57 protein-coding genes, 2 pseudogenes and 2 riboswitches (1 of these 61 only partly in view) are annotated in these 56898 nt (G+C 39.2%); of the genes and pseudogenes, 32 read left to right on the top strand and 27 right to left on the bottom strand.

The genetic code is table 11. The annotated features are described in order from the left end of the window. On the bottom strand, positions 1-451 hold the beginning of the coding sequence (gene asnA / locus BKO01S_RS15910) for an aspartate--ammonia ligase (protein ID WP_232311260.1). It extends 554 nt beyond the left edge of the window; 451 of the gene's 1005 nt are visible here — the first part of the coding sequence; it begins with the start codon at positions 449-451; its stop codon lies beyond the left edge, outside the window. A gap of 248 nt (positions 452-699) precedes the next feature. Between asnA and BKO01S_RS15905 the strand changes: the two genes are divergently transcribed. Then, the gene (locus BKO01S_RS15905) at positions 700-2316 is read left to right on the top strand and encodes a catalase (protein ID WP_066056349.1); all 1617 of its coding nucleotides are present in this window, start codon (positions 700-702) and stop codon (positions 2314-2316) included. A gap of 189 nt (positions 2317-2505) precedes the next feature. Then, a complete protein-coding gene (locus tag BKO01S_RS15900) occupies positions 2506-2787 on the top strand; it encodes a hypothetical protein (RefSeq protein WP_066056188.1) in 282 nt (93 codons plus the stop codon). Positions 2788-2833: 46 nt separating this feature from the next. On the opposite strand, the gene BKO01S_RS15895 is transcribed toward BKO01S_RS15900, so the two are convergent. Next, on the bottom strand, positions 2834-3382 hold the full coding sequence (locus BKO01S_RS15895) for a shikimate kinase (RefSeq protein ID WP_066056186.1): 549 nt from the start codon (positions 3380-3382) through the stop codon (positions 2834-2836). A 153-nt stretch (positions 3383-3535) separates the two neighbouring features. On the opposite strand from BKO01S_RS15895, the gene BKO01S_RS15890 reads away from it, so the two are divergent. Both BKO01S_RS15890 and BKO01S_RS15885 read left to right on the top strand, forming a co-directional pair. Continuing rightward, complete coding sequence (locus BKO01S_RS15890) at positions 3536-3844, top strand: ArsR/SmtB family transcription factor (protein ID WP_066056183.1); 309 nt, start codon at positions 3536-3538, stop codon at positions 3842-3844. Positions 3845-3855: 11 nt separating this feature from the next. Continuing rightward, positions 3856-4809, top strand: a complete 954-nt coding sequence (locus tag BKO01S_RS15885) for a cation diffusion facilitator family transporter (protein WP_066056180.1) — start codon at positions 3856-3858, stop codon at positions 4807-4809. Between the two features lie 35 nt (positions 4810-4844). On the opposite strand, the gene BKO01S_RS15880 is transcribed toward BKO01S_RS15885, so the two are convergent. The 4 genes from BKO01S_RS15880 to BKO01S_RS15865 all read right to left on the bottom strand — a co-directional run bounded on the left by BKO01S_RS15880 (position 4845) and on the right by BKO01S_RS15865 (position 9340). Then, positions 4845-5549: a TerC family protein gene (locus tag BKO01S_RS15880; protein WP_066056177.1), complete on the bottom strand. Its 705-nt coding sequence runs from the start codon at positions 5547-5549 to the stop codon at positions 4845-4847. 87 nt (positions 5550-5636) lie between these two features. After that, positions 5637-5734: riboswitch (yybP-ykoY riboswitch) on the bottom strand. A gap of 120 nt (positions 5735-5854) precedes the next feature. Further along, entirely contained in the window at positions 5855-6565 is a 711-nt protein-coding gene (gene chbG / locus BKO01S_RS15875) for a chitin disaccharide deacetylase (RefSeq protein ID WP_066056174.1), read from the bottom strand. Between the two features lie 12 nt (positions 6566-6577). Then, complete coding sequence (locus tag BKO01S_RS15870) at positions 6578-7894, bottom strand: 6-phospho-beta-glucosidase (protein WP_066056171.1); 1317 nt, start codon at positions 7892-7894, stop codon at positions 6578-6580. Positions 7895-7969: 75 nt separating this feature from the next. Beyond that, a complete protein-coding gene (locus BKO01S_RS15865; protein WP_066056168.1) occupies positions 7970-9340 on the bottom strand; it encodes a PTS sugar transporter subunit IIC in 1371 nt (456 codons plus the stop codon). 183 nt (positions 9341-9523) lie between these two features. Between BKO01S_RS15865 and BKO01S_RS15860 the strand changes: the two genes are divergently transcribed. The 5 genes from BKO01S_RS15860 to BKO01S_RS15840 all read left to right on the top strand — a co-directional run bounded on the left by BKO01S_RS15860 (position 9524) and on the right by BKO01S_RS15840 (position 15091). Next, positions 9524-10261 carry a GntR family transcriptional regulator gene (locus BKO01S_RS15860; protein WP_066056166.1) on the top strand — a complete coding sequence of 246 codons (738 nt, stop codon included), beginning with the start codon at positions 9524-9526 and terminating at the stop codon, positions 10259-10261. 140 nt (positions 10262-10401) lie between these two features. Beyond that, entirely contained in the window at positions 10402-11619 is a 1218-nt protein-coding gene (locus BKO01S_RS15855) for an MFS transporter (RefSeq protein WP_066056163.1), read from the top strand. 184 nt (positions 11620-11803) lie between these two features. Then, positions 11804-11905: riboswitch (purine riboswitch) on the top strand. A gap of 117 nt (positions 11906-12022) precedes the next feature. Continuing rightward, positions 12023-12616, top strand: a complete 594-nt coding sequence (locus BKO01S_RS15850; RefSeq protein WP_066056161.1) for a xanthine phosphoribosyltransferase — start codon at positions 12023-12025, stop codon at positions 12614-12616. Next, a complete protein-coding gene (locus BKO01S_RS15845; protein WP_066056158.1) occupies positions 12616-13923 on the top strand; it encodes a nucleobase:cation symporter-2 family protein in 1308 nt (435 codons plus the stop codon). The genes BKO01S_RS15850 and BKO01S_RS15845 overlap by 1 nt, the downstream gene beginning before the upstream one ends. 85 nt (positions 13924-14008) lie before the next feature. Continuing rightward, a complete protein-coding gene (locus tag BKO01S_RS15840) occupies positions 14009-15091 on the top strand; it encodes a DNA alkylation repair protein (RefSeq protein WP_066056155.1) in 1083 nt (360 codons plus the stop codon). 60 nt (positions 15092-15151) lie between these two features. Here the strand turns inward: BKO01S_RS15840 and BKO01S_RS15835 are convergent. Continuing rightward, positions 15152-18237 (bottom strand): annotated as a pseudogene (locus tag BKO01S_RS15835) (efflux RND transporter permease subunit). A 223-nt stretch (positions 18238-18460) separates the two neighbouring features. Between BKO01S_RS15835 and BKO01S_RS15830 the strand changes: the two are divergent. From BKO01S_RS15830 to BKO01S_RS15820, 4 genes are all read left to right on the top strand, one after another. Further along, positions 18461-19315 carry a TetR/AcrR family transcriptional regulator gene (locus BKO01S_RS15830; protein ID WP_066056150.1) on the top strand — a complete coding sequence of 285 codons (855 nt, stop codon included), beginning with the start codon at positions 18461-18463 and terminating at the stop codon, positions 19313-19315. Positions 19316-19415: 100 nt separating this feature from the next. Then, positions 19416-19559: a hypothetical protein gene (locus BKO01S_RS24430; protein ID WP_157077393.1), complete on the top strand. Its 144-nt coding sequence runs from the start codon at positions 19416-19418 to the stop codon at positions 19557-19559. A gap of 12 nt (positions 19560-19571) precedes the next feature. Then, positions 19572-20696 (top strand): metallophosphoesterase, encoded by a 1125-nt coding sequence (locus BKO01S_RS15825; RefSeq protein ID WP_439951051.1) that lies wholly within the window; start codon positions 19572-19574, stop codon positions 20694-20696. Between the two features lie 134 nt (positions 20697-20830). After that, positions 20831-21364, top strand: a complete 534-nt coding sequence (locus BKO01S_RS15820; protein ID WP_066056147.1) for a YceI family protein — start codon at positions 20831-20833, stop codon at positions 21362-21364. Between the two features lie 40 nt (positions 21365-21404). Here BKO01S_RS15820 and BKO01S_RS15815 read toward each other — a convergent pair whose 3' ends face one another. The 3 genes from BKO01S_RS15815 to BKO01S_RS15805 all read right to left on the bottom strand — a co-directional run bounded on the left by BKO01S_RS15815 (position 21405) and on the right by BKO01S_RS15805 (position 26541). Next, positions 21405-22169 carry an IclR family transcriptional regulator gene (locus BKO01S_RS15815; protein WP_066056142.1) on the bottom strand — a complete coding sequence of 255 codons (765 nt, stop codon included), beginning with the start codon at positions 22167-22169 and terminating at the stop codon, positions 21405-21407. A gap of 31 nt (positions 22170-22200) precedes the next feature. Beyond that, positions 22201-24378, bottom strand: coding sequence for a malate synthase G (locus BKO01S_RS15810; RefSeq protein ID WP_066056140.1), 2178 nt, complete (start codon positions 24376-24378; stop codon positions 22201-22203). Between the two features lie 168 nt (positions 24379-24546). Beyond that, positions 24547-26541: a peptidoglycan D,D-transpeptidase FtsI family protein gene (locus tag BKO01S_RS15805; protein WP_084362111.1), complete on the bottom strand. Its 1995-nt coding sequence runs from the start codon at positions 26539-26541 to the stop codon at positions 24547-24549. 251 nt (positions 26542-26792) lie between these two features. Here BKO01S_RS15805 and BKO01S_RS15800 point away from each other — a divergent pair, with 251 nt between their 5' ends. Next, positions 26793-27575 (top strand): TraR/DksA C4-type zinc finger protein, encoded by a 783-nt coding sequence (locus tag BKO01S_RS15800; RefSeq protein ID WP_066056134.1) that lies wholly within the window; start codon positions 26793-26795, stop codon positions 27573-27575. 23 nt (positions 27576-27598) lie between these two features. Here BKO01S_RS15800 and BKO01S_RS15795 read toward each other — a convergent pair whose 3' ends face one another. Further along, positions 27599-27850 (bottom strand): sigma-G-dependent sporulation-specific acid-soluble spore protein CsgA, encoded by a 252-nt coding sequence (locus tag BKO01S_RS15795; protein ID WP_066056131.1) that lies wholly within the window; start codon positions 27848-27850, stop codon positions 27599-27601. 147 nt (positions 27851-27997) lie between these two features. On the opposite strand from BKO01S_RS15795, the gene BKO01S_RS15790 reads away from it, so the two are divergent. Continuing rightward, positions 27998-29356 (top strand): S8 family peptidase, encoded by a 1359-nt coding sequence (locus BKO01S_RS15790; RefSeq protein WP_066056129.1) that lies wholly within the window; start codon positions 27998-28000, stop codon positions 29354-29356. A 94-nt stretch (positions 29357-29450) separates the two neighbouring features. Further along, on the top strand, positions 29451-30443 hold the full coding sequence (locus tag BKO01S_RS15785; RefSeq protein ID WP_066056126.1) for a potassium channel family protein: 993 nt from the start codon (positions 29451-29453) through the stop codon (positions 30441-30443). Here BKO01S_RS15785 and BKO01S_RS15780 read toward each other — a convergent pair. The 3 genes from BKO01S_RS15780 to BKO01S_RS15770 form a co-directional block, all read right to left on the bottom strand. Beyond that, positions 30440-30844 (bottom strand): YugN-like family protein, encoded by a 405-nt coding sequence (locus tag BKO01S_RS15780; RefSeq protein ID WP_066056124.1) that lies wholly within the window; start codon positions 30842-30844, stop codon positions 30440-30442. The genes BKO01S_RS15785 and BKO01S_RS15780 overlap by 4 nt on opposite strands. A gap of 415 nt (positions 30845-31259) precedes the next feature. After that, complete coding sequence (locus BKO01S_RS15775) at positions 31260-32606, bottom strand: glucose-6-phosphate isomerase (protein ID WP_066056121.1); 1347 nt, start codon at positions 32604-32606, stop codon at positions 31260-31262. Positions 32607-32818: 212 nt separating this feature from the next. Next, complete coding sequence (locus BKO01S_RS15770) at positions 32819-33982, bottom strand: iron-containing alcohol dehydrogenase (protein ID WP_066056117.1); 1164 nt, start codon at positions 33980-33982, stop codon at positions 32819-32821. A 176-nt stretch (positions 33983-34158) separates the two neighbouring features. Here BKO01S_RS15770 and BKO01S_RS15765 point away from each other — a divergent pair, with 176 nt between their 5' ends. Next, positions 34159-34392 (top strand): DUF378 domain-containing protein, encoded by a 234-nt coding sequence (locus BKO01S_RS15765; protein ID WP_066056113.1) that lies wholly within the window; start codon positions 34159-34161, stop codon positions 34390-34392. A 53-nt stretch (positions 34393-34445) separates the two neighbouring features. On the opposite strand, the gene BKO01S_RS15760 is transcribed toward BKO01S_RS15765, so the two are convergent. Together BKO01S_RS15760 and yugI are read right to left on the bottom strand one after the other, a co-directional pair. Continuing rightward, a complete protein-coding gene (locus BKO01S_RS15760; protein ID WP_066056109.1) occupies positions 34446-35642 on the bottom strand; it encodes an ornithine--oxo-acid transaminase in 1197 nt (398 codons plus the stop codon). A 143-nt stretch (positions 35643-35785) separates the two neighbouring features. Further along, the gene (gene yugI / locus BKO01S_RS15755) at positions 35786-36187 is read right to left on the bottom strand and encodes a S1 domain-containing post-transcriptional regulator GSP13 (RefSeq protein WP_066056108.1); all 402 of its coding nucleotides are present in this window, start codon (positions 36185-36187) and stop codon (positions 35786-35788) included. A 154-nt stretch (positions 36188-36341) separates the two neighbouring features. Between yugI and BKO01S_RS15750 the strand changes: the two genes are divergently transcribed. The 3 genes and pseudogenes from BKO01S_RS15750 to BKO01S_RS15740 all read left to right on the top strand — a co-directional run bounded on the left by BKO01S_RS15750 (position 36342) and on the right by BKO01S_RS15740 (position 38964). Next, positions 36342-37688 carry a sodium-dependent transporter gene (locus BKO01S_RS15750; RefSeq protein WP_066056106.1) on the top strand — a complete coding sequence of 449 codons (1347 nt, stop codon included), beginning with the start codon at positions 36342-36344 and terminating at the stop codon, positions 37686-37688. 95 nt (positions 37689-37783) lie between these two features. After that, positions 37784-37975, top strand: a pseudogene (locus tag BKO01S_RS15745) (helix-turn-helix domain-containing protein); the annotation flags it as partial. A 131-nt stretch (positions 37976-38106) separates the two neighbouring features. After that, positions 38107-38964 (top strand): DegV family protein, encoded by an 858-nt coding sequence (locus tag BKO01S_RS15740; RefSeq protein ID WP_066056099.1) that lies wholly within the window; start codon positions 38107-38109, stop codon positions 38962-38964. Between the two features lie 232 nt (positions 38965-39196). Here BKO01S_RS15740 and BKO01S_RS15735 read toward each other — a convergent pair whose 3' ends face one another. Both BKO01S_RS15735 and BKO01S_RS15730 read right to left on the bottom strand, forming a co-directional pair. Beyond that, positions 39197-40360: an aminotransferase gene (locus tag BKO01S_RS15735; protein WP_066056096.1), complete on the bottom strand. Its 1164-nt coding sequence runs from the start codon at positions 40358-40360 to the stop codon at positions 39197-39199. Continuing rightward, positions 40360-40863 (bottom strand): Lrp/AsnC family transcriptional regulator, encoded by a 504-nt coding sequence (locus BKO01S_RS15730; RefSeq protein ID WP_066056094.1) that lies wholly within the window; start codon positions 40861-40863, stop codon positions 40360-40362. The genes BKO01S_RS15735 and BKO01S_RS15730 overlap by 1 nt, the downstream gene beginning before the upstream one ends. Before the next feature lie 166 nt (positions 40864-41029). On the opposite strand from BKO01S_RS15730, the gene BKO01S_RS15725 reads away from it, so the two are divergent. Further along, positions 41030-41854, top strand: a complete 825-nt coding sequence (locus BKO01S_RS15725; RefSeq protein WP_066056343.1) for an alpha/beta fold hydrolase — start codon at positions 41030-41032, stop codon at positions 41852-41854. Between the two features lie 36 nt (positions 41855-41890). Here the strand turns inward: BKO01S_RS15725 and BKO01S_RS15720 are convergent, their stop codons facing one another. Then, complete coding sequence (locus tag BKO01S_RS15720) at positions 41891-42151, bottom strand: DUF1871 family protein (protein WP_066056091.1); 261 nt, start codon at positions 42149-42151, stop codon at positions 41891-41893. A gap of 86 nt (positions 42152-42237) precedes the next feature. Between BKO01S_RS15720 and BKO01S_RS15715 the strand changes: the two genes are divergently transcribed. Beyond that, positions 42238-43404, top strand: a complete 1167-nt coding sequence (locus BKO01S_RS15715; protein ID WP_066056086.1) for a MalY/PatB family protein — start codon at positions 42238-42240, stop codon at positions 43402-43404. A gap of 75 nt (positions 43405-43479) precedes the next feature. On the opposite strand, the gene BKO01S_RS15710 is transcribed toward BKO01S_RS15715, so the two are convergent. Together BKO01S_RS15710 and BKO01S_RS15705 are read right to left on the bottom strand one after the other, a co-directional pair. Then, positions 43480-43683 (bottom strand): hypothetical protein, encoded by a 204-nt coding sequence (locus BKO01S_RS15710; protein ID WP_066056083.1) that lies wholly within the window; start codon positions 43681-43683, stop codon positions 43480-43482. 75 nt (positions 43684-43758) lie between these two features. After that, a complete protein-coding gene (locus BKO01S_RS15705) occupies positions 43759-44475 on the bottom strand; it encodes a peptidylprolyl isomerase (protein WP_066056078.1) in 717 nt (238 codons plus the stop codon). A 95-nt stretch (positions 44476-44570) separates the two neighbouring features. Between BKO01S_RS15705 and kapB the strand changes: the two genes are divergently transcribed. Next, the gene (gene kapB / locus BKO01S_RS15700) at positions 44571-44948 is read left to right on the top strand and encodes a kinase-associated lipoprotein KapB (protein WP_066056075.1); all 378 of its coding nucleotides are present in this window, start codon (positions 44571-44573) and stop codon (positions 44946-44948) included. Between the two features lie 38 nt (positions 44949-44986). On the opposite strand, the gene kapD is transcribed toward kapB, so the two are convergent. Then, positions 44987-45610, bottom strand: coding sequence for a 3'-5' exonuclease KapD (gene kapD / locus BKO01S_RS15695; RefSeq protein WP_066056072.1), 624 nt, complete (start codon positions 45608-45610; stop codon positions 44987-44989). Positions 45611-45975: 365 nt separating this feature from the next. Between kapD and BKO01S_RS15690 the strand changes: the two genes are divergently transcribed. Then, positions 45976-47793, top strand: coding sequence for a transglycosylase domain-containing protein (locus BKO01S_RS15690; protein ID WP_066056071.1), 1818 nt, complete (start codon positions 45976-45978; stop codon positions 47791-47793). Positions 47794-47826: 33 nt separating this feature from the next. Here the strand turns inward: BKO01S_RS15690 and BKO01S_RS15685 are convergent, their stop codons facing one another. Together BKO01S_RS15685 and BKO01S_RS15680 are read right to left on the bottom strand one after the other, a co-directional pair. Beyond that, on the bottom strand, positions 47827-48384 hold the full coding sequence (locus tag BKO01S_RS15685) for a DUF5366 family protein (RefSeq protein WP_066056068.1): 558 nt from the start codon (positions 48382-48384) through the stop codon (positions 47827-47829). A 64-nt stretch (positions 48385-48448) separates the two neighbouring features. Beyond that, the gene (locus BKO01S_RS15680) at positions 48449-48664 is read right to left on the bottom strand and encodes a hypothetical protein (RefSeq protein WP_066056065.1); all 216 of its coding nucleotides are present in this window, start codon (positions 48662-48664) and stop codon (positions 48449-48451) included. A 297-nt stretch (positions 48665-48961) separates the two neighbouring features. On the opposite strand from BKO01S_RS15680, the gene BKO01S_RS15670 reads away from it, so the two are divergent. The 7 genes from BKO01S_RS15670 to mnhG are packed head-to-tail and all read left to right on the top strand — an operon-like array spanning position 48962 to position 54707. Beyond that, positions 48962-51367 (top strand): Na+/H+ antiporter subunit A, encoded by a 2406-nt coding sequence (locus tag BKO01S_RS15670; RefSeq protein WP_066056057.1) that lies wholly within the window; start codon positions 48962-48964, stop codon positions 51365-51367. Continuing rightward, positions 51364-51786 carry a Na(+)/H(+) antiporter subunit B gene (locus tag BKO01S_RS15665; RefSeq protein ID WP_066056056.1) on the top strand — a complete coding sequence of 141 codons (423 nt, stop codon included), beginning with the start codon at positions 51364-51366 and terminating at the stop codon, positions 51784-51786. The genes BKO01S_RS15670 and BKO01S_RS15665 overlap by 4 nt, the downstream gene beginning before the upstream one ends. Next, the gene (locus BKO01S_RS15660; protein WP_066056053.1) at positions 51786-52127 is read left to right on the top strand and encodes a Na(+)/H(+) antiporter subunit C; all 342 of its coding nucleotides are present in this window, start codon (positions 51786-51788) and stop codon (positions 52125-52127) included. Before BKO01S_RS15665 ends, BKO01S_RS15660 begins: the two co-directional genes overlap by 1 nt. Continuing rightward, positions 52120-53601: a Na+/H+ antiporter subunit D gene (locus BKO01S_RS15655; RefSeq protein ID WP_066056052.1), complete on the top strand. Its 1482-nt coding sequence runs from the start codon at positions 52120-52122 to the stop codon at positions 53599-53601. The genes BKO01S_RS15660 and BKO01S_RS15655 overlap by 8 nt, the downstream gene beginning before the upstream one ends. 5 nt (positions 53602-53606) lie before the next feature. Continuing rightward, positions 53607-54083: a Na+/H+ antiporter subunit E gene (locus BKO01S_RS15650; RefSeq protein WP_066056047.1), complete on the top strand. Its 477-nt coding sequence runs from the start codon at positions 53607-53609 to the stop codon at positions 54081-54083. Next, complete coding sequence (locus BKO01S_RS15645) at positions 54083-54367, top strand: Na(+)/H(+) antiporter subunit F1 (protein WP_066056044.1); 285 nt, start codon at positions 54083-54085, stop codon at positions 54365-54367. The genes BKO01S_RS15650 and BKO01S_RS15645 overlap by 1 nt, the downstream gene beginning before the upstream one ends. Further along, positions 54351-54707: a monovalent cation/H(+) antiporter subunit G gene (gene mnhG / locus BKO01S_RS15640; RefSeq protein WP_066056340.1), complete on the top strand. Its 357-nt coding sequence runs from the start codon at positions 54351-54353 to the stop codon at positions 54705-54707. Before BKO01S_RS15645 ends, mnhG begins: the two co-directional genes overlap by 17 nt. A 36-nt stretch (positions 54708-54743) precedes the next feature. Here mnhG and BKO01S_RS15635 read toward each other — a convergent pair whose 3' ends face one another. Both BKO01S_RS15635 and BKO01S_RS15630 read right to left on the bottom strand, forming a co-directional pair. Then, positions 54744-55124: a PaaI family thioesterase gene (locus BKO01S_RS15635; protein ID WP_066056039.1), complete on the bottom strand. Its 381-nt coding sequence runs from the start codon at positions 55122-55124 to the stop codon at positions 54744-54746. Continuing rightward, positions 55121-55735, bottom strand: a complete 615-nt coding sequence (locus tag BKO01S_RS15630; protein ID WP_066056036.1) for a DedA family protein — start codon at positions 55733-55735, stop codon at positions 55121-55123. Before BKO01S_RS15630 ends, BKO01S_RS15635 begins: the two co-directional genes overlap by 4 nt. Positions 55736-55913: 178 nt before the next feature. On the opposite strand from BKO01S_RS15630, the gene BKO01S_RS15625 reads away from it, so the two are divergent. Next, entirely contained in the window at positions 55914-56351 is a 438-nt protein-coding gene (locus BKO01S_RS15625; RefSeq protein WP_066056033.1) for a YuzC family spore coat inner layer protein, read from the top strand. 84 nt (positions 56352-56435) lie between these two features. Here BKO01S_RS15625 and BKO01S_RS15620 read toward each other — a convergent pair whose 3' ends face one another. After that, on the bottom strand, positions 56436-56642 hold the full coding sequence (locus BKO01S_RS15620; RefSeq protein WP_066056030.1) for a hypothetical protein: 207 nt from the start codon (positions 56640-56642) through the stop codon (positions 56436-56438). Between the last annotated feature and the right edge of the window lie 256 nt (positions 56643-56898).

Raw genomic sequence — 56898 nt, 5'->3', positions numbered from 1 at the left:
CATTATAAATTTTCCGAACCTCCGCTTGTAGGGTTTGGACGTTCCGTTGTTCTTTTGTAATGACCTTTTCCCAGTCCCATTGGTCCACATATAAGGAGTGAAGATTGCTTAGTATTTCGTCTCGACGGATGGCATTCATATCGGTATATAATCCCTTCCCTAAGCCAATCCCATACTTCGCTAGGGCCAGTCTTTTCCATTTGGCTAATGATTGTACCACTTGGATTTGTGTATTTTTTACATCCAGTGCGTCAAAGGAAACTATTCGTTCCACACCATTCAAATTATCATTGATTCCGTTCCCTTCTTTTACAAGAATCGGGGCGGATACACGAATGAGATTCAATTCTTCGGCCAAATTGCTCTCAAAATAGTCCTTCACTTTTTTTATCGCTTGTTCGGTTTGTATCAAATCGAGCTTTGATTGATACCCTTTAGGGATTTTCCTAATCGTCACTACTCATCATCCTCATCCTCTTTTAATTGTAAGCCTTCTTCTTCTTTCTTTAGCTTTAAATGACTGAAGGGCTTCACTTCACGTACAGTGTATGAATGTGATGATGGGTGGTGAATGTCCGTTTTAGGATTGAATTATATTTCGGTGGTAATGGTAAACTTTGTATACAGCACCTTAAATTGGACATTCTATGACAGTAATGTTCAATTGGAGGTGTTTTAATTTTGGATAACAAAGAAAACATAGAAAACGGAACGGGCGTTTCTGGGGTCGGAGGACCACAGGATGGTCGTTTGGGAAGCAATGAGTCTAGTGAAACTCTAACGAACCGACAAGGCCATCCAATCACGGATAACCAAAATGTAAGAACCGTTGGAAACCGTGGACCAACTACATTAGAGAACTATCACTTTTTAGAGAAAATCTCTCATTTTGATAGAGAACGAATTCCAGAGCGTGTCGTTCATGGTCGCGGAGCGGGTGCTCATGGATATTTTGAAGCGTATGGGAAAGTAGGGAACGAAGAAATTGCGAAGTACACACGTGCCAAGCTGTTCCAAGAAGCTGGAAAAATTACACCTGTATTTGTTCGTTTCTCTACAGTTGTTGGCGGTGGACACTCCCCGGAAACATTACGTGACCCACGTGGGTTTGCGATTAAGTTTTACACAGAGGATGGGAACTGGGATTTAGTCGGTAACAACCTGAAGATTTTCTTTATCCGTGATCCAATTAAATTCCCTGATATGGTTCATTCGTTCAAGCCAGATCCTGTGACTAACTTGCCAGACCCAGAAAGAATGTTTGACTTCCTTTCTCAGACACCGGAAGCGACACATATGGTAACGTTCCTATTTTCCCCATGGGGAATTCCAGCGAATTACCGTCAAATGCAAGGTTCTGGGGTAAATACATACAAATGGGTAAATAAGGAAGGGCAAGGTGTCCTTATTAAGTACCACTTTGAGCCATTAAAGCAAGGAATCAAAAATCTTCTTCAAAAAGAAGCAGATGAGATTCAAGCTACCAACTATAACCATGCGACTCAAGATCTGTATGAAGCAATTGAACGTGGAGATTATCCGGAATGGGAGCTATGCGTTCAAATCATGAGCGACGATGAGCATCCTGAGCTAGACTATGATCCACTAGATCCGACGAAGCTTTGGGATCCTGAACAGTTCCCATTTTTAAAGGTTGGGAAATTGGTGTTGAATAAAAATCCGGAGAACTATTTTGCCGAGGTCGAACAGGCTGCGTTCGGTACAGGGGTTCTTGTGGATGGATTAGACTTCTCGGACGATAAGCTGTTACAGGGGCGTACATTCTCCTATTCCGATACACAACGTTACCGCGTTGGAACGAATTATTTACAAGTTCCAATCAACTCTCCGAAGAAGCGTGTGGCGACGAACCAACGTGACGGGCAAATGGAATATTCGGTGGATATGGCACCAGGTCAAAATCCACACGTGAACTACGAGCCATCGTTGCTCGGCGGTTTAAAGGAAGCGGAAAAAACAGGTGCTGACCATGAACCGCATTATGATGCAAAGCTTGTCCGTCAAAAGATAGACCGTACAAATGACTTTGCTCAAGCCGGAGAAACGTATCGCGCGTTTGATAAGCTGGAGCAGGATGAGTTGATATCGAACTTGGTTGGTGCTCTATCGGTATGTAAGAAGGAAATTCAAGACCAAATGATTGAGTATTTCACTAAGGCAGATGAGGAATATGGACGCCGCGTACGTGAAGGTGTCGATCAAGCGATGAAGAATAAGGAACATATGAGTACAGCTGCTGCTGATGAAGCGATGAAGAAGGCTGATGATATGGGACATGAATCTGATCGTTATTAGGATTTGTTGCGAGCTGCACGAGATGCGGCTCGTTTTTTAATGTTTGGGGATAGCCGATAACTTTCGAAAGTCGCTGATATCTTTGAATGGCGCCGATATATGTTTGGATGTCGAAATCATATCAATATTCGGCTATAATGAAACGGAAAGCTAGTCTTCTATCGAATTTTACTTAGGATGTGTAATGAGATGAGCCATTATTCTGCAACGAATATAAAGATTAGTAAACTATCCATTTTTAGTGGGTATCAAGTTCTTTTTGATGTGAAAGGCCACTCCTATCAAATGTTAGTTGGTGGAGGCGACTTCAACTTTCCGATGAACATCATTCATTATTTTAAAGAAGACGGGAAATGTCCTGTTTGCGACAAATATACACTAACCTATCCCATAGGACAGCAACCTTGTTCAGCATTACTTCGAGATAAAATGATGCTGTTTGATTTATTCCAAAGGAAATTCCGTTCCTAAGAACAGGAGGCAGCTCTTCTTTTGAGCTGCCCGCCTCTTCTACTATTTATCCCAATTTTGAAACGATATACTCTGCAATCTGTTCTGGCTGTTGATCATCCGTACCTATTTTTATATGGTGGTGTTGATAGATTGCTTGTCTACTATTAAATAGCTCCCTGATTTCCTCTTGATTGCGACCTTGAAGAACGGGTCTTGAATCAATAATTAGACCGATTCTTTCCTTCCAATACTCCCATGAGATATCAAGGAAAATCACCGTACAGTTTTGCAAGCAAGCTTCTCTCGTCTCTTCCTGAAGAAACGCTCCTCCCCCTAGAGACAGTATATATCCTTGTCTTTTACTTAGTTCGATGATGATTTCTTTTTCCTTGGCACGGAAGGCTTTTTCCCCAATTTTCTTAAAAATTTCTGAGGTGGGGATTCCGTACTCTTTCTCTATTGCTTCATCAATATCAATAAACTCTCGACGGAGCTTCTCCGCGACTAATTTTCCTATCGTTGTTTTCCCAGCACCCATAAATCCGATAAATACAATACTTTGTTGGTTACCTATCACTTTTATCACTCCATTATATACCCGTACATACCCCATTATTATTCTACTATGTTATCACTTTTTTTCGTTTGTTCCAAAGTAAATTTCTGAGAATTCAAGTTATTTTATCACCAATTGACCAACTTTATGATACTATACATATATGAACATATGCTCATATGTTAAATCATGAATTAAAGGAGCTATTTGATGGAACGTACTGACCATTCATTTCTTAACCAAGCAACAGCGGATGAAGCATCAAGAATTTTTAAAGCGCTAGCTGATCCAACAAGAATTAAAATTTTATATCTACTCTCCCAAGAGGAATGCTCTGTGGGTCATATTACCGAAGTACTCGAGATGACTCAGTCTGCGGTTTCACACCAACTTAGCACGCTTAGGAAGCTCCGATTAGTCAAATATCGCCGGGAAGGAAGCACCTTGTACTATTCCTACGATGACGAGCATGTCATCACAATTCTCCAGCAAGTGCTCACCCATATTAATTGCAAATAGGAGGAATATGTATGGGTCACCACCATCACCACCACGGTCATGGGCACCATCATCATCATGGACATGACCATTGTCATGATCACTTTGATTCACAAAGGGAAGGAAACAAAAAGGGGTTACTTATCGCTTTATTTGTGACAACTGGAATTATGTTCGCAGAGTTTTTTGGAGGGTTACTTACCAATAGTCTTGCACTATTATCAGATGCGGGGCATATGCTTAGTGATGCGAGCTCATTGCTACTAAGTGTTGTGGCACTTTGGATTGCTTCCCGTCCTGCTACACCACAGAAAACCTTTGGATTTTACCGTTTTGAAGTATTAGCCGCTTTGTTTAATGGGGTTACTTTGTTTGTGATTGCTGGTTTTATCGTGTGGGAAGCATTTGAGCGGTTTTTGGAACCTCCAACTGTTTCAAGCGGAACAATGATCCTCATTGCTTGTATTGGCCTGGGGGCGAATTTAATTAGTGCTTGGTCTTTATTACGAAATGGAGATGTCAAAGATAATGTAAATGTGAGAAGTGCCTATTTACATGTGTTAGGAGATGCCTTAGGGTCTGTTGGAGCAATTATTGCTGGAATTGTCATGCTGCTATTTGGATGGTATATTGCTGATCCCATCATTTCCGTCATTGTTGCTTTATTAATTTTACGTAGTGCATGGGGTGTCATTTCGCATTCTTTCCACATATTAATGGAGGGAACCCCTCACTCTCTGAAGCAAGACGAAGTAAAGGATGCACTAGAATCCATTCATGGTGTTATTGATGTGCACGATCTTCACATTTGGACGATTACATCCGGACTTCACTCGTTAACTTGCCATTTACTTGTAGACGAGGACCACCATTCACAAACTATTTTACAAGAGGCCATTCGGACAGTAAGCGATCGGTTCCATATTGATCATGCAACGATACAAATTGAAACATCAACCAGTCTTCATCAAGAGTTAAAAATATAAAAAGTGCTCCCTCATCTGGGAGCACCTTACATACATTAATGAGATCCAGCCTTTTTCAACTCGTACGTTTCTTCCGTTTGAGCTGCAAGCTTTTTCTTTTTCATGGTCATTTTACCAGCTAAAACAACTCCAGCAATCACAAGGATTTCAAAGCCGTATTTAACAAAGCCATTTACAAAAACAACATCTAAGAATCCTTCACCAACAATCATTTTTGCTGCTGTCCAAGCTAAAATCGCTGAACCAATTGTAACGATCACTGGATAACGCTCGATCCATTTAATAATCATCGTGCTACCCCACATAACGACAGGGACGGAAACAAGTAATCCAATAATAACTAGTGTCATATTCCCGTGAGATGCACCTGCGATTGCTAGCACATTGTCTAATCCCATTAAGGCATCTGCAATGATTACGGTACGAATCGCTGCCCAGAATGTATCTCCTGCTTTCACGTCACCGTGGCTATCGTCATCCACCAGTAATTTATAAGCGATCCAAACAAGTAATAGTCCACCTACTAAGTGTAAGCCTGGGATTTTCAGCAACCAAACAACAGCGAGTGTGGCCACTACACGAATGACAATCGCTCCAATTGATCCCCAAAGAATTACTTTTTTCTGCTGTTCTTTTGGAAGACTTCTAGCTGCTAATCCAATAAGAATGGCATTATCACCGGCAAGAACTAAGTCAATAGCAATAATGGTAAGTAGTGCAGTTAAAAATTCTAGTTCCATAAATATTCCCTCCTAAAAATAAGTTCTTATCGATTTTTTTGCCTACAAAATAAAGAGACCTTTGCCATTGTAGGCAAAGGTCTCGCTAAGCACAAATAAAATGCCAACAAAGCCGATGGATTGCTCCATGTAATGACGACTTTGTTTCAGGAAAAATCCTGACGCTACTCCCCTTTACTGAAAAAGGAAAATCGATATTAATTTTATACTATATTGTTACTATAGTCGAAAACAAATGATTATATGTCTATTAAAACATAAACTTATCACTATTTGCAACTATAAAACTTGTAACAAATTCCCTGTTACAGTAACTGAATCTCCCTCGGAAGGACTACAGTCTTTAAAATCTCCACTTCTTCTAAGCGTTTGTATGTGTAGGAAGAGCCTTTTAAAAGAGCATTATCCAAGTAGGCTGGATGAGTCATGACTTCAATTTTTGTATGTTCTGGAAATCGTTCCTTGAGCTTGGTGAAATATTCACCTTCCACTCCGTCTCCATAAAAATCAAATAATGCCAAGTCAGAAAACGGTTCAACACCTTTAATTCGTTCTAGTCCATTTGTTCTCACAGGCAGGTTATATTTCTTTGATAAACGTTGCACTACAGGTAACAGCTCTTCAATCGTGTGAACATGATGGTGACTGTCGGTATGTGTGAGTGGTACACCTGAACGTAGGAACTTTTCAATTTGAGCAGTCCATTCCCTCTCCACTTCCTCAAGAAGGACAGTGCCTTTTTTAGAGTGGAGATCTGACAAGGAATGAAAGGACCCCTCTTCATTTGTAAGGGACGAAACATCATGTAAAAGCGGTTTTCCGCATGTAAGGACTAAATGAATCCCCACCTGCAAACTAGGATGCTCTTTTGCAAGCTGAATCGCATGCTCGGTTCCTTCCATATTCATCATCATTGTGGCAGAATTCACAATTCCATTCAGATGAGTGTCAATTATTCCATAGTTCACACCTGAACTAAAACCAAAATCGTCTGCGTTTACGATTAATTGAATCATGTACATACTCCCCTATCTCAAAGTAAACTGTGGCAAGTGCTCTTTATGAGCTTCTAACATTTCATTTAAAATGACCTTAGCTGTTTGATCACTTGGTATGAATGGATTCATGGTCATGGCAAGAAGGGCGGTATTGTAGTTTCCTGTTATAGCAGCTTCAATCGCTACCTCTTCAAAAGATTTCATAAAACCAACTAGTCCTCTTACCGCTACTGGTAGCTCTCCTACACTAATTGGTTTGGGACCGTCTTTTGTAATGACACAGCTTACTTCTACAGCTGCCTGAGCAGGGAGACTGGAGATCGTCCCGTTATTCCTTGTATTCACTGCTTGTATATCCCGTTTATCCGTATACATCGAGTGAATGAGCCGAACGGCTGCATCGCTGTAGTAAGCTCCCCCTCTTTTTTCTAACTGTGGAGGTTTGATGTCTAGATTTGGATCCTTGTATAACTCGAACAAATCATCCTCTAATCTCTTCACTACCTCGGCTCGAATATTTCCTTCACGGAATTTTTTCAGTTCATCTTCTAGCATGTTGCCAGACTTGTAATAATAATTATGATATGGGCAAGGAAGGACATTTAATGCCTGTAAAAATTCAGGCTCCCATCCCATCGCATGAATATTTTGCATCGTAATGGCCTTGTCTGGATCTGTTAAAAGAGAGATCACTTCCGTTTTCACTGATGTTCCGTCCACAAACACATCCAACCCATAGACCAGATGATTTAAACCAGCAAAGTCAATTCTGACTCGGCTATGGTCCACACCTAATAGTTTGGCAACTCCCATCTCCATCCCGATAGGCACATTACATAGACCTACTGCTTTTATGTTCGTATGTTTTAAAACAGCCTCTGTTACCATGCCAGCTGGGTTGGTGAAATTAATGAGCCACGCATCAGGACAAAGCTCCTCCATCTCCCGACATATATCAAGAATTACTGGGATTGTTCGGAACGCTTTAAACAATCCACCTGGTCCGTTCGTTTCTTGTCCTAACACTCCATGCTTTAATGGAATGCTCTCGTCAAGCTTACGCGCCTCCAGCAATCCTACTCGCAATTGAGTTGTGACAAAGTCAGCTCCTTCTAAAGCTGTTCTACGATCTAATGTTAAGTGAATCTCGATCGGAAGACCTGATTTTTCAACCATTCGTTTGGCTAAGTTTCCAACTATATCGAGCTTCTCTTTTCCTGCCTCTATATCGACCAGCCATATTTCTCTTATTGGAAGTTCGTCATAATACTTAATAAATCCTTCAATTAATTCGGGTGTGTAGCTTGACCCTCCGCCAATCGTTACAATTTTTAATCCTTTATTCATGATGAAACCCTCCTACTATTTATGGAAAAAGAAACTCCCTGGAAAGGTGGAATAACCTCGCCCAGGGATTTGCACTTACATTTTCAAAGTATCAGTTGGAGCTTGAAGTTCTCTTTCTCTGTCCTTTCTTGCTTCTATCTTCCCTTGGGCAATGACGAATGGTAGATAGATAGCAATGGAGACAACTAGATTTACAGCAGAAAGAACCGCTCCTGAAATATGACCACCCGTAGCGAGTAGCCCACCTAAAATGGCTGGTGTTACCCATGGAATATCGGCAACAACAGGGTGAACGAGACCGAAGCTTATCGATAGATATGCGATAATTGTCATTACAATTGGTCCTAAGATAAATGGTATGAACCAGATTGGATTTAATACAATGGGGAGACCAAATAAAATCGGTTCATTAATTTGGAATACCCCTGGAGGAGTACCTAACGCTAATAACTGTTTATGCCTTCTTCTTCCAGCAATAAACATAGCAATGAGCAAACCAAGCGTCGCTCCGGAGCCTCCTAAATAAACAAATGCATCTAAGAAAGACCCTGCTAGAATGTTATAATCACCAAGCTTCTCCACACCTTGAGCATACATATTCAAGTTTTCCTGTCCAAGCTTCGTCATTAAAGGTGTCGTGATTCCGCCTAAAATATTGGGTCCGTGTAATCCAATGACCCAGAAACCATGAACTAAAGCCACAATCAATATCGCAAATGGCAATGAATCCACTGCCCCAGTTAAAGGTGTAACAAGAACTTGGTTTAACCAATCGTTTAAATACGCACCGCCACTAATGAATTTCCGTAAAATAAGACCCAATAACGCCATTGTAAAAATAGTTGCCATTCCAGGCAGTAGCTTCGAAAAAGATCGTGCGACAGCTGGTGGTACACCATCTGGTAACTTAATGACTAAATACTTAATCTTTGCTAACCGCACAAAAATTTCAGTAGCAATAATAGAAACGATAATACCTGTAAAAAGTGCGGTTGCATTAAAGTAATTCCAACTAATAAAGCCCCATGCGCCACCAGTTACTGCCTCTCCTCCTTCAGGTGTAAGAGTAACATTTCCTATTTGCGGAATGAGTACAAAGAAAGCTGCTCCGGCAACGAGCATCGCTTCAAACCCATCATCACCATAAGACTTCGCAAGCTTATACGCAATTCCAAAAACAGCAAAAACGGTCATGAACGCAAGCGTCCCCCACCAAATGTCTCCACCAAGCGTGTTCCATGTTTCTCCGAAAAGAGCAACCATCATTTTTTGATACGGTTTCCCAATTCCAGGTACAGACCCTAGGTTGTTTAACAGAACGGCCAAAGAACCGACCATCGTAATCGCAATCATTCCAACCAACGCGTCACGAATCGCAAGTAAATGCCTGTTATTCCCCAACTTGTTCGCTACCGGCATGATGTATTTGTCAATAAAATTCATCATCCACCTATTCCCCCTTTTCATTGTTTTTTGAGAGCGCTTACCAAGATGTATCTTCATTGTACTGATCTATGTATCATATTTCAATACAAATATTTAATTTGTTACTACAAATTTATTCACCCTTATTTGAAAATACAAATTAAGAATAATGTTTGCTATAATGAAATAAGGAGGTTATCCGATATGAATGAAGAGACGAAAGATGGAAATGCCCTACATTTACGAGTGAAGGAAGCGATTATCCAGCTTATAAAAGATGGAGAATATCCACCAGATTCACAGCTTCCGACAGAGGCAGAATTTTGTGAAACCTTTGGTGTTAGCCGTACGACCGTAAGAACAGCACTTCAGCAGTTAACATCCGAGGGATATGTTTACCGAAAAAGAGGAAGCGGTACATTTGTATCTAACAATAAGGTGAAGCAAGTATTGACTGCAACGATTGAACGATTTTCAGATCAGATCTCAATGCAAGGAAAAATACCGTCGATTAAAGTCATTAATTTGGAAGTAGTTCCTGCGAATGATTATTTAATTAATCTTCTAAAAGTTAATGAAGGTGAGCCTGTTAATGTACTCGAGCGAGTACGTTTCGTGAATGATGAGCCCATTCAGTATGAGATTTCTTATCTTCCTTGGTATAAAACGCCTGCTATTAGTAAAGAAGGCTGTGAAGATTCACTGTACAAGCTGCTGCAAACTCAATATGACCTTTATATAAATAAAACGATTGAGAACTTAGAACTTTATCTTCCCGATGAGGAAGTAGCAAAAAAGCTACAAATTCCTGTTGGCAGTCCTTGCTTTTCTTTAGATACACATGCGTACTTAGAGGATGGAAGTATTATTGAATACTCAAAAACGATATTCCGGGGAGATTTGACCCATTTTATTATTGAAAGAAATTACACAAGAATGTAAACAACAGAGTGGTTCATTCTGTTGTTTTTTATTGTTCTTTAACATCATGACAGAATGTAGAAAAAGTTATATAATAATCTTCGGAAACCGAAATTTTTTATCATAATTAGAATATATTAAACTAAAAAGAGGATCAAAAAATGTGGAAAAATCGGAATGTATGGATTATTTTAATCGGGGAGTTTATTGCTGGCGTTGGGTTATGGACTGGAATAATAGGAAACTTAGAATTTATGCAAGAGAAGGTACCATCTGATTTCCTCAAATCTCTCATCCTTGCTACAGGCTTATTAGCGGGTATTCTTGTGGGTCCTCTCGCTGGTCGGATGACCGATCAGTATAGTAAAAAAACGATTATGATTTATTCAGGAATTGCCCGTATGTTTAGCGTAGTCTTTATGTTCCTTGCTCTTTATACCGGCTCCGTCTGGTGGATGGTTGTGTTTATGATTGGGATTCAGCTCTCTGCTGCTTTTTATTTTCCAGCGCTACAATCCGCTATCCCTTTAATTGTCACTGAAAATCAACTTCTTCAATTAAACGGAGTTCACATGAATATAGCAACGATTGCACGTGTATTAGGAACGGCACTAGCTGGTGCGATGCTTGTAGTCATGCCGTTATCGATGCTGTATGTGGCCTCCTTTGTTGCTTATGGGGCTTTGCTCGTATTTACCTTCTTTTTAAAAATTGACGAGCCTGTGGCGAGTAGTTCTACCACAAAAGGGAAAGGTACGAGTGGTGGTGGATTCAAAGAGGTTCTTCCGGTTATTAAGGGAATGCCGGTGGTTTTGATGACCGTAATCATGGCCCTTGTTCCATTGTTATTCCTTAGTGGATTTAATTTGATGGTCATCAATATTAGTGAAATTCACGATGACCCTTCTATTAAGGGACTTATTTATACAGCAGAAGGAATCGCGTTTATGTTAGGAACGTTTGTGATTAAAAGGCTCAGTGACAGATGGTCTCCTTTTACAATTATTTTTGCTTTTTCAACGATTATCGGGTTAGGGCAAATTTCTCTTTATTTTGTAGAAATCAAGGCACTTGCAATTCTTTCATTTGCTATTGTTGGATTTGCTGTTGGATGTTTCTTCCCTACCGTTGCCACGCTTTTTCAAACAAAAGTGCCAAAGGACTTCCATGGCCGCTTCTTCTCTTTCCGAAACATGCTTGACCGAATTATGTTTCAGGTAGTGCTACTAGGAACGGGATTTTTGCTCGATGTGGTAGGATTACAATTGATGGTTCTCATATTCGGGGCAATCTCATTAATTACAACAGGTATCTTTTATACAAAGCATAAACAGCATCCTGTTGAGATCGAAGTGAAGGCTGCAACGGTCGGAAAATAATAGGCAAGAGGTGTCTTGAATAGAGATGCCTTTTGTTCGTATATTCCATCTTGTTTGCTGATTTTTCACGCAAATCTGATTAATGAAACCCCTAACACGAATAATATTCATGTTTTTACCAATATATTTCGGATTTAATGTCTAGTTTTCTATTGAACTATACTATAATACTGGTATAATGATTACTAACTTCATACGATTCACTCATATAATGGCGAGGATATGGCTCGCAAGTTTCTACCGAATTACCGTAAATGATTCGACTATGAGTGAGCAATGGGATTGCTTGACGTTCGTTGTTCAAGCAACCGCACCTTCTTAAGTCTAAGGTCATTGCTTCACTCATCTTGATGTGAATGCAATGAAGTTAGGCTTTTTTTATTTTCTTTCTCAGGGAGGACATATGGAGTTATTACAAAATAAGATTTTAGAAGAGGGTAAAGTACTTTCTGAATCTGTGCTTAAGGTTGATTCCTTCTTAAATCATCAAATTGACCCAAAGCTCATGCTAGAGATTGGAGAAGAATTTGCAAGGCTTTTTACGACTGAAGGTATTACTAAGATTCTTACACTAGAGTCTTCAGGAATTGCTCCTTCGGTTATGACAGGATTAAAACTTGGAATCCCTGTTATTTTTGCTAGAAAGCGTAAGTCACTTACATTGACGGATGACTTACTAACAGCAAATGTTTATTCATATACAAAGCAAGAGTCCAACGAAATCTCTATTTCAAACAAGTTTATACAGCCGGAAGATTGCGTATTAATCATTGATGATTTTTTAGCAAATGGAGAAGCTGCTCTAGGTTTGATTGATCTAGTAACTCAGGCGAAGGCTACTGTTGCTGGAATTGGAATTGTCATTGAAAAATCGTTCCAGGTGGGTGGACAAAAGCTCCGTGAACAAGGCTGGAGAGTAGAATCACTAGCAAGAGTAGAATCCCTTTCAAATGGAAAGGTCACATTTGTAAATGATAAAGTGGAGGAAACCATCTAATGAAAACAAATCCGTTTAAACTAACTTCCTTAGGAATTCAACACGTACTTGCGATGTACGCAGGTGCCGTGATCGTTCCCCTGATTGTCGGAGGAGCACTTGGCCTAACGGGAGAACAATTAACCTACTTAGTTTCGATTGATATTTTAATGTGTGGGGTAGCAACCCTTTTACAAGTTTGGAAAAATAAATTCTTTGGAATTGGCTTACCGGTCGTTCTTGGATGTACATTTACGGCTGTAGGTCCGATGATTGCTATTGGTGGAGAATATGGAATTTCCGCGATTTATGGGTCGATTTTAGTCTCTGGTTTATTCGTGGTTGTCATTGCAAAGTTTTTTGGAAAGCTTGTACGCTTTTTCCCACCGGTTGTAACAGGGTCTGTTGTAACTATTATCGGAATTACATTGATTCCTGTTGCCATCAACAATATGGCTGGTGGTCAAGGAAGCCCTGATTTTGGTTCAATGACGAACATTTCTTTAGCTTTTGGAACGTTATTATTTATTATTGTTTTATACCGCTTTTTCACAGGTTTTGTTCGATCCATTTCAATTCTTTTAGGCTTATTAGCAGGTACAGTGGTTGCTGCATTTATGGGAATGGTTAATTTCTCTGCAGTAGCTGAAGCTAGCTGGTTCCACATGGTTACCCCTTTCTATTTCGGGATGCCAACATTTGAAATCACAGCGATTCTAACGATGATTCTTGTTGCAATGGTAAGTTTGGTTGAGTCCACTGGTGTGTATTTTGCCTTGAGTGATATTTGTGAAGAGGAAGTAACGGAAAAGGATTTAGCTAATGGTTATCGTGCAGAAGGCTTAGCGATTCTTTTAGGAGGATTATTTAACTCTTTCCCATATACTACTTACTCTCAAAACGTTGGTCTATTACAGATCACGGGAGTAAAAAGCAAAAACGTTATTTATACAACTGGAGCGATGTTAGTTTTATTAGGATTTATCCCTAAAATCGGGGCTTTAACAACGATTATCCCTACAGCTGTATTAGGTGGCGCGATGATCGCGATGTTTGGAATGGTTATTGCGTACGGTATTAAAATGCTAAGTAAGGTAGACTTTGCTTCACAAGAAAACCTATTAATTATCGCTTGTTCAGTAGGTATTGGCCTTGGTGTAACAGCAGTTCCTGACCTGTTTGCACAAATGCCATCTAGCATCCGTATTCTGACTGATAACGGAATTGTGGCTGGAAGCATCATGGCGATTCTATTAAATATTGTATTTAATGTTGCCCCGAAAACATCAAGTGTACAACCAATTATGAAAGAACAAAAAGCTTCTTAATATAAGCTCCTCTGGCCATCTCTATTTAGAGATGGTTTTTTGTTATGATTAACATAAATCTAAATAGGAACGAGGAATAGAATATATGGCGGAACGAATAAAGGATCGATACAATCTTTCATTTTTCGAACACTTTAGTCAAGTCATCAAGTCAGCCTATCCAACATTTGATGAGGAGTCGTTTTTATCTTTTATTTTTGATCATGATTGGGAAGAACGCGAGTTCAAGCAACGGATTCGGCACGTGACTTTTGCGCTACGGAAGTACTTGCCTACTTCATACGCGGAAGCCCTACAGGTTTTAATGAACATTGCACCTCAGTGTCGAGGAGTAGAATATTTATTTTTTCCTGATTTTGTCGAGGTATATGGGATTGAGAAATGGGAAGCTTCAATGAGAGCACTCGAGGAATTTACAAAGTACTCGAGTTCTGAATTTGCTGTACGCCCATTTATTATACGAAACCAGGATAAAATGATGGAACAAATGCAGAGATGGTCACTTCATGAGGATGAACATATCCGTCGACTAGCGAGTGAAGGATGCCGACCGCGTCTGCCTTGGGCAACAGCATTAGTAGAATTAAAAAAAGATCCCACCCCAATCCTGACCATTCTCGAACATCTAAAGAACGACCCTTCCCTATATGTGAGGAAATCCGTAGCAAATAATTTAAACGATATCTCAAAGGATCATCCCAACTTACTGAAACAAATCGTGCGTGAATGGAGAGGAAAAGATGTACATACGGACTGGATTGTAAAACATGCCTGTCGAAGCCTCCTTAAAAAAGGAGATAGAGAAACCCTTCAAATATTTGGATATACATTACCAGCTAGTGTATCGGTTCAAAACTTGTTCTTATCCAATAATGCCCTTTACCTTGGTGAGACATTAACCATTTCCTTTGAAGTGAACAATGAATCCAATATGCCACAAACTTTACGAATTGAATGCGGGATCGATTTTATGAAAGCAAACGGGAAACAAGCTAGAAAGATTTTTCATTTATCTGAGAAAAGCTACCCTGTAGGAATAACTCCTCTAACCAAGAAGCAGCTGTTTCAGAATTTAACAACACGCAAGCATTATGGAGGTTTACATGGGGTAAGTATTCTGGTAAATGGTGAAGAAATGGCTAGGACTGAATTTTTATTAAAGATGTAAATATCAAAAAACCGTTGCTTTCAGATGGAACTAAAGAGCAACGGTTTTTTGTAATCAAGTTTAATCTTCTACTACTTCTCTACGATTTTTCTTTAACATTTTTGAAAGTACTTCGTATACGATCGGGACAATCACAAGTGTTAAAAGGGTTGATGATGTTAAACCACCAATTACTGTTATAGCTAACCCTTTAGAGATAAGTCCAGCTCCACCAGCACCAAACACCATTGGTATCATCGCACCAATTGTGGCGATTGCAGTCATTAGAATCGGACGTAATCTTGTAGCCCCGGCTTCAATAATTGCGTCACGGATGGACATCCCTTCGCGTTCCATATGGATGATCCGGTCAACGAGTACAATGGCGTTCGTAACCACGATCCCAATCAACATCAATAGACCCATCATAACGGAAACAGAAATCGTCTCACCAGCGATCCACAGTCCTACAAAGGAACCAATTACCGCAAATGGTAAAGAGAATAGAATGGCAAATGGTGCTAACCCTTCACCAAATGTAACAACTAAGATGAAGTACACAATCAGTACTGCTGCTAACATCGCTACACCTAACTGTGTAAACGTCTCTTGCATATCAGCTGCTACACCAGAAACTCCTATTGTTACACCCTTAGGTAAATCAAGTTTATCGATCTTCTTATCTGCTTCAGTAGTTGCTGCTGACACATCATCTGTCGTTACTGTTCCAGAAACAGCAGAGTAGTATTCCCCTTCACTACGAGCTAATGTGTTATAGGTTGTACCCTCTTCTACAGATACAAGCTTAGACAACGGCATCGTTGTACCTAGAGCCGTTGGAATTGGAGTCTCTAATATTTCATCAATGGATTTCGCGTCAGTCTTTGCTTCACGTTGAACAATAACGTCTAATTTTTCACCGTCATTTTCTACGGTTGTTAACACTTCTTCAGAACCTGTATTTGCTAATGCTCCAACGATTTGCGCGGTTGTTAGACCATACTGTAACACATCCTGTTGATCCACATGTAACACATGCTCTACATATGGATTTTCCAGGTCAGAGGTAACATCTTTCAAGTTTTTCACATCTTTTAATGCATCCCCTACTTGGCTAACTGCTTCATTTAAGTCATCTAAATCTTCACTGTACAATGTGTAGCTTACTTCATTAGAACTCATACTACCCATTGCCATATTTTGTGATTTCCATTCACCCGAATGATCAATGTTGAATACATACTCTTCTACTTCTTCTTTTACCTCAGGGAAATCTTTCATGTCAGGGTCAAAGATTAGGTACATTAACGCACCTTTTGCCCCACCGGTCATGATAGCAGACATGTCTGTAGAAGCTTTATTGTTATAGGAGATTTGAACAATGTCCAAATCATCACGTTTCATTAATTCTTTTTCAACTTCTTCAATATTTCTTAATGTTTCTGCCTCAAGCTCACCAGCTTCTGGTGTATAGGTTAAATAGACTGTTTTTTCTTCTTCAGATCCCATAAAACTAAAGCCGATAAGTGGAGTTAACGCTAGAGATCCACCTAGTAATAGAACCGCAATAACTGATGTAATGATTTTATGATTTAATGCTTTAGCTAGAACACCTTTGTACCATATTGCTAATCTTCCACCCTCTTTGTGCTCCTTCACTTTCTTTTCACCGTATAAATTCTTACGGAATAAGAAATGGGACAATGCTGGTACGATGGTAATCGCAACAATGAGTGATGCACCTAGGGCAAATGCCATCGTTAAAGCAAATGGTCTAAATAGCTCACCAACCATCCCACCAACGAACATAAGTGGTGCGAATACCGCAACCGTTACAAGCGTAGAAGACAAGATTGGTTTAAACATTTCTATTGTTGCTTCACGAATTAATGCACGACCTCTAAGCTTTTCTTTCTCTAAATCATTCGTCTGTAGATGTTCTCCACAACAACGATTGAGTCATCTATTACACGACCAATCGCTACGGTAATGGCACCTAAGGTCATAATATTTAATGTAATATCAAGCCAGTTCAATAGCAAAAATGCCATAAAGATAGACACTGGAATGGATATAATAGAAATAAGTGTTGATTTCACATCACGTAGGAATAAAAGAATGATGATGACTGCGAACAAGCCACCAAATAGTGCTTTTTCTACCATTGTGAAAACAGAATCTTCGATTGGTTTTCCTTGGTCCAGCGTTACATCAATGACTAGACCATCAATAGCTTTTTCCTCTTCCTTAATTAAGTCTTTGATTTCATTAACGACTTCAACTGTGTTTGCTTGTTGCCCTTTTGTAATTTGGATAGAGATTGCTTCTTCCCCGTTTGTACGAGAAATAGATTGTACATTTCCAACGGTCTCAATGGTAGCAATATCTCCTAAAGTGACAAACGGGTTTGGATTTTCTGCAGTTGGTGTCACTGGAATTAACATTTCTTTTAATTCATCAACCGTTTTAATATCCCCATCAACAGCAACTGCTTCTTCTCCTGCTTCAAACTTTTGGAGACCTAACGATAAAGCCATATCACTCGCTTGAATCATTTGTTTCACAGTGTCTTCCGTTAACCCTAGTTCTTCCATCTTTTCTTGGTTATACGTGAATTGTACTTCTTCAATATGTTGACCAGTTATTGTTGTTGATCCAACACCATCAATATTATCTATTTTCGGTAAAATCGTTTCTTCTACTGTTGTTGATAAATCAACAATATCTTCCTCTGTGCTGCTTATCGATAATGCCAAAACAGGCATCATATTCATGCTAAGCGCCATAATTGATGGATCTTCAGCAGCTTCTGGTAACACGATATTATCAAGAGCCGATTCGAGTTCGCGTTTTTTCTCATCCATATCAACGCCATAGTCATACTCGATTTGCAATTGTGCTACGTTGGCAGATGAGTTTGAGAAAACCGCCTTGACATCTTCAAGCCCCTCAATGGTCTGCTCCATCGGTATCGATATCTCTTCCATTACTTGTTCGGCCGTTGCACCTGGATACACATCCATGACAATTAAATATGGAATTGATACGTCCGGAATACTTTCCATCTTCATTTTTGTCCCGGAGTATATCCCAGCAGCTGTTACAATAATGGTTAATAACCATACAGCAAGCTTATTTTTCAGGACGAAGTTAACTAAGCTTTTCAAATTTATTTCTCCCCTTTTGATTAATCTCCAATGATTTGTTATAATCAAAACTATTAATTGACCAATCGGTCATTTCTACAACAATATAACTGACCAATCAGTCATACGTCAACTTATTTATACTCACAATGTGTTTATACGGTTTACAATAAATAAAGATTCAAAATCCACTTAGAAAAAATTACAATGACTATAGGAACTTGGTTTAACGGGGGTTTATTTTATGAATGATAAAGATATGCAAATTATTGAAGTTAGCATGAGGCTTTTTGCCAGCAAAGGATTTTCAACGACATCTATCCAAGAAATCGCAACAGAAAGTGGTATTTCTAAAGGGGCTTTTTACTTACACTTTAAATCAAAAGACGACTTACTATTAGCTATCTTAAAATACCATTTTGAGATGATTGAAAAAGCTTTTTCCGAACAAACAATCAATATACAAAGTCCTCGTGAAAGACTAATCTGTCAACAAATCGCGTTATTTTCACATTTTATTATGCATAAAGATTTTCTCATTATGTTGACAAAAGAGCAGGCGATCCCTAGGAATGAAACCATTAAACAGCTTTTATTAGGTAAACAAATGGAATCTCATCAACACTATCGGCAAAGCATTATTGAAATTTACGGTCCTGACATTGAGCCGTACTCGTGGGACTTAACTATCATTCTTGAAGGCATGATTAAATCGTATATGGGTGTTTTATTATTTTCTTCATCAGATTTTAATGTCAGACAGGTCACTGAGTTTATCCTTAAGAGAGTGGATAGTATTGTGAAGGATATTTATGAGGACAGTCCTTTCTTAACAAATAAGAAGGTTGAAGAAATTATCAGAAACTTTTTCGTATCACCTGATCAACCATCTATCACAAATGTATTAAAAAACTTAGAAGAAGAGATAGAAAAAATAGGGGAAGAGGAGCTACTTGTAACTTTTCAAGTTTTAATGGAGGAAATCGAAAAGGAGAAACCAAGGGCTCCTGTCATTCAAGGGATGCTATCAAACTTCAATAACTTTCCTACACTTGATCACTATAAAAATCTCCTACTAGAATATTATTCAAGAAAATAAACGTTTAGATTTTAAACGTTTAATACATAGGTTGACCGATTAGTCATAATAAAAACATTCGTTCGTGACCAATTAGTCATATTAAGTGAGGATGATGAAAATGAAGCTAAATGAGGTAGTAAAACAGGCAGTTCGTGAAACCATTACATTAAGTAAACGATTAACGAATGAGCAAATTGTTGAGAAGCTACAAAAACAAGGGATACAAGCTTCACTTTGTAAGCGCCTTTTAACACATGAATAGGAGTAGAGATTATTGAAAACAGCCATGTACAGTAGGCTCATCTTAACCATTATTTTATATAGTGCTTTCACCTTTTATCTTGGCTGGAATCTTCATCTATGGCTACAGTCGACTTTTTCATTAGATATTTTCAGTTTTGTTACTGCCGTAATTTTCCTTCTGTCCTACAGCTATGTGCTAGCTAGATTTTTTAAAAGATTTTTATTCCTGAAATACATTGGGTCGTATTGGTTTGGAGTTATTCAATATGCGTTATTGCTTCTTCCTTTGGCTAATTTTGTAGGCTGGTTATTTATTTTCACTGGCTTTTCACCTGACAGCGTCGTCTTTTGGTGTGGTACCGTTGTTCTATTGTTGATGGTTGGTATTCTAGGGAAAGGAACCTTTAATGCATACAGTCCTGTCATTCGGGAGCATTCCATTGAAATCGATAAAGAAGCTCCATTCTCATCTCTACGGGTTGTCATGGCATCTGATATGCACTTTGGACACCTTTCCGGAAAAAGACATGCAGCTAGATTAGTTCATGAAGTGAATTCGTTACAACCTGATTTGATCCTCTTACCTGGAGATATCATCGATGATGATCCCGAGCCATTTATTAAAAAAGGCTTCGGTGATATCATGGAAAAGCTTTCTGCTACAAATGGTGTATACGGAGTATTAGGAAATCATGAATATTACGGTGGTGGAATTCCAACCTATATGAAAGAAATGCACCGAATTGGAATTCCAATCCTAATGGATGAAACAATTGTACTTGAAGGTGGCATACAGATTGTTGGTAGAAAAGATAAAACCGATCGTAACCGAAAAAGCATTGAACATCTTATAGAAGGATTAGATAAGTCAAAGCCCATCTTTATTATGGACCATCAACCACTTGAATTGGTCCAAGCTGCAGAACACGGTGTTGATTTCATGGTATCAGGACATACTCATCGTGGACAGATGGCACCGAATCACTTGATCACAAAAAGGATTTTCGAGCTTGATTGGGGATACTTGAAGAAGAACGAGCTTCATGCATTTGTCTCTTCAGGCTTTGGTTTTTGGGGTCCACCACTCCGTATTGGGAGTCGGTCTGAAATCCTTTTGATTGATATTACATTTACAAAAAACAGTTTGCATACGTAAAGCAAACTGTTTTTTTATTTTCTAAAAATTTATTCATTGACAAAGGTTTTATCCTTATCATATAATTACTTCGAAATCTAATATATTTAATTCAAGATATATGAAATAAAACAAAAACTTTGGAGGTATGTAAAATGACAAAAGCAAAATGGGCAGTAGACACAGCACACAGCAACGTAGATTTTTCAATCAAACATATGATGATCGCTAAGACTAATGGAGCATTCCATGCGTTTGATGCAGAGATTGAAGCAGATCCAACGGACTTAACAACTGCTAACATCGTGTTTAACGTGGATGTGGCAAGCATCGATACTCGTAACGAAGATCGTGATAACCACCTTCGTTCTGCTGACTTCTTTGATGTTGAAAACTATCCAACCATGACATTCAAATCTACTTCAATCGAAAGAAAAGACGAAGACGAGTACAATGTAACAGGTGATTTTACTCTTCACGGTGTAACGAAATCTGAAACATTTGTAGTAACTTACGAAGGACAAGGCAAGGATCCATGGGGCAATGAAAAGGTTGGTTTCAGTGCAGAAGGTACAGTAAATCGCAGCGACTACGGACTAACTTGGAACGCTGCTCTTGAAACAGGTGGAGTTCTTGTTGGAGATAAAGTTAAGTTTGCTATCTCTTTAGAGGCTTCAAAAGCTGAGTAATACTAGAATAAGCTCCAGGAAGTTTCCTGGAGCTTATCTTTTATCGATATCCTAACCGATAGGAAATGTTTGATCCCGTTTTTAAAACATGTTGCTTCAATTCTTCGATACGTTCGTCCTTCATTCGAATGGTTGGTGCAGAGACACTGAGCGCCGCCACTGCATTTCCAGCATGGTCAAAGATCGGTACGGCAATACATGTAATTCCAACCTCGTTCTCCTGTAGATCTAAAGCATACCCTCTTTGTTTCACTGCTTCTAATTCAGATAGAAATTTTTCTCGGTCAGTAATTGTATATTGGGTATGAACAGGCAACCCTTTTCGATTCAAAATATCTTCGGTTATTGCGGAAGGCAGATAGGCTAAAATAGCTTTGCCTACACCGGTACAATGCATCGGCGCTCGCTTCCCTACCTTGGAGTGCATTCTAAGCGTCTCCGTTCCCTCAAATTTCTCAATATAAACAACTTCTCCTTGATCATATACGACTAAGTGAATGACTTCGTCGGTGAATTTCCCTAGCTCGAGTAAGTAAGGCTTTGCTTCCGTTCGGATATCTAGTGAATCTAAAAGCTTCGAGCCAATATCTAAAAAGGTGTACCCTAGCCGATAACGCCCTGACTCAGCATCCTGCTCAATATACCCATAATGAGCCATTGTTGTTAGGATACGATAGACGGAGCTTTTGTTTATATCCATCTGGTTTGCTATTTCAGTAACGCCAAGACCTTCTTTTTTCATAGAAACAAGAGTAATAATATCAAGGGCGCGACTCACCGATTTGACCATGTTTTCTCTATCCATTCTTTTCACCTCACGCCCTGTTTCTAGTTGATTATTTTTGATGAGCGAATTTTCTTTTTGCTTCCATTCTTCGACGATGTAAGATTGGTTCTGTATACCCACTAGGCTGTTCATAACCTTTAAAAACTAGTTCACATGCTGCTTGGAACGCTACGGAATCCTCGTATCTGTCAGCCATTGGACGGTAGTTTTCGTCTCCCGCATTTTGTTCATCTACTACCTTTGCCATCCGTTTTATTGTTTCAAGCACTTGCTCCTTTGTACAAATCCCATGATAGAGCCAGTTAGCCATATGTTGGCTGGAAATTCGTAAGGTTGCTCGGTCTTCCATTAGCCCAATATGGTGAATATCTGGAACTTTCGAACAACCGACCCCTTGCTCGACCCAACGTACAACATATCCAAGTATTCCTTGAGCATTATTGTCTAGCTCTGCCTGGATCTCTTCCTTACTCCAGCTCATGTTTCCTTCCACTGGAATGGTTAACATATCAGATTGATAGCTTCGTACATTTTGTTTGAGTTCATCTTGAAGAGAACGAACATGAATTTGATGATAATGAAGTGCATGCAGTGTTGCTGCCGTTGGTGATGGCACCCAAGCCGTATTTGCCCCTGCTTTTAAATGAACGATTTTTTGTTTAATCATTTCAGCCATCAAGTCAGGCATAGCCCACATTCCTTTACCGATTTGAGCTTTTCCTTGAAGACCTGCCGCGAGACCAGTCGATACATTAGATTTCTCATAAGCTTGAAGCCAAGTAGCAGCTTTCATCTCATTTTTACGTATCATTGCTCCCGATTCCATTGAAGTATGAATTTCATCTCCCGTGCGATCAAGAAAGCCGGTATTGATAAACACAATTCGTTCCCTTACTTCATGAATGCAATTTTTCAAGTTTAGACTCGTACGTCTTTCTTCATCCATTACCCCAATTTTAATCGTGTTTCTTGGAACTTCAATCAAGTCCTCCACTCGATTAAATAATTCATTAGCAAAAGCTACTTCTTCGGATCCGTGCATTTTTGGCTTCACTATATAGATGGAACCTTTAGATGAGTTTTGGTATGAGCCATTTCCTAATAGGGAGTGTTTGGCAATCAAGCTGGTTACCACCGCATCCATGATACCTTCTGGCACTTCATTTCCTGCTTGATCCAGGATGGCGTTGGTCGTCATTAAATGTCCCACATTTCTAACAAACATTAAGGAGCGACCTTTTAATGAGAATATGTCTCCATTCGGATCTTTGTATTCACGGTCTGGCTGCAAGCTACGAGTTAGAGTTCTTGATCCCTTTTGGAAAGTAGTCGTTAAGTCCCCTATCATTAATCCTAACCAATTTCGGTACACACGTACTTTGTCTTCCGCATCAACTGCGGCTACGGAATCTTCGCAGTCCATAATGGTGGTTAAGGCCGATTCCATGACGATATCTTTTATACCAGCCGTATCTGTTTTTCCGATCGGTGATTCATGGTCTATCTGGATTTCAAAGTGGAGGTCGTTATTTTTAAACAAGATTGCTGATGGGTTGTCACTTTCTCCTTGGTATCCAACGAATTGCTGTTGATTATCCAGCTGTGTCTTGTTTCCATTTGTTAAGGTAATGATGAGATGCCCATCTTGAATACGATAGCTAGTCACATCTATGTGGGAGCCTTCACGGAGAGGAGCAGTTTGATTTAAAAATTGCTTCGCAAATGAGATTACTTTTCCCCCGCGAATGGGATTATAAGCTCCTGTCTTAGCTGCACCATCTTCGTCACTTATGACGTCCGTTCCATAAAGCGCATCATACAGACTTCCCCACCTTGCATTGGCGGCATTAAGTGCATACCTTGCATTATCGACTGGAACAACGAGTTGAGGACCCGCTTGAAGACTAATTTCTTGATCGACATTTTCTGTTGTGATTTCAAAGTCAGCCACCTCTTGTTCAAGGTAACCGATATCAGTTAAGAAGGCTTTATAGGACTCAGCTGTGAAGGATGTTTGTTGTTTGTGGTAGGTGTTAATTTGCTGTTGGAGATCGTCTCTTTTTCTTAAAAGTAATTCATTTTTTGGTTTTAAATCCTGGATTAGCTCTGATAGCCCCTCCCAAAATGATACTTCATCGAGCTGAGTTTGTGGCAACCCTTCCTTTTGGATAAAATGATAAAGCTCTACTGCAATTTGTAACTTCCCCTTTGTTACATAAATAGACATTCTCTTTCCTCCCTTTGAAAATAGACTGTTTCTTATTACGCAACGCTGTTTGTTATTTTGTATGGTTTTATCGTAACACACGATTGTAAGATTATTCAAACAATATTTAATGAACATTTTAAAAGCCAAAAAAACCTAGATTCCAATGAATCTAGATTTCTCATTATATTACTCAGCTTCCGTTACTAACGGCTCTTCGCCTTCTACATCTGTTGGGATTTCTATAGCTCGTTGTTCTTCGTATTTAATGAAAGCTTCCACCACACGGTTCGCAATATGTTTGTTCACAGGGTGTTTGTCATTCGAAGCCCATGGAACGACTACGGAGAAAGCTACTTTAGGATTCTCCGATGGATAGTAACCTACGAATGTTAGATTGTAAGTTGCCTGCCCCCACTTCGAGCGGTCCGGTCCGTAGTAATAGGTTTGTGCCGTTCCTGTTTTTCCTGCTACGTCCATGTTAAAGGATCCTTTAGCTGTCCCATTCGATCCATTTACAACCCGGTAAAACCCTTCACGAACACGTGCCAAATCTTCATCTGTGTTCAATACACGGTTTAATACTTCTGTTTTGATTGTTTGAACAACCGGTCCTAGCTCTTGTTCTCTTGATGGTTCATGGACACTTGCTACTAAGTGAGGTCTAACACGCATCCCGCCATTCGCAATGGCTGATACATATTGAGCCATTTGAAGTGGAGTGTACGTATCATACTGCCCGATCGCCATGTCTAGTAGTAACCCTGGATTGTCTGGTGTTCCCTGGTATCCTGTTGCCTCATTCGGGAGGTCCACTCCTGTTGGTACACCTAAACCAAATTGCTTATAAATATTTCTTAATCTAGTATAGTCCTCTTCCTGAACAGAGAGTCCACCGTAAGGAACATATTTCACTCCTGCCATTTTCATGACAGTATGGAACATATATACGTTACTGGATACCTCTAATGCCTTTAGGTCATTCAGGCTTCCGAAGTTTTTCCATGAGGACTTCGGCTTTGCTCCCGCTAAATAAACTGGTGAATCATAGAAATAAGAACCATGCTTAATGGCACCTGTTTGATATCCAGCCAATACAGTAGCCCCTTTGACAGTGGATCCCATTTCGTACTGACTCGCAAACGCTCCGACTGAGTAATCGAGAAGTTCGCTTTTGTTTTCCTGATCCACCATTTTTCCAGCAACGCTATACACTTCACCAGTATATGGGTGCATCATAACGACAAAGGCACGATCTAGAAGGTTATTCCCTTTTCCAGATTTCGCATTCCAAAGTTCTTCTTCTACAATCTTTTCAACTTCCTGTTGCAAATCCGCATTGATACTTAAGCGCAAATCCATCCCTCTAGAACCTTCAGAAACAAGTACTTCATCGACTACATTGCCACTTCTGTCTGTAACATATTTCTTTTGACCCTTATTTGGGTGTAGTAATTCTTCATATTGATACTCAAGATAGCTTTTACCCACACGATCATTCCGGGAATATCCTCTAGACAAGTAGAAACTGCTTCTTTCATCTAATATTCCCTGTTTCGCAGTCGTTACACTACCTAGTACAGGCTTAAGCATTTCTCCATACGGATATATACGATTCCAATCTGTTATGATTTCCACACCTGGAAGATAGCTCAGATTTTCTGATACGGTTGCCATTTCCTCTCGTGTTAAATTTTCAGATTTGATTGTTTGAATCTCGTACATATATCCACTCGTCATGCGCTTATAGATAATCGCTTCTTCACGTTCGTTTTCTTCAATATCTTTTATCGAATCTTTAGGAACACGTTCAATTTGCAAGGCATACTGTTCTTTCCCAGTAAGCGAAAGTTCTTTTTCTTTTAAAAGCTTTTCCGCTTCGTCTGGATAAGCGGCTAGCCAGTAATCCTTTAAATCTCTTTCTTTATAACTCTCATTTTCTAAGCTTAATAGTTTTGCAAGTTTACGTGTTACTTCAATTTTATCTTCAGTTGTCATGCCTGGTTCTTCTGAAAAGGCGACAGCATCCATTCCTTCATTATCAACGACCACTTGTCCGTGACGGTCATACATTTTCCCTCTTGGCGCTGGCAAACTAACAACCGTTGCATCAAGTCTTGAAACTTCTTTACTATATGATTCCCCGAATACGATTTGTACTAATCCTAAACGGATAATGAGCATCGTAAATAGACAAAATATCACAAAGAACAGTAGGTTTAACCGAAATGATCTGCTTTTTAAATTCTTTTTTAGTAATTCCCTATTTCCCAATTTTCAGTTCTCCCTTCCATACCCAAATAATTATAACAAATTTTTCAGGAGAACTAGGAGACGAATCGACATTTTTTTCAAAGAACATTTTACCTTTTATGTTCCTACATATATCGGTAAATACTAAAACTTGTACCAGACCGACGAAAGGATTGGTTGAGATGCTATCAAATCAACAAATACAACAGTTTAGACAAGGTTTAGAAGACCGTAAAGCACAATTAGAAGAAGAATTTGAAAACAATGATCATTTCAATTTACAGCGAAGTCTTTCCGATTCCGTAAGTGAACTCTCTGTTTACGACAATCACCCTGGTGATGCTGGAACTGAATTATACGAACGAGAAAAAGATCTCGCCCTCAACGAACATTATCGACTTGAATACCGAAATGTTCTAGAGGCTATTGAAGCAATTGACAAGGGAACGTACGGTATTTGCGCAGTATGTCATAAAGAAATCCCAGTTGAGCGTTTGGAAGCTCTTCCGAATACACTTTATTGTATTGAACATTCACCAGATAAAGTGACTTCTCACGAACGACCAATTGAAGAAGGAGTACTCATGCCTCCTTTTGGAAAATTTGATATGGATGAAACTGATGAAAATGTTTCATACGATGCGGAAGATTCCTGGCAAGATGTTGCAAGCTATGGAACCTCTGAGTCCCCTTCTGATCAAGTCGAGCAAGTGGATCATTATAATGATATGTACATCGAACCCCAAGAGAATGTTGGGTATGTGGAGGATTATGAAAACTTTGTCGGTGTCGATATAACCGGAAAGCATGTGACCGTTTATCCAAATAAGCAACATGAAAAGTATGAAGAGGAACTCGATGAAGAAGGTATCATGACAACCTTTGGCGATCTCCCTGCATTTGAACATGATCCTTATGTGGAAGAACATGAAGAGAGAGAAGAAAAAGAAGAAAAAGGACAATGATTCATTGTCCTTTTTCTCTGCTTCTAAAAGAGTTGCTCGTACACCTCGTTTAACTGATGCGCCCGAGTCTCATCTTGTTCGTTGTTGGCGTGCTTAATTTCTTCAGGCAAGATACTGTTTAGAAAATTGTTTTCTTCATCAGATAAGCTTCGAACAAAGCTTTCTTCATTAGAATAATGTCCTTGCTCTATTCTCTTGAAGAGGAACTCAGCTGTATCAGACCGATCCGTATAGTTGGACAGAATTTCTCTTAAATAGGCTAATGGCTTGTTCATGTAGTAATCCTCCTTTTATAACCCTACGTTCATTTTTGCTGTTTATTAAATAATTTATGTATGAAGGCTGTTCCTTAAAATTACCATCAATACTAAGACAGTGACTGAACAACCTAATAGTAGGAAATAAACTATGAGGTGAGAAGGATGTTTCGAAGAACAAGACCGCTTATGCTAATTGGATTAGCATTATTGCTTATTATAGGTGTTGCTCGAGCGATGCCCGAGAGAGAAGTAAAAACGCTCGACCGAAATAACATAGATATGCGAAGAGTGAATTATGAACCTTCTCAAAATAGAACATCAAGACTCATGGACTTACACAATGATCCATCAAATAACCGCTTAGTCTCAAAGCTTAATCATCACCCAGAAGTACAAATTATTAATCATAACGAAGAGGATCAAAGTCACTACTATGAGCATGAGGCAACTGTAAAATTTAAAACAGATATTAGCGATGAACGGCTAGCTGAAATAAATAAGGAGATTGATGCAAGTAAAAGTGATAAATTAGCCAATCTATATATGTTTCGCTCCAAATCGAAAACCACTCATCAGATGCTCCTTTACTTTCGTGGGTTAGAGGAAGTAGAGTATGCCGAACCTAATTTTATTCTTTTACAAAATGAAGCCGTCTTACCAAATGACACCTTTTACCAAGAGCAGTATCAATGGAATTTACCCGTAATAGAAACCGAAAAAGGGTGGGATATTTCGAAGGGTAATAAAAATGTAGTGATTGCGGTTGTGGATACTGGTGTAGATTTGGACCACCCAGATTTAAAGGACAAGTTGGTAGAAGGATATAACGCGATTGATGAAAAGGCTACTCCAGATGACGATAATGGTCACGGGACCCATGTAGCTGGGATCATCGCTTCGGAGACAAATAACCAAGAAGGAGTTGCTGGGATCACATGGTACAATCAAATTATGCCAATAAAAACATTAGCGAAGGACGGATATGGTTATACGTTCGATATTGCAAAAGGCATTGTCTGGGCCACAGACCATGGAGCCGATGTCATTAATTTAAGCTTAGGTAATTATCAACCCGCTACTGTCTTAGAAGAGGCTATTCAATATGCCTATGATAAAGGGGTTGTTCTTATCGCTGCCTCGGGTAATGACAATACGAACCAACCAAGCTACCCTGCTGCTTTTGATCAAGTTCTAAGTGTATCTGCTATCGGCTACTCAGGGGAACGTGCCTCTTTCTCGAACTACGGTAATTATATTGATGTAGCCGCACCAGGAGTTGATATTCCAAGCACTTATTTTCAAAACCAATATGCAGCACTTTCAGGAACATCGATGGCCTCTCCTCATGTGACGGGATTAGCCGGGTTAATTTTATCTACCAATCCGACTTTATCCAATAAGGAAGTTATGGACATTATTCGTTCTTCAAGCTACGACATTGGAGAAGTTGGGAAAGATGAATACTTTGGGGAAGGATTAATTGATGTAAATAGAGCTTTGGCTGCGGCAAAACGGAAATAAAGATTCAAGACCCTCGTTCACGAGGGTCTTTCTTGCGTTTAACAGGGCTTTATATGGTCAATACTTTAAGTGATTCTTATGAAGAGGTGAGCAGATGCACCACCGAATTTATACTGGCTTTTTAAGATTGCCTACGCTTGTTCGAATACTTACCATGGCTTTATTACTCGTTGTTCTTTTTGGTGTAATTATTCATCTTGTTGAACCAGACAGTTTTCCTACAATCTTTGAAGGAATCTGGTGGGCAATCATTACCACATCAACCGTTGGATATGGAGACTATTCTCCAGAAAGTCTTCTTGGAAGAATAACAGGAATTATACTTATTTTTATAGGTGCTGGATTCTTATCGACTTATTTTATTACCCTAGCTACGACTGCCGTTTCTAGGCAAAATAATTATCTCGAAGGAAAAGTTCATTTTAGAGGGGATAGACATTTGATTATCATTGGATGGAATGAACGCTCAAAAGAAATTATTCAAACGATTCGTACAATCGACCAATTCTCAGACATTATATTAATCGACGAAACTTTGAGTTCCAATCCCATTATGGACGCAAAGGTGCACTTTATTAAAGGTAGAGCTTCTCAAGATCATGTGTTAGAAAAGGCAAATATTGCAACAGCTGAAAAAGTACTTATTACAGCCGATCAGCATAAGGATGAGCTAGATGCGGATATGAATACCATTCTTGCTCTACTGACAATTAAAGGCCTAAATCCAAACATAACTGCTATTGTAGAAGTTCTTACCCGTGACCAGATGGAGAATGCTAAAAGAGCTGGCGCTGACGAAATCATTCAATCCAACCGAATGATGAGTTATATTATGACAAATTGCATCGCCACCGATGGAATTGTATCAACTTTTGTTGAAGTACTTGATCAGCTTCATGGAAGTAGCTTTAGCTTTCATCCATCTGAAGGCTATGTCTCAAAATCATTTTTTACGGCTAATGGCGAGTTACTTAAAGATGGTAAGCTTTTAATCGGCATAAAAAGAGGAGAAAACACAATGGTGAATCCTCCTCGAGAAACAATTATTCATGATCATGATGAGTTACTAATTATTGGCCAACTCTAGTCGATAAGGATCTGTTCAAGCTCTTGAACAAGAGCCTTACCAATATCTACAAATTTTTCAGGAAAGCTAGCGTCCTTATCTACCGGTTCCTGAAACTGGTCAAAGGAAGCAGATGCATTCCCGATATATGCATGATCATCTAGATCCGGTTGATACAAATGGGATAGTAAAAACGGTCGTTCAATTGCAACAGTACAGTTTCTTGCATCGAGTTGTCCGTCTATGACTCGAAAGGGAACTCGTAAAAACTGGTACCCTTCTCGGTCATCAATTTCGTAATCAAAATACCCGTGATCGTAATCCCAATTACCACCAATGGTATAACCCAGTGGCTTTAATAATTGCTCAAGCTTATACAAATCAAACTGCTTTCCTTCAATTTGTGAAGGTATTTGAATCATATCCATCCCCCTTAGTTCTTTTGCTTAGTTTTTGTCAAAGGACTGATTTTAAACCTAGATAAAGGTATAAATCGGTAAGTGGAGAAACCAGGCTTTTGGAGTATTTATGACTGAAAGCTTTGTCGGGTAGCCCTTTAGGAACGATTACTTCCTATTCGTTACCGCCATCCTCGTGCACCACACTTTCGGAACGATTACTCGTTATTTATGACCTCCTGCTTCCTGTTCGGCTTTTTCGGGTACGATTACTCCCTATTCATTACCGCCAGCCTCGAACACCGCATTTTCAGGAACGATTACTCCCTATTCGTTACCATATCCTCATACACTACACTCTTCGGGAACGATTATGAGCCTGGAAGCAACCGTAAACAAAAAAAGTGTTAGTCATAAATGACTAACACTTTTTTTCAAATTATAAACGCTTCTCAAGCTCTGCTTTCTTCTCTTCGAATCCAGGCTTGCCTAATAATGCGAACATGTTTACTTTATATGCTTCTACACCTGGTTGGTCAAATGGATTAACACCAAGTAGGTAGCCGCTCATTGCACATGCTTTTTCAAAGAAGTATGCAAGATATCCGAATGTGTAAGCATCCATTGCTGGAATCGTTACAACTAGATTCGGAACTCCACCGTCTGTATGAGCAAGCAATGTACCTTCGAATGCTTTGTTGTTAACGAAGTCAACGGTTTCGCCAGCAAGGTAGTTTAATCCATCTAAATCACTTTCAGCTGCTTCAATTGTTAACTCATGACGTGGCTTTTCTACACGAACAACGGTTTCAAATAGATCGCGACGACCTTCTTGAACATATTGTCCTAAAGAGTGTAGGTCCGTTGAGAAGTTTGCAGATGAAGGGTAAATTCCTTTTTGGTCTTTTCCTTCACTTTCTCCAAACAACTGCTTCCACCATTCAGCAAAGTACTGTAAGCCTGGTTCGTAGTTGATAAGCATTTCAATTGTTTTTCCTTTGTTGTAAAGGACATTACGAACAGCTGCATATTGGTAAGCTAAGTTTTCTTCTAGTTCAGAGCTTCCGAAATCATCGCGTGCAGCAGCTGCACCTTTCATCATTGCTTCGATATCTGCACCACTAGCAGCAATCGGAAGTAAACCTACAGCTGTTAGAACAGAATAACGACCACCCACATCATCAGGAATAATGAATGATTCGTATCCTTCTTCAGTCGCTAGAGTTTTTAATGCTCCTCTTGCTTTGTCAGTTGTTGCATAAATACGCTTCTTCGCCTCTTCTACTCCGTACTTTTCTTCTAAAAGCTTACGGAAGATACGGAAAGCGATTGCTGGTTCTGTAGTTGTACCAGACTTTGAAATCACATTTAAGGAGAAGTCTTTGCCATCTAAAAGATCCATTACGTCTCTCATGTATGTAGAACTAATGTTGTTTCCGATGAAGATGATTTGTGGTGTGCCACGCTTCTCCTTTGGTAATGCATTGTAAAAGCTGTGTTGAAGCATTTCAACGGCAGCGCGAGCTCCTAAGTAAGAACCACCAATACCACAAACTAATAAAACATCAGAGTCTTGCTTAATTTTTTCTGCCGCTTTTTGAATGCGAGCAAATTCTTCTTTGTCGTAGTTAACTGGAAGGTCGATCCAACCTAAATAGTCACTTCCAGCGCCAGTTGCTTCATGTAATGAATGATGAGCAACTTTTACAAAATCACGTAAATAAGTAACCTCATGTTCCCCAAAAAAGCTAAGTGCTTTTGAGTAATCAAAACGAACGTGTGTCATGAATGATCCTCCAATGATTTGTTGTTTACTATATCACTTTAACGAAAGCTGGTTAAGGAATCAAGAACCGTCTACTTATGTAAGCGTACACATTTCAAACAAATTGGTTAATTGTTAAGAAATGCTCAAAAACCCACCTTCTTACCGTAGTATTTCCACCCTATAAAAAAAGAAACGTGTGCAATTACGAAAATCGCACACGCAAAACTTTTTTATAAAGAAGCACGGTAAATAGCCATGACGTCCTCTTTGTTTAACTTCGTAAAGTTTCCGAATTCGCCGTATACCATTGCTTTGTCAGCCATCACTTCAATTTGGCTATCGTCGATATCATAGTCTGCTAAGCGAGATGGAGCACCGATTGAGTTCCAGAACTCACGAAGCTTATCAATTCCTTCCATTCCAACTTCTTCATCCGTTTTCCCTTCAGGATTTACTCCGAAGACGCGAACAGCAAGCTTCTTAAAGCGCTCAGGCTTTACCTTCAAATTATGCTTCATCCAGTTCGGGAATAGAATCGCAAGTCCCCCACCATGAGGAATATCGTATACAGCGGAAACGGCATGCTCAATATTATGTGTTGCCCAGTCTCCACGGTATCCCATAGAAAGCATACCATTTAGTGCCATCGTTCCAGAGTAAAGAACGGTCGCACGGTGCTCATAGTTTTCTAGGTTTTCTAGTAACTTTGGTCCCGCCTCCATTACGGTGAGCAATAACCCCTCACACATACGGTCCTGAAGTTCTGTGTTCTCGGCTAAATGGAAGTAATGCTCTAACACATGGGACATCATGTCAACAATTCCATAAACTGTTTGATCTCTTGGAACCGTATATGTATTTACTGGATCAAGAATAGAAAATTGTGGGAAAGTGACTGCACTGCCCCATCCGTATTTTTCATTTGTTTCCCAGTTTGTAATAACCGACCCAGAATTCATTTCTGATCCTGTCGCTGCTAAAGTTAACACTGTTCCAAACGGAAGCGCTTCCTTTGCAACGGCTTTACGTGTCATTAGATCCCAAGTCTCTCCTTCGTACTTAGCACCTGCAGCAATTGCCTTTGTACAGTCGATAACACTTCCGCCACCTACAGCTAAAAGGAAATCAATGCCTTCAGCTCTGCAAATTTCAACTCCCTTTTTAACGGTAGACAGACGCGGATTCGGTTCGACACCTGCTAGTTCAAATACCTCAACATCTACTTCTTTTAATAATGACAAGACCTGATCGTATAGGCCATTTCGTTTAATACTTCCGCCTCCATATACAAGTAAAACTTTCTTGCCGTATTGAGGGACTTCTGTTTTCAGTTGTTCTACAGTACCTTTACCAAAAATTAATTTCGTCGGATTAAAAAATGTAAAATTATCCATGCTTCATCCTCCTATTCAACCTTTATTATGTTCCAAAATGGTAGCAAATGCAAAAATATAGACTCTAAATTCTTATTACGAAAATGCATAAAAAAATCATAACAATCACACGATAAGAATGTGTAATTTTATATAGCATGACTATATAAATAAACCATCCCAAGGAGGAAATATGCATGAGTACAATTCAACGTATTGCACTAGTACTTACAATTATCGGGGCTATTAACTGGGGGCTAATTGGCTTCTTCCAATTTGACCTTGTAGCAGCTATCTTTGGTGGACAAGATTCTGCTCTATCTAGAATTATCTACGGTTTAGTAGGGATTGCCGGGTTATTAAATCTAGGACTACTATTTAAACCAAATGAACAAACAGCGAGAGAACCTGAAGCTAGACCAACCAGATAATCTGAAGCACCTAATAAAAAATCCTTGCACTAAAAAAGTGCAAGGATTTTTTATTAAGCGCTCAATACCTTTTTAATACGTTCAATCGCCCAGTCAAGGTCTTCGTTACTAATCACTAATGGCGGAGCAAAACGGATGACTGTTTCGTGCGTCTCTTTACATAAAAGCCCTTCTGCCTTTAGCTGCTCACAGTATGTTCGAGCAGGGACCGTAAGTTCTACCCCAATAAACAGCCCACGACCGCGCACTTCCTTTATGATTGGATTTTTGATTTCTTGCAGCTTGGACAGAAAATAGCTTCCAAGCTCCTGGGAGCGTTCAGCTAACTTTTCTTCCTTCAGTACATTTAAAGAAGCGATAGAAACGGCACATGCTATCGGGTTACCTCCGAATGTTGATCCATGTGACCCCGGATTAAAGACACCCAGCACTTCTTTATTTGCAACCACACAAGAAATCGGGAAAACTCCCCCACCTAATGCTTTTCCTAAAATATACATATCTGGTTCAATGCCTTCCCATTCACAGGCGAACATTTTCCCCGTACGAGCGAGTCCTGCTTGAATTTCATCAGCAATAAATAAGACATTGCTTTCTTTACAAAGGTCAAAAGCAGCACGCATAAACCCTTCTGGTGGAATTACGATACCTGCTTCACCTTGTATAGGTTCAATCAAGAAGGCTGCTGTATTGGGAGTAATGGCCGCCCGTAATGCTTCAATATCACCATAAGGAATCAGCTTAATTCCTGGTAGCATCGGTCCAAATCCACGTTTGTACTCTTCCTCAGATGAAAGAGAAACCGCTGTCATTGTACGACCATGAAAGTTTCCTAAGCAAGCAATAATTTCTGCTTGATTATCTTCTACACCTTTCACATCATACGCCCACCTACGTGCAGCCTTAACAGCAGTTTCCACAGCCTCTGCACCTGTATTCATTGGCAATGCCATTTCTTTATTTGTCATTTCACAAATCATCTCATACCACGGTCCAAGCTGGTCATTATGAAAAGCACGTGACGTAAGTGTGACACGATCTGCTTGCTCTTTTAATGCTTCAATAATTTTTGGATGACGATGACCTTGGTTTACTGCTGAATAAGCGCTAAGCATATCCATATATTTGTTTCCTTCAGGATCCTCAACCCAAACCCCTTCTGCTTTAGAAATAACAATTGGAAGAGGATGATAGTTATTAGCCCCAAACTTTTCCGTTTGCTCAATGACTTCTTTGGTTTTTCTTGTCATGTTGTTCCCTCCAATCTCTCTCATTCATGCGTGGTGAAGAACTACCTTTCCTTAGTGTATCTTAAACGAATAACTTTTGTCCTTTCTCGAGAAAAAAACATAAAAAAAAGTGGGAGAAATCCTCCCACACTTTGCTCACATTATTATCTTTGTGATTGCTCGATCCACTCTTGAAGCTTATCTTTTAGCGTGTTAAAGCCTTGTGGCGCTTCTGTATCTTGCTTGATAGCAGCTGCTGCTGTACGCTTTCTAGGCTTCTTAGCTGCTGCTGCCTTTGGTGCAGCAACTGGTGCTTCTGGTGCTTCTACAGTTGCACGGATAGAAAGGCCGATTTTTCCAGCATTCTCATCAATAGAAAGAACCTTTACTTGAACTTCATCGCCTACTTTAAGATGCTCGTTAATATCTTTAACAAAACCGTGTGTGATTTCTGAAATATGAACTAACCCTTGAGTATTTTCATCAAGTGCAACGAACGCACCGTATGCTTGAATTCCCGTAACCTTACCTGTAACAACACTACCAACTTCAATTTTCTCTGACATAGAAACACTCCTAAATGTAATTTATTTATCTTTTTTATACGCAATATAAAATTATATCACAATGTCACATCTTATTCAAAAAAATTTACTACACAATTGTCCGAAAATATAGTATTATGGGAAAATATCTTTTATAGAAGGTGGAAAACACGTAATGAAAACACAAGAGCAATGGACATCAAAGATTGGCTTTATACTTGCAGCAGCTGGCTCGGCAATTGGATTAGGTGCCATTTGGAAATTCCCATATATGGCTGGAACAAATGGGGGAGGACTCTTTTTCCTTCTTTTTTTATTGTTAACTTTATTTATCGGTGCACCGATCCTTATCGCTGAATTTATTATTGGTAGAAATACACAAAAGGATGCAATCACCTCGTATAAAATTCTTGCTCCAAACTCAGGCTGGAAAATCGTGGGTTATTTAGGTGTACTTGTTTCAGGACTTATTTTATCTTTTTATAGTGTCGTAGGAGGATGGATCCTCTCTTATTTAACCCGCAGTGTCACTGGCAGTTTAACTGGACTCTCTCAGGATCAGTACGGATCTCTATTTGAAACGATTATTGCTAATCCAGTTGAAGCAATCGTTGCACAAGCGATCTTTATGGTTTTAACAATTATAGTGATCCAAGGTGGAGTTCAACAGGGAATTGAGAAAGCTAGTAAGTATATGATGCCGGCCTTATTTATTCTCTTTATCATACTAGCGATTCGGTCCCTCACTCTAGATGGGGCCTCAAAAGGTGTAGAGTTTCTTCTTAAACCGAATTGGAGCAGCTTAACCCCTGACACCATTTTGCTAGCACTTGGACAATCCTTTTTTGCTTTAAGTGTAGGTATATCTATCATGGTTACGTATGCTTCGTATCTTTCGAAAAAGGAAAACATTACAAAATCAGCTTTTTCAGTTGTGGGTCTAAATATTTTTATATCCCTTCTCGCTGGAATTGTTATTTTCCCAGCTGTTTTTGCGCTCGGATTTGAGCCTGGGGCAGGACCTGGTTTAGTGTTTGTCGTACTCCCTGCCGTGTTTAACGAAATGGCATTTGGAGGATTATTTTTAACCATTTTCCTTGTTCTACTTTTATTTGCTACATTAACCTCAGCTTTCTCCATTTTAGAAATAGTTGTAGCGGCTATTGTTAAAGAGAGAACCGAACAGCGAAAGCAATTAGCTTGGAAAACAGGGTTTGTTATTTTTCTTGTCGGAATTCCTAGTGCCTTATCTTTCGGGGTTTGGTCCGATGTTCTCATTTTCGGTAAAACCATCTTTGATTTCGCTGATTTTATTGCAAGTAATATTGGTATGCCGTTAGGAGCATTATTAATATCTATCTTTGTTGGATATCGACTTCCATACAAGCTACTAAAAAGTGAGTTAGAACTTGGAACCTTTGGCAATATGAACAAGTTTTTTGCCGTGTGGTATTTCACTATAAGGTTTATTGTTCCGATAGCAATTATCTTAGTGTTTTTACGTTCGGTCGGCATTCTGTAACTGTAACGAAACGTTCACGATTGGGATAAATTACCCTATCCTAATCGTGATAAGATAAATAATAAGTACAATCTTTTTCGAAAGGAAGATGAGACATGACTGTTATTGGTCACAACATTAAACGCTTTCGGGAAGAATTAGAAATGTCACAGCAGGAGCTAGCTTTTAAGATCCGTGTTGGCACTGCTACGATTGACAAATATGAGTCAGGCGTCCAAACTCCTGATACACAAACCATTTTAAAAATATCTACGGTACTTGATATTCCTGTCTCTGAATTGATGCAAGAAGAAAGCCATATTTAATGGAATAGCTAAAGCGAGGGATTTTTTCCTCGCTATTCGTTTGTTTCAATCGCTTTATTTGGGGATAATATTTCATTATCATAGTGCTTATATAACATCTTATGGAGGTCATTATGGCGAAGAAAATTGCTTGGGTAACCGATTCAACTGCTAGCTTCTCTGAAAAAGATCAAGCTTGGTTACAAGACAATCATATATACGTTGTCCCTCTTTCGTTTACATTTGGAGATGCAACGTTCAAAGAAGGGGTAGACATAAGCTCTGAGGAATTTTATGAGATGATGCGTCACTCAAGTGTTCCACCTACTAGCTCACAGCCTGCCCTAGGAGACTTTATTGATCTTTATACCCAATTAAAAGAAAGCTACGATGAAGCAATTATGATCCATGTTTCTAGTGAACTTTCAGGAACGTATTCAACATCGACACAAGCGGCTGAGATTGTTGGTTTCCCTGTACATCCCGTTGATTCTTGGATCGGTTCTTATCCGTTAAAGTTTTTAATAGAAGAAGGCATCACCTTATATAACAAAGGATTCAAGCCCGCAGAAATCGTGAAGGAGCTCCTTTCGTTAAGAGAAAAATGCCGTTTGATATTAATTCCTGCAAACCTAGATCAATTGAGAAAAAGTGGACGAGTCTCCAACTTCGGCTCCATTTTAGGAAATCTGCTACAAATTAAACCCATCCTAGCTTTTAAGGAAGGAAAAATAAATATCGTTGAAAAGATTCGCACGATGAGAAAAGCGGAGCAAGCGTTAATTGACCGATTACACGAAGCATACAAGCAAGGGATATACGATCGAATCGGAATTATGCATGCAGGTGAAAAGGAAATCGTTGATGGTTTTCTAGAAAAAATCGTAGCTGAGTATGAAACGTTAAAGATTGAAGTGCTTCCATTAATTCCTGTTGCTGGTGTTCATACAGGTGTAGGAACCATCGCTTTGTCATACATTATGAAGGATTAGATAAGAAAAGCGGAAGCGCCCGTCTAGCAACGTATGGACTAGAGAGCTTCGACTGAGATAAAGGAAACACGGAGAGCGCAAGCGATTCGATGTTGACTTATCGTAGGGAGAAGATCGAAGTACACTAGTTGCTGGGCGCTAAAGCTGGACAATTTTCAATGCGCCAATTTTTATACTTTCTTACTCTGTAAAAAAGGACAACAGCTTAGTAGGCCGTTATCCTTTTTTGATTTTATTTTTCAACAAACCGTTTGATTCGTTTCATTGCTTCTTGCAAATGTTCCATGGAAGAAGCGTACGAGCAGCGAATATGTCCTTCCCCACTACTACCAAACACATTACCTGGTACAACTGCCACTTTTTCTTCAATTAATAACTGCTCAGCAAACTGCTCCGATGATAAGCCTGTGCTTACAATCGATGGAAATGCGTAGAACGCACCACCTGGAATATGACAGGATAGACCGATTTCATTTAGTGACTGTACAAAGTAGTTTCTTCTTCTACGATAGCTTTTTTTCATATCTTCTACGTCTTCTCTGCCGCCTTTTAATGCTTCAAGTGCCGCGTATTGAGCCATCGTTGGTGCACACATCATTGCATACTGATGAATTTTTAGCATGGCTGCTGTTAGTTCTTCGTTCGCACATACAAAACCAAGTCGCCAGCCTGTCATCGCAAAGCCTTTCGAGAAACCGTTAATAAGAAGTGTTCTTTGTCTCATCCCTTCAATCGCAGCAAAGCTAACATATGGTTCATCGTAAGCAAGCTCTGCGTAGATTTCGTCAGATAAAACGAGAAGATCATGTTTTTCAATGAATGCGGCAAGCTCCGTTAATTCCTTTTGACCTAGCATCGTACCCGTTGGATTATTAGGGGAACAAAGCATAATGGCCTTCGTTCGGTCAGTGATCGCCTTTTCTAACTGATGTGTTTGAATTTTAAAATCGTACTCCTCTGTTGCCTGGACAGCAACTGGCTTACCACCCGCTAGTGAAACGAGCGGTGCATAGGAAACGAAGCTAGGCTCGATAACAATCACTTCATCGCCTGGATCTAGGATCGCACGGAGTGCAATATCTAACGCTTGGCTCGCTCCAACGGTAATAATGATCTCGCTTTTCGGATTGTAATCTACATGAAATCTCTTTTTCATATACGATGACACTTCGTTACGAAGCTCCAATAAACCAGCATTTGCTGTATATGAGGTATACCCTTGTTCAAGGGAAAGAATCGCTGCTTCTCTTGCTGACCAAGACGTGACAAAATCCGGCTCACCCACCCCTAGAGAAATAACCCCTTCCATACCTGCAGCGAGATCAAAAAACTTACGAATACCAGATGGCTTTAGGTCTTCTACCGTTTTTGCCAGATAAGATTTTGTCTGTTTCATTAAGGTGACACCACAATTCTCTTATCATCGTCTGCTAACGGTTCGAATATCGTCCCATCATGCTTATATTTCTTTAAAATAAAATGCGTGGTTGTAGATAATACCGAATCAAGAGTGGACAGCTTATTGGAAACAAATCTTGCTACTTCATTCATCGATTTACCCTCAATAATTACGCTTAGATCATAAGCACCTGACATGAGGTAAACGGATTTTACTTCCTTAAATCGATAGATACGCTCAGCTACCTCATCGAAGCCCACCCCGCGCTTTGGTGTTACCTTAACATCAATCATAGCCGTCACACCTTCATGACCGTCAATTTTAGACCAATCCACGACTGTAGTGTAATGAACAAGAACCTTCTCTTTTTCAAGCTTCTTAATAAGCTCCTCTGTTTCTTGTAAGCTTAGACCGATCATTTTTGCTACATCGTCAGCTGAAATTCGAGCATCCTTTTCAAGAATTTCTACAACTTCGAGTTCTTTATCCGAAAGTTTCATGCGTTAACATCCTTTTCTGCTTTATCGCTTAAAATAGTTACATTATAACAAAAATGCAAGAAAAATAATTAAATTTTCAAATTTATCATCATATTTTTTATGATTGATTTTATCAGGTGATGGGTATTCTATGAAAAACAAAATACTGGTAAAGGGTGAATACGATATGGATGACGCTTGTATTACCGGTACTATCAATATTAACGGAAACGACCTGTATTATGAACAGTACAAGCATCCTGAAGCAAAAGAGACACTATTGCTCATTCATGGTTTTCTCTCATCAACCTTTAGCTTCCGAAGGCTCATTCCTCTTCTTCGTGAGGAGTTTAACGTCATCGCCATTGATTTTCCACCATTCGGAAGAAGTGGTAAGTCAAAGAAGTTTATCTATTCGTATGAAAATATATCGCACTCGGTTATTTCCTTTATGGAGCATCTCCATATAAAAAAGATTTCCATTATCGGTCACTCAATGGGAGGACAAATCGCGTTAAAGATTTCACAACTGAGACCCGATCTCGTAAAACGTTCTGTTTTATTATGTAGCTCTGGATATTTAAAACGAATGAAGCTTCCTCTTGTATTGTCTAGTTATCTTCCTTTTTTTCACCTGTATGTAAAAAGGCATTTAGCGAAATCAGGAGTCAAAAAAAACCTACTTAATGTCGTTTATAATCATTCCATGATCGATGATGATATGTTGAACGGATATTTAGTCCCTTTTTTAAAAGGAGATATTTTTCCCGCATTAACTCGAATGATTCGACATAGGGAAGACGAGTTAGACGAGTCTGATTTAAAAAAAATTGAGACCCCTTGTCTCCTCATTTGGGGCGAGCATGACAGAGTCGTCCCGCTGAGGGTTGGAAAGAGATTGAAGCAGGACTTAAGGAATTCCGAGCTAATTGTATTAAAGGAGACGGGACATCTCGTGCCGGAAGAACGACCGGAAATCGTTCATAAATATATTAAGGAGTTTCTAGGATAAATAAAAGCTTCAAGGGAGTTTCCGCTTGAAGCTTTTTTACAGCGAACAGGTGCTTTCGTTTTTAATGGCCAACAATTCTTCCGCCATGGCAGTGCATTTCGATAAAGGAATCACTTCTTCAAAAGAAAACTCATAGATACTTTGGATTTTTCGAGCTAACTCGTTTGGAGATGACAATACATGTACCGCTTGAATTGTATCGGCAATTTCCGTCTCATAGCTGTCTTCCCCGTATCCAAGTGGATCCCAATCCATTAGACGTTGTACCAAGCTTATGTTCATTTCAAGAAATTCCATTTATATCACCTTTTATTTTATCTTTTTGTTCACATATCTTATCATATTACATAGATCAAATAAAATGGAAAAAGGTGAGGTGCTTTATGACTACATATGATTTTGATAAAGTGATTGACCGAAATAATACTGGATCAGTTAAATGGGGACTCCTCCACGATGTGTTTGGAAGCAGCGATCTTCACCCGATGTGGGTAGCTGACATGGATTTTCCACCACCTGCTGAAGTAACGAATGCGATTCGAAATCGATTAAATCATGAGATATTCGGCTATACATTTGTCCCACCTTCTGTTGGAAAAGCGATACAAGCCTGGGTGAAAAAAAGACACAGCTGGGATATTCGTCAAGCATGGATATCCTACAGCTCGGGGGTCGTGCCATCCATCAGCACAGCCGTTCAAGCATTTACTTCTGTTGGAGACAAAGTCATGCTTCAATCTCCGGTGTATACTCCGTTTTTTTCTATGGTGGAAAAAAATGAGCGTGTAGTCGTAAATTCTCCTTTAAAAAATGTAAATAATCGTTATGAAATTGATTTTGATGATTTTGAAGCTAAGCTTAAAGAAGGGGTAAAGCTGTTTTTACTATGTAATCCACACAATCCAAGTGGGAGAATATGGGGGAAAGAAGAACTGATTCAAATTGGAAGGCTTTGTAAACAATATAATTGCTTGATTTTATCAGATGAAATTCATTCCGATCTAGTGTTTGAAGAAAACAAACATGTCCCAATTGCGAGTTTAGAGGATTTTGCTGATTTCGTTGTCACTTGTATTGCTCCTTCTAAAACCTTTAATTTGGCTGGTCTTCAAGCATCTGCAGTTATTACTAGCAATAAAAAGCTTCAAGAGCTATTTCAAGCTGAACAACAAAAGCAAGGGTTTCACACGTTAAATACATTTGGTATCGTTGGGATAGAGGCAGCATATCTTCACGGTGAAACCTGGTTAAACGAAGCTCTGGCTTATATGGCAGAAAATATTCGCTACGTACAGCAGTTCCTAGATTCTGAACTTCCACAAATAAAGATGATGGATCCGGAAGGTACCTACTTAATCTGGATGGATTGTCGTGAGCTTGGACTCTCAGATGATGAGATAAAGAAATCACTAATCGAAAAAGGAAAAATAGGACTCGAGCCTGGACCAAAATACGGAGCTGGCGGAGAAGGGTTTGTTCGAATGAATATAGCGTGTTCAAAAGAACATGTGGTAGAAGGCTTGCAACGCTTGAAAGCAGCTTTTGCATAATAGTCAGACGGAAGAGTAGGACTCTTCCGTTTTTGATTAAAATAAAAAAACGTACACTTTTCGAAAAAGTGTACGTTATCCTTTGTTTTGTTGCTCACTCATAATTTGATTCTCTAGCTCTTTTGCTTTTGCCTCTTCTTTTCTTGAAACCTTAACGATAAATCGCATCGTAAAAATACAGAGAATTAAGAAGATGGTAAAAGAAATAGCAGCAGGAATATATTCTGACTTATCTTCAGGAAAATAAAGAAACAATGATAATATAAACGAATGGATCATGACGATCTTCCTTTCTGCCAACGAGCAGTCATTCATGCCTATTATATCAAGGTTCTACCGATCGTCCAAGTACGATTACTTCAGTACAGTAATCTTCTTGATGATCACATCTTCTTCCGGCTTATCACCTTCACCTACTGGAGTGGTAGCAATTTTATCCACTACGTCCATGCCTTCAATCACTTGACCAAACACGGTATGAGCTTGATCCAGCCATGGAGTACCTCCATCTTCATACTGCTTAATGACCTTTTCGTTGTAACCAGCTTGTTTCATTTGGTCCACCGCACGTGGATCTAATGTTTTATTTTGAACGATAAAAAACTGGCTTCCATTAGTACCAGGACCAGAGTTAGCCATTGATAAGGCACCTCTGAAATTATAAAGCTGTTCCGAGAACTCATCTTCAAATGGCTTGCCATAAATGCTTTCTCCACCCATGCCGGTTCCATCCGGGTCTCCCCCTTGAATCATAAAGTCATTTATTACACGGTGGAAAATGACTCCTTCGTAATATCCCTCTTCACTATGAGTAATAAAGTTCTCTACTGCCTTAGGAGCTTGTTCTGGAAACAGCTTGATTTTAATATTTCCCATTGATGTTTCCATTTCAACTAGTCTTTCCTTTTCACCAACCTCTGTGGTTGCCTGTGGAAGAACAATATTTTCTTGGTTAGCGGTTTCATTATTACTTGCATTTCCGTTTGAGTTTTCAGTACCTTCTTCATTGCTTGTCCCACATCCGGTGACAAGTAAAACAACAAACAATAAACATCCTAGGAATTTCTTCATGTAATCACCCTCCAAAATACTTTGTTTTTCATTATGCTTACGTCATAATTATTATCATATACAGTTCTAGCCCAATTTGAAAGGAGAAACAAAAAATGTCCGACATTCAAATCGGTGACAAGGTCACAGCTATTTATAAAACCGGGAAGTATATAGGTGAAGTAACAAATATCCGACCAGAAACCATTCTTGTCCGGGTTCTTGCTGTTGTTACTCACCCGACACAAGGAGATTTACATAGTCACAAGGATGCAGATGTCCCTCTTTTTCATGAAAGACGAGCTCTTGCCTACCGAGAACAAGCCAATATCCCTGCAAAAATGGTGAAGCACTACACAGAGGAAATTCCTGATTATAAAGAGTCGCTACAACATTCCATTCAAAAATTGAGAGATCAGCTCGCTAACGATGATTCCCTCTGGGCTAAAAAGTGCCTTGAAAATATGGCAACTCTTGAAAGAGAATACTTTTAACACACAAAAGCCAAATCCGATATAAGGGATTTGGCTTATTATGCAAACTTATTAAGTACTTGGGAAAAATCAATTCGGTCACCAATTGTAGTTGGCGTATGACCTTGAAGATACTTTTTATCCTTCTCAACTAAACGAAAAATATTGAATGTGGTTAATGCATCGTCCAGTGCCCGGTGGTGCTTGCCTGTCCCTTCTTTGCCATACTCTTGCACCGCTTTCCATAAGCCTGTTTGATTTTGGTCTCCGAAAAATCGCTTGTACTCCATGGATAAATCGAGTTCTTCCCCTTTTAAAGGAAAGGATAGACCAGCTTGTTCGCAATTATTACGAAGAACTCTCATATCCATATTGCCCCACGTAACAATTGTCAGGTCTAATGAAGGAGAACATAACATCTCAAACTTTTTCACAAGGTCCGCAAAGCTAATGCCCGCATTGACCTGTTGCTGTGAAATTTTCAAGAATGATTTACAGCGATCCGATAGCATTGGGAAACGATTAGGAGTGACATACGAAGAAAATTTCTCGCAGATTTGATCATTTACAACCGACACAATGCCAGCCTCAATGATTTCTGGGTAAAAACCTTTAAACCGTTCAGATCTCTCAGGCATCGTAAACTCAAAATCAATAAATAAATACTGATGCTCCTTCCTCATCTTACGTACCCTCTTTCCTCCTTCGACTCTCACTACCATTATATGAAATAACCATTCCAAAGAATGAACATGAATGTTTCTTTATTATATCATGTTTTTTAATAATTTTTTCACTTTTCTGTTTAATTCATTTAAATAAAGTGTGAAAAGGAATATCTGCTTCAAAATATGTAAAAATCTCCATAAAATGATAATTAGTAAACCGAAGAAATACAACTTTATCTCGGGGTGGTATAATATCTCAACTGTCTTTTTTATCACTAGTGCTTTATTCCTTGCTGCTTTTGTCTTATTATGGTGGAGTGTAAAAAAACAGAAGCACATAAACTTCATCATAATATTTAATAAAAAAGGAAGTGACTGACATGAAAGTAGCGACCGGTTATTTTTTTATTATCCTGCTTCTCCCCGTCTTCTTCCTGCTTGCCTATTTTTCTAGCAATGAGGTAAGATCTTTTGATACTTTCGATCATGTGATAGAAAACAAGATACAACTAGAAAGAACTAATCTATCACAAACAAGCTTAATCAAAGATCGTAACGGGGAAACCGTTTTAGAATGGTACAGCAATGTGAATCGTATCGTTCTATCAACTGAGGACATTCCGGAGCTATTACGTGAAGTGTTTGTTCTATCAGAGGATCAGCACTTTTATGAGCATATTGGTTTTGACTTAGCTGCTATGGGTCGTGCACTTACGATCAATATTCAGTCTAACGGGATCGAACAAGGTGCAAGTACGATTACACAGCAGTTAGCAAGAAATCTTTATTTAACTCACGAGCAATCTTACAACCGAAAGCTTAGTGAAATTCTATACGCCTACAAATTAGAACAAACTTACTCCAAGAAGGAAATCATAGATTTATATATTAATTCTATTTATTTTCAAAATGGAGCTTACGGAATTGAAGCCGCAGCTAAGCACTATTTTAATCGCGGAACACGAGAACTCACAAAAGCAGAGCTGCTTTTTCTAGCTGCTGTTCCTAATAATCCTACTTATTATGACCCACTAACACATTTTGAGAGAACAAAAGCACGTCAAGAGCGTCTCATTGATTTATTAGTTGAAAAGGACACTCTCACCGCTTCAGAAGCAATGGAAATAAAAAATATGCCCATTACTCTATCGGTACATGAACGAATTGACCAGGCACCTGATTATATAAACTATGTGCAGAGTGAACTATCCGCTTTAATTGCTCTTTCAGAAGGGTTAACGGATGAGGAGCAGATTGACACTCGGGTCAAAGAAGTCATAGCATCAGGGGTTAGCATTGAAACATCATTAGATCAAAGTCTCCAAAATCGTGCAAAAACAGCGGTCAGCGATAATCTCCCATTTATTGACGTGGAAGGATCTGCGGCCGTCATTGACCATACCAATGCACAGATTCTCGCACTTGTCGGCGGGAAAAACTATCAAAAGGGCGAGTTCAATCGAGCGTTCCAGGCGTATCGACAGCCAGGGTCATCAATTAAACCTTTACTTGTTTACGCTCCATATATAGAGCAGACACACTCCTCCTTATCTAAGACAGTAAATGCAGGAGAACTTTGTATTGGTACCTATTGTCCAGAAAACTATGGCGGAAAAACATATGGAAATGTAACGCTTGAACGTGCATTTGCCCATTCATACAATACACCTGCTGTAAGACTATTAAACGAAATAGGTGTAGAAACGGGCTTTCAATATCTTTCGGCTTTTCCTTTTAAAAAGGTAGTTCCAAAGGACCATGTGTTAGCGTCTGCCGTCGGTGGCTTTACGTATGGAATGTCCCCTTTAGAGCTAACGGGTGCTTACACCTCCTTTTATGACGGAGGGTACCAACAACCTCGTGCCATCCGTAAGGTAACTGACTTACAAGGAAATGTTCTTTACGAGTGGAAGAATGAGGAAAAACAAGTCTGGTCTGAGGTAACCGTTAGTAGCATGCGCAGTCTGCTATCCGAAACGATCCTCTCAGGAACCGCTCGAAAAGCCAAATTATCTCAAGCAACGTATCAAGGTGGCAAAACAGGAACTACGAATCAGTTCCATGACTATTGGTTTGTAGGGTTAACGGATACGCTCACAGTTGGAGTTTGGGTGGGGAGAGATATGCCATCTAGTATTGAAACGATTGAGCAATATTCTCCGCACCTTTATATATGGAAGGCGATTATGGCTAATTAACAAAACCCCGGATGTTTTCACATCCGGGGTTCTTTAAACTGGTAAACTAGCAACGATGCTATTGTATACTTTTAATGCAATAAATAGGACACCTAACACGAGCGTGGACCAGGTAAGTACTTGGAAGAAAATAAGGCCGATAATACCAGATAGTGATAGTTTTGAGCTTACTTTATAGACAAAAAAGACAAAGTAACTAATCGTTGTAATCAAAAATACGGAAGCTAATATGGTTACATGGGCAGATCCTAAAAGAGACAATATAGAGCCCGTAAAGTAAATAATCGCTCCCGCACGAACATTCTTTAAACTTTCTCCATTAAAGTCCTTCGAAAAAAAGAGGAGGGAAAGTTCATTAATGGTATCAGCAATTAGCTTTAGAGCTGCAAAAACCATAAAAAAGGCAACAAGTAATAAAATAAGAAGGGCTAGCTTAATTCCACTTCTAGAAAAAAACTCTAGCATTCCTACATATATACCGGTTGCATTTAAAAATTTAAATAGATGCACCTCTACAAGCATGGCAAAGGACAAGCTGAATAAAAGAATAGAAACTAAAGGAAAGTAACTTGTTACGTACGTATTTTTCATTGGATTCTCCACATCTTTTTTATCTTTCATTATTATGAAAGAAAGGAGAACAGATTACAAGTCCTTATGGTCTCTCAATTCTTACATACTCCCTTGCCTTAAACATGCGATATCTCTTTTTTTGAATCCCCTCTGCACTTGGGTCAGCCGTTAAAATTTCGACCACTTCCCCCTCCTCATCAGCATTATAGAATTCTCGCTTATCTTTTTGATCTAATGTCCACGCTAAAGATAATAAGAGGAGAAAAATGGACAATGATGCTAGTATTTTCTTTTTCATCCTCACACCTCACTTTAAAATTATTTTGAGGATAAAAGCCTTATTTTATTCAAAAAAATAAAAAAAAAAATTTAACAGTTTCTTCTGCGTTTCTACCTATTTATTAGTTTTGTTACGAAAAAGGATTGTTCTACGCTTGGGGCATGCAAGGTCTGATTTTTTACGTTATACTTTTTTATATGGTTATTTGGGTCAGAATTGAGAAAAGCATGTTTGGAGAAAAATTTGGAAATAGTAATAGGCAGTATTACTTCTAAAAAACAGTTGTCATTTTTATAAAAAAGAGGGGGTTTTGTTTTGTCTTTGCTACACTTGGCCATTGTTTCACCTCTATTGCTTGCGGTCATCATACCTATTTTTTCTAAAAGCATTAGACAAATACATACAGGGTGGTTTGTACTACCTTTACCAGTTGTATTATTTAGTTATTTTCTTTCATTTATAAGTACCACTTCACACCAAGGTACGGTTTATGAGAGCTTTGAGTGGATTCCTTCTCTTGGCATTAATTTCGCCGCAAAAATAGATGGACTCGGATTACTCTTTGCGTTGCTTATCTCAGGAATTGGCTCTTTAGTTGTTCTATACTCCATTTATTACTTAGAGAAGGATAAGGAGCAGCTAGGAAGCTTTTATGTGTATCTTCTCATGTTCATGGGAGCGATGTTCGGGGTGGTGTTGTCCGATAATTTAATCGTTATGTACGGATTTTGGGAACTCACTAGTATTTCATCATTCCTACTAATCGGCTATTGGTATCACCGGGAAAAGTCGAGATATGGTGCTCAAAAATCAATGTTGATTACTGTTTTTGGTGGACTGGCAATGCTTGGTGGAATCATCCTGCTATACATCATGACAGGATCGTTTAGCATTTCAGAAATAATTACACAATCAGACCGTGTATTAGAGCACACTTTACTGATCCCTGCATTAATCTGCTTCTTACTTGGTGCCTTTACGAAATCAGCTCAGTTTCCCTTCCATATTTGGCTCCCTGATGCGATGGAAGCACCAACACCCGTTAGTGCCTATCTCCATTCGGCAACCATGGTTAAGGCGGGGATTTATCTAGTAGCTAGAATGAGTCCGGTATTCGCTGAATCACCTGTTTGGCTATGGCTTGTCGGAGGGTTCGGGATCGTCACATTATTCTGGGGATCCTTTTCAGCTGTAAAACAGACTGATTTAAAAAGTATTCTTGCCTTCTCTACTGTTAGCCAACTAGGATTAATTATGTCTCTTTTAGGTGTTGGTGCTGCAGCCCTACACTATGATGGAATCGACGATAATGTTTTTACTGTTGCAACGACAGCGGCTGTTTTTCATTTAATTAATCATGCTACCTTCAAAGGAAGCTTGTTCATGGTGGTAGGAATTGTTGACCATGAAACCGGTACACGTGATATTCGGAAGCTTGGCGGATTGATGCATTTGATGCCAATCACCTTTACGCTTGCGATTATCGGTGCGTTTTCTATGGCTGGCTTGCCACCATTTAACGGATTTTTAAGTAAGGAAATGTTCTTTACCGGCATGGTAAAGATTTTACAAATGGACCTTTTCTCACTAAGCACTTGGGGATTATTATTTCCTGTTCTAGCTTGGATCGCCAGTGTATTTACATTCATATACAGCATGAAGCTTGTGTTTAGAACATTTACAGGTAAATACAAACCGGAAGGATTAAAGAAGAAGCCACATGAGGCACCGCTTGGAATGCTCATTTCACCAGTTGTCCTTGGCTCTTTAGTTATAATTTTTGGATTATTTCCGAATATTCTTTCCCATAATTTAATTTCACCGGCTATGGCTTCTATCTTACCGAGCCTGCTTTCTCCAGGAGATATGTTTGACGTTCATATTTACTTCTGGCACGGACCAACCCCAGAATTATTTATGACCATTGGAGTCGTAATACTAGGAATTTTATTGTATTTGACGTTACCAAAATGGGAAAGAGCCTATCATTTACTGCCTGAAAAACTAACCTTAAACAAGGTGTACGACAAAGGTCTTGAATCGATCCAAACTGGTTCGTTTAAGCTGACACGATTTTATATGAATGGCTATATCCGGACGTACTTAGTGTATATTTTCGCATTTTTCATTTTGATTTTAGGCTATACCCTTTATAAGAAAGATGCGTTTGTAATCGATACAGCCCATGTATCAAGCATCGGCTTTTATGAGCTGGTTCTTTCCGTGCTCATAGTGGTTTCGACTATTACTATTCTTTTTGCAAAATCTAGACTCACATCCATCATCCTGCTTGGTGCGGTGGGTTATACGGTTGCCCTTTTCTTTGTGGTTTTCCGTGCACCGGATTTAGCACTTACTCAGCTAGTCATTGAAACCGTGTCAGTTGCATTGTTTCTACTTTGTTTCTATCATTTACCGAAACTTAAAAAGGAAGAATCAAAAATTCCTTTTAAGCTAACAAATGCTCTTATTTCTATAGGAGTGGGTGCGATTGTCACAGCCATTGCACTTTCTGCGAATAGCACAAAACTCTTTGAATCAATCTCACAATTTTACGTAGACAATACGTACATTCGTGCCGCTGGAAAGAATATGGTTAACGTCATTCTTGTTGACTTCCGTGGCTTTGATACGCTTTTTGAAATTTGTGTACTTGCAATTGCCGCACTAGGAATTTTTGCAATGATTAAATTACGTCTTACAAGGGGGAAAGAAGGATGAGAACGAATGACCTCATTCTACAAACCGTAACAAAAGTGATTTTGTTCATCATCCTCCTCTTCTCTATTCATCTTTTCTTTGCTGGACATTATTATCCAGGTGGAGGTTTCATTGGAGGCTTGATGACGGCAGGAGCGCTTGTTCTCTTGCTGCTAGCGTTTGACATGAAAACGGTAGCTAATATTTTACCGGTTAATTACCGTATTATGACAGCGATTGGGCTCCTTTTTTCTATTGGTACAGGAGCTGGATCCTTATTATTCAATGTTCCATTTTTAACTCATGCATTTACTGATGTTTACTTGCCTCTGCTTGGCAAAACATCGTTGCATACTGCAGTGTTGTTTGATATCGGTGTGTATCTTGTTGTTATCGGTGTCACAATGACCATTATTCAAACAATAGGGGAGGACGAATAATGGAAATCGTTATGGCGTTTGTTGTTGGGATTATTTTTATGGCAGCCACCTATTTAATGCTTTCTAAAAGTTTACTTCGAATTATTATTGGAACGGGACTTTTAAGTCATGGAACCCATTTATTGGTTTTAACTATGGGAGGTCTGAAAAATGGAGCTGCTCCCTTACTTGGAGAACACGCTCCAAGCTACAATGATCCATTGCCACAGGCTTTGATTTTAACGGCTATCGTTATCGCCTTTGGCGTTACTTCCTTTTTTCTTGTGTTAGCTTACCGTGCATACCAGGAGCTAGGAACGGATAACATGGATCGCTTGAGAGGGACGAAGATAAATGAATAATTTGCTTTTATTACCTATACTGATTCCGCTTTTTACAGCGGTTATATTAATCTTTTTAAACCGCTTTACGATAGCTTCAAGGTGGGTTTCCGCTCTATCATTTTTATCCACAGTATTTGTGTCATTTCTACTTTTTCAGAAAGTGCAAGCTGATGGAATACAAACGTTAAACCTTGGAAGTTGGGAAGCTCCATTTGGGATTACATTAGTATCTGATATGCTTTCCTCCCTTCTTGTTTTGACAACGAGTGTCATTGCTTTTGCTTGTTGTCTATACTCCTTCCGAGCGATTGGAGAGGAAAGAGAGAAGTTTTACTATTATCCTATTTTGCAATTTCTCATTGTCGGTATTAATGGGGCGTTTACAACAGGAGATATTTTCAATCTATTCGTTTTCTTTGAAGTCATGCTTATGAGCTCTTATGTCTTATTGGTCCTAGGAGGAACAAAAGCTCAGCTTCGCGAATCGGTGAAATATATATTAGTCAATATTATCTCTTCTTCCCTGTTTGTTATTACCGTCGCTTACCTATATTCAGTGGTAGGAACGCTAAACATGGCACATATCTCATCTAGAATTGCAGAAGTAGGACAGCCTGGAATATTAACCGTAATTGCCGTGTTATTTTTAATCGTTTTCGGTTTAAAAGGTGCGATTTTCCCACTTTACTTCTGGTTGCCAGGTTCATACTACGCTCCTCCTGCTCCTGTATTGGCTTTGTTTGGGGCACTATTAACGAAGGTTGGGGTCTATTCGATCATGAGGACGTATACGCTCTTTTTCCCTCATGATCCTGGTTACACGCATGAATTATTAGGTGCTCTTGCTGTTATTACAATCGTTGTCGGGATTATTGGGGCATTGGCATACTGGGATGTTAAAAAAATCATTATTTATAACATTATCGTTGCTGTTGGTGTCATCTTATTTGGAGTATCGGTAAATACAACTGAATCTTTGACCGGTGCGATATTTTACCTAATCCATGACATGCTCATTAAAGCTGCGTTATTCCTACTGGTTGGAATTGTTATAGCGATTACAGGCACAACCAATTTAAAGAAGATCAGTGGATTAATTAAGAACTACCCCCTACTAGGCTGGATGTTCCTTCTTTCTGCCCTAGCTCTAGCTGGAATTCCGCCACTGAGTGGCTTTGTTGGTAAGCTGTTAATTATCAAGAGCGGCTTTGGTGCTGAGGCATACTGGGGTGCAGGAATTGTTTTAATGTCGAGTCTTCTAGTCCTTTTCTCAGTTATGAAAATCTTTATTAATGGCTTTTGGGGCATTCATCGCACATACGAAGAGGAAGAAAAAGCTCCTGTAAGCTGGTTGCTTATCTCTCCCGCTATTTTAGTGATTATTTCTGTATTGTATGGAGTTGGTGCGGAGTTAGTATACCCGTATATTTTAGAGGCTGCGGAAACACTTACTAATCCATCCACCTACATCAATGCCGTCATGAAGGAGTGATAACAATGGCATTTCAAATTTTATTAAACGTATTCTTAGCTCTTGTTTGGATGTTTTTAAAGGTATCTAATGAACCAATCGATTTCTTTGTTGGTTACTTTTTCGGGTTAATGCTCGTCTTTGCCTTTCGACGATTCTTCCCTTCACGGTTCTACTTATTAAGAGTGTTAGCCGTGATTAATTTAATTGCCATCTTTATTAAAGAGCTTCTCTTATCTAATATTGCAGTTTTAAAGGTAATTATTAAACCAAAGTTGGATATTCACCCAGGCATTTTTGCTCTTCCTACTGAACTAAAAAAGGACTGGGAAATCACTTTGTTATCTAACTTAATCACCCTTACACCTGGGACATTAGTTGTTGATATATCAGACGATAATACGATCCTTTATATCCATGCTATGGACGCCTCAGATGCTGAAGCAGCCATCTCTAGCATCAAAAATACATTTGAAAAAGCAATCTTGGAGGTGAGCAGGTAATGTTAGAATGGGTTATAACCATTTCTCTAGTATGTATTACCTTATCCATGCTTGCGATGGTGTATCGAGTCATCAAAGGACCTACTACACCTGACCGTGTGGTTGCTCTTGATGCACTTGGAATTTGTTTGGTTGCCATTATCGCGCTCGTTTCCATCATTTTAGAATCGAATGCTTTCCTAGAAGTTATTTTATTAATAGGGATACTAGCTTTTATCGGAACCATTGCTTTCTCCAAGTATTTAGAAAAGGGGGTCATCCTTGAACGTGATCGAAATAGTTAAGGTTATCATTGGAATATGTATCGCACTTGGAGCACTCCTAACAGTAGTTACAGCAGTAGGGCTTATTCGATTACCTGATGTATATACGCGTACACATGCGGCATCTAAAGCCGCTACCTTAGGAGTTATGTTTGTTTTAGCTGGTACCTTTCTTTACTTTTATCTATTAGAAGGCCATATGAATTCTCGACTGATTCTGGCAATAGTCTTTATTTTTATGACCTCACCAGTAGCTGGGCATCTTATTTGCAGGGCTGCCTATAATACAAATGTTAAGCTTTGGGAAAACAGTGTACAGGACGATTTAGCTGCTGTGAAAAAAGAACGTGCTCAGCAATAAGAAAAATCCATGTGTGACTTTCACACATGGATTTTTTTATCTTCTCTCGATGACAGCAATCGTACAACGTGAGACACTAATAAGCTGATCTTGTTCATCTGTTATTTTGATATCCCATACCATCGTTGTCCGACCTTGGTGTAGTACAGATCCAGTAGCGGTCACGATACCGTCTTTTTTTCCTCTAATATGATTGGCATTGATCTCTAGCCCAACGACAACTTCCTTTTCCTTATTTACTAATTCGTACGCTCCAATCGAAGCAACCGTTTCTGCAAGTGCCACAGATGCACCACCATGAAGAAGACCAAACGGTTGACGGGTACGGTCATCTACTGGCATCGTAGCTACGACTCTCCCCTTTTCAACTTGCTTAAATTCAATGCCTAACGTTTGAATTAATGAGTTTCCCTTCATAAGCTTGAAGACCCCCTAAGCTTTTTTCCTTTTTTTCGATTGACTAGTTTTATTAAAAGAAACGAACAGACAAAAAACATACTTCCCATAAGTAAAAGTTCTGTTTCATACTGGACAAAGATCTCTTTTTGATCTCCAAACCAATATCCAATCGTAAACACAATGCTCAGCCAAATAAAAGCCCCACTATAGGCAAAAATCGCAAAAACTTTATAGGATAGCTTGCTTAGTCCATAGATGAATGGAACAAAGTTTCGTAATCCTGGGATAAAGTAACTAAACAGTAGGGAAAAGGCATGATATTTCTCAATGGATTGGAAGGACCGGTCAATCGTTCGAGCCATCCGTTTGCTCTTTTGAAAGAATGGAAGGAGTCTAACACCTATGTACTTTCCTGCGAGGTAGCTTGTGGTCAGTGCAGCAACTATTCCTAGATATGTAGATAGAAAGATGAGTATTGGATTTAAGGTACCTAAGGAGGCCGCTAATCCAACCGTCATGGCGATCAGCTCATTAGGTACTGGCATACCTACCACTCCGAACCAAAGCCAAAGAAACAGCCCTATGTATCCATTTTCCTCTATAACATCAAGGATTAAATCTAATTCCATTCTTTCACCTCCCCAAACCCACTTTATCAACATAAGTAGCTAAGTAAATTCATTATAGCAAAATATAGAAGAAACTATGTGATTTTAACATTTTTGTAATGTTATCATTAGACATTCTCTCGGACGCATATATTGTGTTGGAAATATACCGGATTATCTAAAAAAGGATGTGACATTATTGAATCATTATGATCCTAGGTGCTTTCCATACTATTCTGTGCCCGTTCAAGCTTATCCTCACTATTCACCCTATTACACCACAGGCACTCGTCAGACACCTTTTTATTATCACTATTATCAACCAATCTACGGCCAGAGACCTTTTCAAGAAGTAAACCCACAGTTATTTATGACTTCAGCTAAATATATGCAATCACTCATGAAAGATGCAAGTGTGCTACTTGAAAGAATGGCCGATTCTAAGGAGTTTGCTAAACAACTCATGACCAACGCGCAAGAATCGAAACAAAAGCTCGTCGAGGATCAAATTAAACAGACGGGGATTGGAAATATACCAGTTGTTAGTTATACACCTGATGGGTTAAAGCTAGTCTTCAGCAAAGATTTAGATTCCATTAATTGCTGTAATCTAACCCTTACAGTTAGGTGGATGTAAGGGTTAATGCATAGTAAAAAGGTTGAAATCCGCCAAAGTGATTTCAACCTTTTTTATTGTCACTTTTGTAGCATAACATTTCAATTAATAGTAGAACGGACCGCCAAATCCGCCGTAACCGCCATATCCATACCCATAAACTGGTGGATAATATGGGTAAACTGGTCTTGGGCGATAAAATGCGCCACCTAGTAATCCTCCAGCAAAACCACCTAATAACCCTGCTGCAAATGGTGCGCCAAAGAAGAATCTATCCCCACGATGATGTGGTCCTACGTAATGATGTTGCATTCTTTTACCTCCTTTTCGTATCTGTACTTCCCTACACTACTACATATGCAACAAACACCTATTTGGAATAGGCTAACGTCCCACAATTTAAAAGATTACTAACAAATGAGGGGCTGTGGGGGGATGAGTTCTTAGAGTTTGATCGTTACTTGGTGGAGAGGGACGATGTCTGTGGAATGAAGACTTTTTTGGCATGGATTATTGCTTCCTTTGATCTGCGTCAGGTGGATGAAGATCGTTTCCTGATAGTTCTTTT

The organism is Robertmurraya korlensis NBRC 107688, from assembly GCF_001591645.1.
Taxonomy (GTDB): Bacteria; Bacillota; Bacilli; order Bacillales; family Cytobacillaceae; genus Robertmurraya_A.
The sequence above is the reverse complement of the archived record's forward strand: the minus strand, read 5'-3'. Positions and strand labels throughout refer to the sequence as shown.

Coding starts and splice junctions, on each gene's coding strand:
- BKO01S_RS15660 (WP_066056053.1), top strand. CDS start 51,786: ATGGAAATCGTTATGGCGTTTGTTGTTGGGATTATTTTTATGGCAGCC.
- kapD (WP_066056072.1), bottom strand. CDS start 45,610: ATGAGGAAGGAGCATCAGTATTTATTTATTGATTTTGAGTTTACGATG.
- BKO01S_RS15900 (WP_066056188.1), top strand. CDS start 2,506: ATGAGCCATTATTCTGCAACGAATATAAAGATTAGTAAACTATCCATT.
- BKO01S_RS15850 (WP_066056161.1), top strand. CDS start 12,023: ATGGAGTTATTACAAAATAAGATTTTAGAAGAGGGTAAAGTACTTTCT.
- BKO01S_RS15830 (WP_066056150.1), top strand. CDS start 18,461: ATGAATGATAAAGATATGCAAATTATTGAAGTTAGCATGAGGCTTTTT.
- BKO01S_RS15895 (WP_066056186.1), bottom strand. CDS start 3,382: ATGGGGTATGTACGGGTATATAATGGAGTGATAAAAGTGATAGGTAAC.
- BKO01S_RS15750 (WP_066056106.1), top strand. CDS start 36,342: ATGAAAACACAAGAGCAATGGACATCAAAGATTGGCTTTATACTTGCA.
- BKO01S_RS15845 (WP_066056158.1), top strand. CDS start 12,616: ATGAAAACAAATCCGTTTAAACTAACTTCCTTAGGAATTCAACACGTA.
- BKO01S_RS15820 (WP_066056147.1), top strand. CDS start 20,831: ATGACAAAAGCAAAATGGGCAGTAGACACAGCACACAGCAACGTAGAT.
- BKO01S_RS15760 (WP_066056109.1), bottom strand. CDS start 35,642: ATGACAAGAAAAACCAAAGAAGTCATTGAGCAAACGGAAAAGTTTGGG.
- BKO01S_RS15785 (WP_066056126.1), top strand. CDS start 29,451: ATGCACCACCGAATTTATACTGGCTTTTTAAGATTGCCTACGCTTGTT.
- BKO01S_RS15810 (WP_066056140.1), bottom strand. CDS start 24,378: ATGTCTATTTATGTAACAAAGGGGAAGTTACAAATTGCAGTAGAGCTT.
- BKO01S_RS15630 (WP_066056036.1), bottom strand. CDS start 55,735: ATGGAATTAGATTTAATCCTTGATGTTATAGAGGAAAATGGATACATA.
- BKO01S_RS15780 (WP_066056124.1), bottom strand. CDS start 30,844: ATGATTCAAATACCTTCACAAATTGAAGGAAAGCAGTTTGATTTGTAT.
- BKO01S_RS15840 (WP_066056155.1), top strand. CDS start 14,009: ATGGCGGAACGAATAAAGGATCGATACAATCTTTCATTTTTCGAACAC.
- BKO01S_RS15705 (WP_066056078.1), bottom strand. CDS start 44,475: ATGAAGAAATTCCTAGGATGTTTATTGTTTGTTGTTTTACTTGTCACC.
- BKO01S_RS15655 (WP_066056052.1), top strand. CDS start 52,120: ATGAATAATTTGCTTTTATTACCTATACTGATTCCGCTTTTTACAGCG.
- BKO01S_RS15710 (WP_066056083.1), bottom strand. CDS start 43,683: ATGATCCATTCGTTTATATTATCATTGTTTCTTTATTTTCCTGAAGAT.
- BKO01S_RS15775 (WP_066056121.1), bottom strand. CDS start 32,606: ATGACACACGTTCGTTTTGATTACTCAAAAGCACTTAGCTTTTTTGGG.
- kapB (WP_066056075.1), top strand. CDS start 44,571: ATGTCCGACATTCAAATCGGTGACAAGGTCACAGCTATTTATAAAACC.
- BKO01S_RS15815 (WP_066056142.1), bottom strand. CDS start 22,169: ATGGATAGAGAAAACATGGTCAAATCGGTGAGTCGCGCCCTTGATATT.
- BKO01S_RS15725 (WP_066056343.1), top strand. CDS start 41,030: ATGGATGACGCTTGTATTACCGGTACTATCAATATTAACGGAAACGAC.
- BKO01S_RS15690 (WP_066056071.1), top strand. CDS start 45,976: ATGAAAGTAGCGACCGGTTATTTTTTTATTATCCTGCTTCTCCCCGTC.
- BKO01S_RS15770 (WP_066056117.1), bottom strand. CDS start 33,982: ATGGATAATTTTACATTTTTTAATCCGACGAAATTAATTTTTGGTAAA.
- BKO01S_RS15730 (WP_066056094.1), bottom strand. CDS start 40,863: ATGAAACTTTCGGATAAAGAACTCGAAGTTGTAGAAATTCTTGAAAAG.
- yugI (WP_066056108.1), bottom strand. CDS start 36,187: ATGTCAGAGAAAATTGAAGTTGGTAGTGTTGTTACAGGTAAGGTTACG.
- BKO01S_RS15720 (WP_066056091.1), bottom strand. CDS start 42,151: ATGGAATTTCTTGAAATGAACATAAGCTTGGTACAACGTCTAATGGAT.
- BKO01S_RS15880 (WP_066056177.1), bottom strand. CDS start 5,549: ATGGAACTAGAATTTTTAACTGCACTACTTACCATTATTGCTATTGAC.
- BKO01S_RS15620 (WP_066056030.1), bottom strand. CDS start 56,642: ATGCAACATCATTACGTAGGACCACATCATCGTGGGGATAGATTCTTC.
- chbG (WP_066056174.1), bottom strand. CDS start 6,565: ATGATTCAATTAATCGTAAACGCAGACGATTTTGGTTTTAGTTCAGGT.
- BKO01S_RS15635 (WP_066056039.1), bottom strand. CDS start 55,124: ATGAAGGGAAACTCATTAATTCAAACGTTAGGCATTGAATTTAAGCAA.
- BKO01S_RS15855 (WP_066056163.1), top strand. CDS start 10,402: ATGTGGAAAAATCGGAATGTATGGATTATTTTAATCGGGGAGTTTATT.
- BKO01S_RS15805 (WP_084362111.1), bottom strand. CDS start 26,541: ATGCTCATTATCCGTTTAGGATTAGTACAAATCGTATTCGGGGAATCA.
- BKO01S_RS15685 (WP_066056068.1), bottom strand. CDS start 48,384: ATGAAAAATACGTACGTAACAAGTTACTTTCCTTTAGTTTCTATTCTT.
- BKO01S_RS15870 (WP_066056171.1), bottom strand. CDS start 7,894: ATGAATAAAGGATTAAAAATTGTAACGATTGGCGGAGGGTCAAGCTAC.
- BKO01S_RS15860 (WP_066056166.1), top strand. CDS start 9,524: ATGAATGAAGAGACGAAAGATGGAAATGCCCTACATTTACGAGTGAAG.
- BKO01S_RS15645 (WP_066056044.1), top strand. CDS start 54,083: ATGTTAGAATGGGTTATAACCATTTCTCTAGTATGTATTACCTTATCC.
- BKO01S_RS15865 (WP_066056168.1), bottom strand. CDS start 9,340: ATGATGAATTTTATTGACAAATACATCATGCCGGTAGCGAACAAGTTG.
- BKO01S_RS15795 (WP_066056131.1), bottom strand. CDS start 27,850: ATGAACAAGCCATTAGCCTATTTAAGAGAAATTCTGTCCAACTATACG.
- BKO01S_RS15765 (WP_066056113.1), top strand. CDS start 34,159: ATGAGTACAATTCAACGTATTGCACTAGTACTTACAATTATCGGGGCT.
- BKO01S_RS15735 (WP_066056096.1), bottom strand. CDS start 40,360: ATGAAACAGACAAAATCTTATCTGGCAAAAACGGTAGAAGACCTAAAG.
- BKO01S_RS15715 (WP_066056086.1), top strand. CDS start 42,238: ATGACTACATATGATTTTGATAAAGTGATTGACCGAAATAATACTGGA.
- BKO01S_RS15740 (WP_066056099.1), top strand. CDS start 38,107: ATGGCGAAGAAAATTGCTTGGGTAACCGATTCAACTGCTAGCTTCTCT.
- BKO01S_RS15800 (WP_066056134.1), top strand. CDS start 26,793: ATGCTATCAAATCAACAAATACAACAGTTTAGACAAGGTTTAGAAGAC.
- BKO01S_RS15665 (WP_066056056.1), top strand. CDS start 51,364: ATGAGAACGAATGACCTCATTCTACAAACCGTAACAAAAGTGATTTTG.
- BKO01S_RS15680 (WP_066056065.1), bottom strand. CDS start 48,664: ATGAAAAAGAAAATACTAGCATCATTGTCCATTTTTCTCCTCTTATTA.
- BKO01S_RS15885 (WP_066056180.1), top strand. CDS start 3,856: ATGGGTCACCACCATCACCACCACGGTCATGGGCACCATCATCATCAT.
- BKO01S_RS15790 (WP_066056129.1), top strand. CDS start 27,998: ATGTTTCGAAGAACAAGACCGCTTATGCTAATTGGATTAGCATTATTG.
- BKO01S_RS15650 (WP_066056047.1), top strand. CDS start 53,607: ATGGCATTTCAAATTTTATTAAACGTATTCTTAGCTCTTGTTTGGATG.
- BKO01S_RS15890 (WP_066056183.1), top strand. CDS start 3,536: ATGGAACGTACTGACCATTCATTTCTTAACCAAGCAACAGCGGATGAA.
- BKO01S_RS24430 (WP_157077393.1), top strand. CDS start 19,416: ATGAAGCTAAATGAGGTAGTAAAACAGGCAGTTCGTGAAACCATTACA.